The organism is Streptomyces sp. NPDC026589 (assembly GCF_040638385.1).
Classification (GTDB): Bacteria; Actinomycetota; Actinomycetes; order Streptomycetales; family Streptomycetaceae; genus Streptomyces.
The window spans coordinates 166,070-223,740 of the sequence record NZ_JBEZYG010000008.1 but is presented as its reverse complement, the minus strand read 5'-3'; the positions used below and the strand labels follow the sequence as shown (position 1 = coordinate 223,740).

The 57,671-nt window shown below is 72.4% G+C and carries 43 protein-coding genes and 4 pseudogenes (2 of these 47 running past the window's edge); 19 read left to right on the top strand and 28 right to left on the bottom strand.

Annotated elements, in window-relative coordinates:
• The 4 genes from AB0F29_RS16520 to AB0F29_RS16505 form a co-directional block, all read right to left on the bottom strand.
• A protein-coding gene (locus AB0F29_RS16520) for an SAV_2336 N-terminal domain-related protein (RefSeq protein WP_361872494.1) crosses the window boundary here: on the bottom strand, positions 1-1,353 show its 5' end (the start). It extends 1,881 nt beyond the left edge of the window; only the first 1,353 of its 3,234 coding nucleotides appear in the window; the start codon lies at positions 1,351-1,353; its stop codon lies off the left edge, out of view.
• Complete coding sequence (locus AB0F29_RS16515) at positions 1,350-2,369, bottom strand: AAA family ATPase (protein ID WP_361872491.1); 1,020 nt, start codon at positions 2,367-2,369, stop codon at positions 1,350-1,352. Before AB0F29_RS16515 ends, AB0F29_RS16520 begins: the two co-directional genes overlap by 4 nt.
• A gap of 73 nt (positions 2,370-2,442) precedes the next feature.
• Positions 2,443-4,659, bottom strand: coding sequence for a trypsin-like peptidase domain-containing protein (locus AB0F29_RS16510; protein WP_361872489.1), 2,217 nt, complete (start codon positions 4,657-4,659; stop codon positions 2,443-2,445).
• 1 nt (position 4,660) lies between these two features.
• Positions 4,661-5,053: a CU044_2847 family protein gene (locus AB0F29_RS16505; RefSeq protein ID WP_361872486.1), complete on the bottom strand. Its 393-nt coding sequence runs from the start codon at positions 5,051-5,053 to the stop codon at positions 4,661-4,663.
• 344 nt (positions 5,054-5,397) lie between these two features.
• Between AB0F29_RS16505 and AB0F29_RS16500 the strand changes: the two genes are divergently transcribed.
• The 4 genes and pseudogenes from AB0F29_RS16500 (at position 5,398) to AB0F29_RS16485 (ending at position 8,059) form a co-directional block, all read left to right on the top strand.
• A complete protein-coding gene (locus AB0F29_RS16500) occupies positions 5,398-6,762 on the top strand; it encodes an MBL fold metallo-hydrolase (RefSeq protein WP_361872484.1) in 1,365 nt (454 codons plus the stop codon).
• 5 nt (positions 6,763-6,767) lie between these two features.
• Positions 6,768-6,983 (top strand): annotated as a pseudogene (locus AB0F29_RS16495) (rhodanese-like domain-containing protein); the annotation flags it as partial.
• A 174-nt stretch (positions 6,984-7,157) separates the two neighbouring features.
• Positions 7,158-7,319 (top strand): annotated as a pseudogene (locus tag AB0F29_RS16490) (rhodanese-like domain-containing protein); the annotation flags it as partial.
• Positions 7,316-8,059: a sulfite exporter TauE/SafE family protein gene (locus AB0F29_RS16485; RefSeq protein WP_361872481.1), complete on the top strand. Its 744-nt coding sequence runs from the start codon at positions 7,316-7,318 to the stop codon at positions 8,057-8,059. The pseudogene AB0F29_RS16490 and the gene AB0F29_RS16485, both read left to right, overlap by 4 nt.
• 97 nt (positions 8,060-8,156) lie before the next feature.
• On the opposite strand, the gene AB0F29_RS16480 is transcribed toward AB0F29_RS16485, so the two are convergent.
• Positions 8,157-8,444, bottom strand: coding sequence for a metal-sensitive transcriptional regulator (locus tag AB0F29_RS16480; protein WP_018955745.1), 288 nt, complete (start codon positions 8,442-8,444; stop codon positions 8,157-8,159).
• Between the two features lie 82 nt (positions 8,445-8,526).
• Between AB0F29_RS16480 and AB0F29_RS16475 the strand changes: the two genes are divergently transcribed.
• On the top strand, positions 8,527-9,099 hold the full coding sequence (locus AB0F29_RS16475) for a rhodanese-like domain-containing protein (RefSeq protein ID WP_361872477.1): 573 nt from the start codon (positions 8,527-8,529) through the stop codon (positions 9,097-9,099).
• Between the two features lie 84 nt (positions 9,100-9,183).
• Here the strand turns inward: AB0F29_RS16475 and rpmF are convergent, their stop codons facing one another.
• Entirely contained in the window at positions 9,184-9,354 is a 171-nt protein-coding gene (rpmF, locus tag AB0F29_RS16470; RefSeq protein ID WP_361872474.1) for a 50S ribosomal protein L32, read from the bottom strand.
• A gap of 224 nt (positions 9,355-9,578) precedes the next feature.
• Between rpmF and AB0F29_RS16465 the strand changes: the two genes are divergently transcribed.
• The 3 genes from AB0F29_RS16465 (at position 9,579) to AB0F29_RS16455 (ending at position 11,973) form a co-directional block, all read left to right on the top strand.
• Positions 9,579-10,844, top strand: a complete 1,266-nt coding sequence (locus AB0F29_RS16465) for an APC family permease (protein WP_361872709.1) — start codon at positions 9,579-9,581, stop codon at positions 10,842-10,844.
• A gap of 82 nt (positions 10,845-10,926) precedes the next feature.
• Positions 10,927-11,448 carry a DUF4396 domain-containing protein gene (locus tag AB0F29_RS16460; RefSeq protein ID WP_361872471.1) on the top strand — a complete coding sequence of 174 codons (522 nt, stop codon included), beginning with the start codon at positions 10,927-10,929 and terminating at the stop codon, positions 11,446-11,448.
• Between the two features lie 111 nt (positions 11,449-11,559).
• A complete protein-coding gene (locus AB0F29_RS16455; protein WP_361872469.1) occupies positions 11,560-11,973 on the top strand; it encodes an N-acetyltransferase family protein in 414 nt (137 codons plus the stop codon).
• 53 nt (positions 11,974-12,026) lie between these two features.
• Here AB0F29_RS16455 and arsB read toward each other — a convergent pair whose 3' ends face one another.
• Positions 12,027-13,145, bottom strand: coding sequence for an ACR3 family arsenite efflux transporter (gene arsB, locus AB0F29_RS16450; protein WP_361872466.1), 1,119 nt, complete (start codon positions 13,143-13,145; stop codon positions 12,027-12,029).
• Entirely contained in the window at positions 13,142-13,450 is a 309-nt protein-coding gene (locus AB0F29_RS16445) for a metalloregulator ArsR/SmtB family transcription factor (RefSeq protein ID WP_361872463.1), read from the bottom strand. Before AB0F29_RS16445 ends, arsB begins: the two co-directional genes overlap by 4 nt.
• 113 nt (positions 13,451-13,563) lie before the next feature.
• Between AB0F29_RS16445 and AB0F29_RS16440 the strand changes: the two genes are divergently transcribed.
• Positions 13,564-13,995, top strand: coding sequence for an arsenate reductase ArsC (locus AB0F29_RS16440; RefSeq protein ID WP_361872461.1), 432 nt, complete (start codon positions 13,564-13,566; stop codon positions 13,993-13,995).
• 31 nt (positions 13,996-14,026) lie between these two features.
• On the opposite strand, the gene AB0F29_RS16435 is transcribed toward AB0F29_RS16440, so the two are convergent.
• Positions 14,027-14,728 carry a 2-phosphosulfolactate phosphatase gene (locus tag AB0F29_RS16435; RefSeq protein ID WP_361872458.1) on the bottom strand — a complete coding sequence of 234 codons (702 nt, stop codon included), beginning with the start codon at positions 14,726-14,728 and terminating at the stop codon, positions 14,027-14,029.
• 219 nt (positions 14,729-14,947) lie between these two features.
• The gene (locus AB0F29_RS16430) at positions 14,948-15,823 is read right to left on the bottom strand and encodes a LysR family transcriptional regulator (protein WP_361872455.1); all 876 of its coding nucleotides are present in this window, start codon (positions 15,821-15,823) and stop codon (positions 14,948-14,950) included.
• Positions 15,824-16,019: 196 nt separating this feature from the next.
• Between AB0F29_RS16430 and AB0F29_RS16425 the strand changes: the two genes are divergently transcribed.
• Positions 16,020-16,988: an EamA family transporter gene (locus AB0F29_RS16425; protein WP_361872452.1), complete on the top strand. Its 969-nt coding sequence runs from the start codon at positions 16,020-16,022 to the stop codon at positions 16,986-16,988.
• Between the two features lie 317 nt (positions 16,989-17,305).
• Here AB0F29_RS16425 and AB0F29_RS16420 read toward each other — a convergent pair whose 3' ends face one another.
• Entirely contained in the window at positions 17,306-17,833 is a 528-nt protein-coding gene (locus tag AB0F29_RS16420; RefSeq protein WP_361872449.1) for a hypothetical protein, read from the bottom strand.
• Between the two features lie 684 nt (positions 17,834-18,517).
• Positions 18,518-18,949: a DUF3592 domain-containing protein gene (locus AB0F29_RS16415; RefSeq protein ID WP_361872446.1), complete on the bottom strand. Its 432-nt coding sequence runs from the start codon at positions 18,947-18,949 to the stop codon at positions 18,518-18,520.
• A 376-nt stretch (positions 18,950-19,325) separates the two neighbouring features.
• On the opposite strand from AB0F29_RS16415, the pseudogene AB0F29_RS16410 reads away from it, so the two are divergent.
• The 3 genes and pseudogenes from AB0F29_RS16410 to AB0F29_RS16400 all read left to right on the top strand — a co-directional run bounded on the left by AB0F29_RS16410 (position 19,326) and on the right by AB0F29_RS16400 (position 22,822).
• Positions 19,326-20,905 (top strand): annotated as a pseudogene (locus tag AB0F29_RS16410) (amidohydrolase).
• Between the two features lie 157 nt (positions 20,906-21,062).
• Positions 21,063-21,281 carry a hypothetical protein gene (locus AB0F29_RS16405; RefSeq protein ID WP_361872444.1) on the top strand — a complete coding sequence of 73 codons (219 nt, stop codon included), beginning with the start codon at positions 21,063-21,065 and terminating at the stop codon, positions 21,279-21,281.
• Between the two features lie 335 nt (positions 21,282-21,616).
• On the top strand, positions 21,617-22,822 hold the full coding sequence (locus tag AB0F29_RS16400; RefSeq protein WP_361872441.1) for an undecaprenyl/decaprenyl-phosphate alpha-N-acetylglucosaminyl 1-phosphate transferase: 1,206 nt from the start codon (positions 21,617-21,619) through the stop codon (positions 22,820-22,822).
• An 18-nt stretch (positions 22,823-22,840) separates the two neighbouring features.
• Here AB0F29_RS16400 and AB0F29_RS16395 read toward each other — a convergent pair whose 3' ends face one another.
• A complete protein-coding gene (locus AB0F29_RS16395) occupies positions 22,841-23,734 on the bottom strand; it encodes a glycosyltransferase family 2 protein (protein ID WP_361872438.1) in 894 nt (297 codons plus the stop codon).
• 95 nt (positions 23,735-23,829) lie between these two features.
• Between AB0F29_RS16395 and AB0F29_RS16390 the strand changes: the two genes are divergently transcribed.
• The 3 genes from AB0F29_RS16390 to AB0F29_RS16380 all read left to right on the top strand — a co-directional run bounded on the left by AB0F29_RS16390 (position 23,830) and on the right by AB0F29_RS16380 (position 27,897).
• Complete coding sequence (locus AB0F29_RS16390; protein ID WP_361872435.1) at positions 23,830-26,064, top strand: hypothetical protein; 2,235 nt, start codon at positions 23,830-23,832, stop codon at positions 26,062-26,064.
• A 133-nt stretch (positions 26,065-26,197) separates the two neighbouring features.
• On the top strand, positions 26,198-27,178 hold the full coding sequence (locus tag AB0F29_RS16385; protein ID WP_361872432.1) for a metallophosphoesterase: 981 nt from the start codon (positions 26,198-26,200) through the stop codon (positions 27,176-27,178).
• Positions 27,175-27,897: a 4'-phosphopantetheinyl transferase superfamily protein gene (locus AB0F29_RS16380; RefSeq protein WP_361872429.1), complete on the top strand. Its 723-nt coding sequence runs from the start codon at positions 27,175-27,177 to the stop codon at positions 27,895-27,897. Before AB0F29_RS16385 ends, AB0F29_RS16380 begins: the two co-directional genes overlap by 4 nt.
• 181 nt (positions 27,898-28,078) lie before the next feature.
• On the opposite strand, the gene AB0F29_RS16375 is transcribed toward AB0F29_RS16380, so the two are convergent.
• Both AB0F29_RS16375 and AB0F29_RS16370 read right to left on the bottom strand, forming a co-directional pair.
• On the bottom strand, positions 28,079-28,741 hold the full coding sequence (locus AB0F29_RS16375; RefSeq protein WP_361872426.1) for a hypothetical protein: 663 nt from the start codon (positions 28,739-28,741) through the stop codon (positions 28,079-28,081).
• Between the two features lie 109 nt (positions 28,742-28,850).
• Entirely contained in the window at positions 28,851-29,216 is a 366-nt protein-coding gene (locus AB0F29_RS16370; RefSeq protein ID WP_018955765.1) for a tetratricopeptide repeat protein, read from the bottom strand.
• Positions 29,217-29,364: 148 nt separating this feature from the next.
• Between AB0F29_RS16370 and AB0F29_RS16365 the strand changes: the two genes are divergently transcribed.
• On the top strand, positions 29,365-30,330 hold the full coding sequence (locus AB0F29_RS16365) for a pirin family protein (RefSeq protein WP_361872422.1): 966 nt from the start codon (positions 29,365-29,367) through the stop codon (positions 30,328-30,330).
• Between the two features lie 14 nt (positions 30,331-30,344).
• Here AB0F29_RS16365 and AB0F29_RS16360 read toward each other — a convergent pair.
• Positions 30,345-30,623 (bottom strand): annotated as a pseudogene (locus AB0F29_RS16360) (transposase family protein); the annotation flags it as partial.
• Positions 30,624-31,073: 450 nt separating this feature from the next.
• Here AB0F29_RS16360 and AB0F29_RS16355 point away from each other — a divergent pair.
• Together AB0F29_RS16355 and AB0F29_RS16350 are read left to right on the top strand one after the other, a co-directional pair.
• The gene (locus AB0F29_RS16355; RefSeq protein ID WP_361872419.1) at positions 31,074-32,780 is read left to right on the top strand and encodes an ABC transporter ATP-binding protein; all 1,707 of its coding nucleotides are present in this window, start codon (positions 31,074-31,076) and stop codon (positions 32,778-32,780) included.
• Complete coding sequence (locus AB0F29_RS16350; RefSeq protein ID WP_361872416.1) at positions 32,777-34,558, top strand: ABC transporter ATP-binding protein; 1,782 nt, start codon at positions 32,777-32,779, stop codon at positions 34,556-34,558. The genes AB0F29_RS16355 and AB0F29_RS16350 overlap by 4 nt, the downstream gene beginning before the upstream one ends.
• On the opposite strand, the gene AB0F29_RS16345 is transcribed toward AB0F29_RS16350, so the two are convergent.
• The 12 genes from AB0F29_RS16345 to AB0F29_RS16290 all read right to left on the bottom strand — a co-directional run.
• A complete protein-coding gene (locus AB0F29_RS16345) occupies positions 34,549-35,901 on the bottom strand; it encodes a DUF6271 family protein (RefSeq protein ID WP_361872413.1) in 1,353 nt (450 codons plus the stop codon). The two genes, AB0F29_RS16350 and AB0F29_RS16345, sit on opposite strands and share 10 nt — an antisense overlap.
• Before the next feature lie 5 nt (positions 35,902-35,906).
• Positions 35,907-37,349 carry a glycoside hydrolase family 3 protein gene (locus AB0F29_RS16340; protein ID WP_361872411.1) on the bottom strand — a complete coding sequence of 481 codons (1,443 nt, stop codon included), beginning with the start codon at positions 37,347-37,349 and terminating at the stop codon, positions 35,907-35,909.
• A gap of 67 nt (positions 37,350-37,416) precedes the next feature.
• On the bottom strand, positions 37,417-37,626 hold the full coding sequence (locus AB0F29_RS16335; protein ID WP_361872409.1) for an MbtH family NRPS accessory protein: 210 nt from the start codon (positions 37,624-37,626) through the stop codon (positions 37,417-37,419).
• Positions 37,623-38,618, bottom strand: coding sequence for an agmatinase (speB, locus tag AB0F29_RS16330; protein ID WP_361872406.1), 996 nt, complete (start codon positions 38,616-38,618; stop codon positions 37,623-37,625). The genes AB0F29_RS16335 and speB overlap by 4 nt, the downstream gene beginning before the upstream one ends.
• A 16-nt stretch (positions 38,619-38,634) precedes the next feature.
• A complete protein-coding gene (locus AB0F29_RS16325) occupies positions 38,635-39,390 on the bottom strand; it encodes a phytanoyl-CoA dioxygenase family protein (protein ID WP_361872403.1) in 756 nt (251 codons plus the stop codon).
• Between the two features lie 66 nt (positions 39,391-39,456).
• A complete protein-coding gene (locus AB0F29_RS16320) occupies positions 39,457-40,497 on the bottom strand; it encodes an ornithine cyclodeaminase (protein WP_361872400.1) in 1,041 nt (346 codons plus the stop codon).
• Positions 40,487-41,545 (bottom strand): pyridoxal-phosphate dependent enzyme, encoded by a 1,059-nt coding sequence (locus AB0F29_RS16315; protein ID WP_361872397.1) that lies wholly within the window; start codon positions 41,543-41,545, stop codon positions 40,487-40,489. The genes AB0F29_RS16320 and AB0F29_RS16315 overlap by 11 nt, the downstream gene beginning before the upstream one ends.
• A complete protein-coding gene (locus AB0F29_RS16310) occupies positions 41,545-42,474 on the bottom strand; it encodes an ornithine carbamoyltransferase (RefSeq protein ID WP_361872394.1) in 930 nt (309 codons plus the stop codon). The genes AB0F29_RS16315 and AB0F29_RS16310 overlap by 1 nt, the downstream gene beginning before the upstream one ends.
• Positions 42,471-43,040 carry a 2OG-Fe(II) oxygenase gene (locus AB0F29_RS16305; RefSeq protein WP_361872391.1) on the bottom strand — a complete coding sequence of 190 codons (570 nt, stop codon included), beginning with the start codon at positions 43,038-43,040 and terminating at the stop codon, positions 42,471-42,473. The genes AB0F29_RS16310 and AB0F29_RS16305 overlap by 4 nt, the downstream gene beginning before the upstream one ends.
• Before the next feature lie 64 nt (positions 43,041-43,104).
• Positions 43,105-44,937 carry an aspartyl/asparaginyl beta-hydroxylase domain-containing protein gene (locus tag AB0F29_RS16300; RefSeq protein WP_361872388.1) on the bottom strand — a complete coding sequence of 611 codons (1,833 nt, stop codon included), beginning with the start codon at positions 44,935-44,937 and terminating at the stop codon, positions 43,105-43,107.
• Positions 44,934-48,833 (bottom strand): amino acid adenylation domain-containing protein, encoded by a 3,900-nt coding sequence (locus AB0F29_RS16295; RefSeq protein WP_361872385.1) that lies wholly within the window; start codon positions 48,831-48,833, stop codon positions 44,934-44,936. Before AB0F29_RS16295 ends, AB0F29_RS16300 begins: the two co-directional genes overlap by 4 nt.
• Positions 48,833-57,671 carry the 3' portion of an amino acid adenylation domain-containing protein gene (locus tag AB0F29_RS16290; RefSeq protein WP_361872382.1) on the bottom strand. The gene runs 611 nt beyond the window's last position, so only the last 8,839 of its 9,450 coding nucleotides appear in the window; its start codon lies off the right edge, out of view; the stop codon is at positions 48,833-48,835. Before AB0F29_RS16290 ends, AB0F29_RS16295 begins: the two co-directional genes overlap by 1 nt.

The window sequence follows — 57,671 nt, the reverse complement described above, 5'->3', positions numbered from 1 at the left end:
CATGAGTCCGCCGAGGAAGACCTCGACCAGGTGGGACGTGTCCACGGCCGGAGTCACCGCGTGCTGGACGATGCGCATGACCGGCACGGGAAGGGGTGCGACGGAGGCCAGATGCGCCGCGAGGCGATAGGCGTCCGCGGACGCGGATTCCCGGAAGCGCATCACGGCTTCCCGCGCGCCGCCCGTACGATCGCGACGCGGCGAGCGGGGCTGGTCCGGAGCGGTGACCGTGCCGGGCGGCAGCGTGAGCAGGGGTAGAACCGCGGTTTCTCCCGGGGAGCCGATCAGCTGGGCCCACGTACCGACGACATCGCCGTCGGTGGCGAGCACCGGGACGGGTACCCCGTCGAAGGGGGCGAGTTCGGGGGGCAGTAACGGGTCCTCGATGTGCCAGGACCGGTTCGCCGCGCCTCGGCGCCTGGCCGTCACCCGCCACGACCGCGCGTCGATGCCCGTCCCGGCCCACAGGCGCCGGGGCAGCGTGTGCACCACCGCCGTCGGCCCGGCCGATGCGGCGCGCAGCAGCGCCTCGTGCATCGAGCCGTCCCGCCAGGACCCGCCGACACCGTCACTCATGACGAGCAGCAGCGTGTTGCCGGCCGGGTCGAGCACCGCGGACAGGGGCAGCGTCGCCGCGGAGGCGCCATAGGGGCGGCTGCGCAGCCGCGGCCCGGTGGGGCCGCGGGTGTCCAGGCCGTGGACGCGTACCTGCCGGAAGGCGCCGCAGCGTTCCAGCAGTCGTCGGAGCTCACCTGCGAGCCCCTGCCAGAGGAGCATCGAGACGCCGTCGTCGACAAGGACGGTCAGGTCGAGCCATCGCGTCGTCGCCGGGCGGAGCACGGCTTCCGGGAGCCCTGTCTCCGCCATGGCCGTGACCGTCGCGTCGACGTCGAGTTCGCTGCGCAGGAAGTCGGGGCGCATCTGCTTCAAGGGACGGAGGGCCCGCCCGAGGCGGAGTTCCGCGCCGCCGAGCGCCTTGACACCGGGAGCTCGTACGGCCATCGCCGACCGGTCGGAACGGGCAGGGGGCTCGTGCACGACAGGAGCGGCGTGCAGGCCGGTCTCCCGCGCCGGCCGAAGGACGGGGCCGGGCTCACCATCCGTCGTCGCCGTGTTCCGCGCGTCGTGGCCCGGCAGCGGGGGAGCGAACGGGGTGGGGTCATCGGCGTCCTGATGGGCGGGAGCCACGGCCGGAGGTTCGGCGAGGGCCGCCGCGCGGGCGAGTGCCGTGGCGGCGGATGGGGGCAGCCGTGCGGCCAGCCAGAGGACATCGAGGAGTTCCTCGGCGTCGAGCGGCTCGCCCTCCGCTGCCAGGGCCCCGCGGATCCGCCCGAGCTCCGGCCGGCCGGTCACAAGGTTCTGCCGAGGCGGTGCAGTACGGCGTCCAGCAGCCCCTCGGCGTCCAGTTCGACGCCTCCGCGGCGCAGGAAGACGGCGTTGAGTAGCTGGTCCGTGGCCAGTTCACCGCGGGCCCTGCGGGCGAGGAACGCGCGCATCAAGTCGTCGAACCCGTCCGTGCCGCCCTCCTCGCCGTCCGGGTCCAGGTGGGCGGAGACGATGGCGCGCAGCCGCTCCTCGTCCGGTTCCGGAAGGTCCAGACGGACGCATCGGCGCAGGAAGGCGGGCGGGAAGTCGCGTTCGCCGTTGCTCGTGATGACGACGACGGGGAACGCGGTGCAGCGGATACGTCCGCGAACGACGTCCGTCCAGGCGTCGGAGTCGGCGGTCATGACGCTCACGGCGGACTGCTCCTCCGTGAGCCGTGCCAGCTCAGGGATCTCGAACTCGCCCTCCTCGAAGACGTTGAGCAGGTCGTTCGGCAGGTCGGCGTCGCCCTTGTCCAGTTCGTCCACGAGGAGGACACGTGGCGAAGCCGACGGCACGAGCGCGGTACCGAGAGGACCGAGACGTACGTAGGAGCCGATGCCGGGTTCTTCCTGCTGCGAGTCGTCATCGCCCTGTGCGTTCCTGCGCCTGTTCGTTTCGCGGAGGCGGCCGATCGCGTCGTAACGGTAGAGGGCGTCCTGGAGGGTGGTGCGGCTGTTGACCGGCCAGTGCAGGACGCGGCCCAGGGACAGCTCATGGGCGAGGGCGTGTGCGAGGGAGGACTTGCCCGTCCCCGGGTGCCCGGTGACCAGCAGTGGCCTGCGCAGGAGGAGCGCGGCGTTGACGACATCGGCCTCCTGCGGGCCGATCAGATACGGCCGGGAACGCCGGGAGCGTGCTTCCTTGTCCCCGAAGCGCCTCCACGGCGGTGCCTCGGGGAAGGAGACGTGGCGTGCCCGGCCGTCGCCCTTGAACAGCCGCCAGTCGGAGTCCTGTCGGCTGTCGGCCGCTCCATGGTGCCCTTGAGGTGCCTGGGCCGTCATCGTGTGTCTGCCTTCTTGTCGGGGAGGTACGAGGGAAGGTCGGGGAGGTTCGAAGGGCTACGGCGCCGGCGCGTCATGCGGGATCCGCGAAGTGCAGGGGTTCGGGCAGGGACAGCTCGGTGTCGTGCCATACGAGGGCCGGTCTCGCGGCGGAGAGGCCCGCCTCCGCTCCGTAGACGGCGGAGCGGAGGTTCTGAAGCCGCTGCGGGAGCTTGTCCAGCGGGCCGGTCGGATCGAGGGGATCGAGCCGGGGGGCGTCGTCGTGCGACGCCGCTGCCCGGTCCCAGAGGACGACGGGTACGCCCATCGCCAGGCACACCGGCAGAAGACGGCTTCGCTGCTGCGGTGGGCCGTGCAGGACGACCCGGACGGTGTCGCGGTGCGTGGTGCTCAGCAGTTCGTAGAGATGCTGAATATCGAGGGAGGGATCGCCGACCACGAGCGGATGAGGTTCGTCGGCAGCCCAGCGGCGTTGGACCTCGCCGTCGGTCCTGACGATGAACTCGGGGCACCGGAGGGCGACTTGGTAGCGGCTGCCCAAGGCCACGCTGAGGCCGCTGACATCGGGGAGGACGTCCCTGAGCCCGGCGAGTTCGGGGAGGCCATCAGCCAGCTCACTGCCCGTTTCCCAGCCGTCGACGTCGATCTCGAGATGGGCGGGGCCGACGACCACGTCCACCTGGGAGGGGGCGGGCTCGCCCGCCACGCGGCTGCCTTCCGCGGTCCGGCGCAGCAGCCTGCCGATCTCCTCGGGTGTCAGGAAGCCCTTCGGAGTGGTGACGCCCACGCGTGTGCCGTCCCTGTGCCAGAGCCAGATCTCGCAGCGGTAGCGGCCGGTCGGCTCGCCGTCCGCCGCGGTGAGGCGGGCGCCGACGCGGGTGACGGGGGACGGCCGGTGGGCGGCCCATGCCTCGGCGTCGGCCCGCCGCTCCGCCAGCGCCGAGGGGCTGATTCCCAGTCGGTCGGCGACGCGGTCGCACCATCCGCGCAGACTCTTGCGACGGGTGATGTCGGTGGTGGCCGCGGCGGTGAACTCGGTCAGTCTGAGCAGCGCGGGAACCGGGACGGACCGAGCGGCCGCGAGACCGCCGTCGGGGTAGTCCTCCAGGTCGAGGACGATCGCGTCGACGTCCACCGCCGTAGGACGGGAGGCCTGCGAGAGCACGATCGGCAGGTTCATGAACCGGAGTGCCTCACGGGCGGCGCGCGCGATCAGACCGGGGTCGGCGTGAACGCTCGCCTGGAGGAACGCGACGAGTTGACGGTGTTCGGCGAAGGAGAGCAGCCGGACGTGGTCCTCGACGCGGCCCAGTGCCAGCAGGGCGCTCAGCGCGCGGCGCCGGGGAGGGTCGTGCTCGACGGCCGGCGCCAGCGACTCCGACAGCGTCGCGAGTGCCCGGTCCTCCGTGAGCAGGACCCCCGCCAGCTCGTCGAGGGCGGGCGCCTGTGTCCCGCCCGCCGGCACATCGCACCCCAGGGCGAACGAGAGATCGCGGCAGTGGTCGGTCCGCCTCACCGGGTCGTCCAGCAGGATGCGCAACAGGGGCACCATCGCCTGTACGGAGGTCTCGCCGGGGCCCGTGGTGCGGCCCCGCCGCACCACCTGGCACTCCGCGACGACGTCACCGGCCCCCGCCCGCGTCATCTCCTCCCGTATGGTCTGCCAGGGCACGGCCCATCCCCGGCGCACGGTGTCCTGGGCCTTGAGGGCCGGACCGTCCGTCATCACCTGCGCGACGGCGAGTCCGGCGACCGTGGCATCGGATCTGACCCACAGGGGACCACCGCTGTATCCGGGGCCGATCGCAGCCCCGGTCAGGGATCCGTCCAAATAGCAGCAGCCATCGTGCTGGAGGCCCGCGACGGTGTTCGCGTAGGTGATCGCGGCGCCGCCACCGTGCCAGGCCCGCAGCTCCATGCCTTCCAGCATGTCCTGCCAGACGACGGGCCTGCTCCAGTCGGGGGCGGGTTCGTCGAGGTCCAGCACCGCCAGGTCACCGCCCCACACAGGGCTGCCGGCCCGTCTCTGGGGCGGCAGCCACAGCGAGACGCGGCCGGTTCCCACACCGGCGGCCGCGTCGGCGCCACGGAAGGAGACGGCGAACGCCCCGTCGTGCCCGGGGTGTTCGGGGCTCAGCAACTCGCGGCCCAGAGCGTCGTTGACGACGTGGGCGCAGGTGAGGATGCGGCGGGCGGAGAGGAGCACCGCACCGCCCGCCGCCCTGGAGTCACTCGTACGCAGCAGTGCGGTGTGGGAGCCGGGTGCTGAACGGCGGCTGAACCAGCCCATCCTAGACCTCGCCGGAACCCTTGTTCTGCCAGGTGGCACTCACCGTCATCGTCGCCTGGCCGTTCACCCCCACGATCCCGAGCTTGAGGTCCTGGCCGATCTGGACACCGAACTCGACCGTCAGTTCCTGGGGTGGATGCGCGGTGCCGGTGACCGACGCGTGGACTTCCTCGAGAAGCGGACCGAGAGGGCTGAGCGCGGACTTCAGCACGTCCTGTGCCACCTCGGCGGCGCGTCGCCCCCTGGCCACGGGTGTGGCGGTTCCGAAGTTGTCGGGGAGGTCTCCGTCGTCCGGGGCGGCCACGGCGGCAGGGAGCGGGGCTGGTTCCCCCACGGCGGCCAACTCCACGCGTAACGCGGCTCCGCCGAGGTCGAGTTCAAGGTATTCCGGCATGCCCCGCATTGTGCACGAATCGAGGAACCCGCCGGGGCGGATGTCACAAGTTCGTTGGGCTCCCGCGGGCGGGAGCGCCTCTCCTGCGGGAAGGGCACCGGAATGCGAGGAGGTGGGACACGGTGGAGGCCGCCCCTGGTGTCACACCGTCCCCCTTGTCCGCGGCTTCCGCCCTCCGGCCGCGCTGCCGGCGCCCCCGGCGTGCCCTGTCCGGACAAGGTCTCGGCGAGCGAACGCGGCTCGTCCGTGGGGGCCGCCACTCCATGAAATATACCCCCGGGGGTAAGAGTGTTACGGTGAATTGCATACCCCCGGGGGTAATATTTCGTCGGAAGGAGACTCTCGTGTTCTTCGTTGAAGCCATCGAGCTGGAGGGCTTGGGCAACCGCAGCTACCTGGCCGGTGGCCGGCGGGCGGCGGTCGCCGTGGATCCGCCACGTGACATCGACCGGGTGCTGGCCGCCGCGGCCCGGCGTGGTGTGGCGATCACCCATGTGGTCGAGACGCACATCCACAACGACTATGTGACCGGCGGTCTTGAGCTGGCCCGTATCACCGGAGCCGCCTACCACGTTCCGGCCGGCGCGCACGTCTCGTTCGCCCGGACCGCCGTGTCCGACGGCGACACCGTCGTCATCGACGCGGAACTGGTCCTGGGCGCGGTGGCGACTCCCGGGCACACGCCGCACCACATGTCGTACGTGCTGAGCGAGGCGGGCAGGCCTGTCGCGGCGTTCACGGGCGGTTCTCTCCTGATCGGTACGGTGGGGCGGCCCGATCTCGTGGAGCCGCGGCTCACCGAGCAGCTGGCCCGTGCCCAGCACGCCTCCGCCCGCCGCCTCGCGGACGTGCTGCCGGACGGGACCGAGGTGCTGCCGACGCATGGGTTCGGCAGCTTCTGCTCGTCCGCCCAGGCCGACGGGGAGGCGACCACGATCGGCAGGGAGAAGACGGTCAATCCGGCTCTCACCGTGGATGTGGACACCTTCGTCGCCGAGCTGCTGGCGGGGCTGGAGGATGTGCCCGCGTACTACGCGCACATGAGCCCCGTCAACGCCGCCGGGCCCGCACCCGTGGACCTGACCGTGCCGACCGTGGCCGACCCCCACGACATCGCCGCGCGGCTCGCGGCGGGGGAGTGGGTGGTGGATCTGCGTAACCGCGTCGCTTTCGCCGAAGGACATGTCGCGGGATCGTTCAACTTCGAGGCGGACGGCAAGCTCGCCACGTACCTCGCCTGGTTGATCCCCTGGGGCAAGCCGGTGACCCTGCTCGCCGAGTCGGCCGAGCAGCTTGCCGCGGCCCAGCGGGAGCTGGTGCGCGTCGGCATCGACCGCCCGGCGGCCGCCGCGACCGGCGGTCCCGCGGACTGGCTTCGCGCCGGCGAGAGCGCCGCGTCCTTTCCCCGTGCCACGTTCGCCGAACTGGCCGGTCAGGAGAGGGGCCGGATCGTCGTCCTGGACGTACGCCGCTCGTCCGAACGGGCGGAGGGGTGGATCGAGGGCTCGGTGCACATCCCGATCCACCGGATCCACCGCCGTATCGACGACGTGCCCGACGGCACGGTCTGGGTGCACTGTGCGGGCGGTATGCGCGCCGGCATCGCCGCGTCGCTGCTGGACGCGGCGGGGCGGGACGTGGTCGCCGTGGACGACGGTTTCGACGCCGCGGCAGCGGCCGGGCTGAGCGTCGTCACCGAAGAAGGGTGACGTCGATGTTCCTCTTTCGATTCCGAGGTCGTGGAGAACGCCTGTCCGTCGGCGAGGCGCGCACCCGCACCGGCGGGGAGCGGCCCGCAGCCGTTCTGCTGGACGTGCGGGAGAAGTCCGAGTGGCGAACCGGCCACGCCCCCGGCGCGGTGCACGCGCCGCTGAGCGCCCTCGCCGCGGGCGCGCCGCTCCCGGCTGCGGCCGCGAGGGGGAGGCCGCTAGGGCGTGTTTCGAAAGTCCCGCCTGCTCGGCGACGCCTGGCACGCACGCTCGCCGCGTTGTCGGGATCACCCCGATACATCCAGTATCGGGGCGACCCTCCGCCTTGCGATCGCACGCACCAGACGCCGCCGAGCCCGCCCTTCGGGCGGACGGCGCTACTTTCGAAACACGCCCTAGTGGTGATCTGCCGCAGCGGGCAGCGCTCGCGGCGGGCCGTGAGCCTGCTCGCCGAGCGGGGAGCGGACGTGGTGGACGTCAAGGGCGGCATGATCGCGTGGGCCGCCGCAGGGTTGCCGGTGATCGACGAGCGCGGTGACGGCGGCTCGATAGCGTGAGCACCTTGGTCCTCGCCCTCGTCGCCGGGACGGTGATCGGCCTGGCGCTCGGCGCGCTCGGCGGCGGTGGCGGTGTCCTGGCGGTTCCGGCACTGATCTACCTGCTCGGCTTCTCGGCGGCCTCGGCCACCACGGCCAGTCTGATCATCGTCACCGCCACCTCGGCCACCGCTCTCTACGCCCACGCCAGAGACGGCCATGTCGCCTGGAAGGCCGGGGTGTCGATGGCGGCCGCGGGAGTCCTTCCGGCGTTCCTCGCCGGAGCCGTCGCCGATCGCCTGCCCGAAGCGGCTCTCACGGCGGCGTTCGCGGTGATCGCCGCCCTGGCGGCGCTGCGGATGCTGCGGCCCTCCGCGGCCGAGCCGACGGAGGGGGTACGGCCCGCGAAGGCGGCCGGAACCGGCGCCGGTCTCGGCGCCGTGACGGGATTCCTCGGGGTGGGAGGCGGATTCCTCGCCGTGCCCGCCCTCGTCGGAGTCCTCGGCCTGCGGATGAAGCAGGCCGTGGGCACCAGCCTCCTGGTCATCACCGTCAACAGCCTCGCCGCCCTCGGGGCCCGGTCGGGAACCGGCGACGACCTTCGATGGGAGGTGATAGCCCCCTTCGCCGGAGCGGCGATCCTGGGAGCCTGGGACGGCAGACGGCTGGCGGCGAAGGTCTCCGGCGCCACTCTGCGGAGAGTCTTCGCCTACACCCTGTTCGCGGTGGCGGCCTTCATGATCGTCGACGTGGTCGTCTGAGCCCCGGGCCCGGTCGTCGAACTGCCGTCGTCGCCCGGAGGGCGGCCCTGCGGGGCCAGGCGGCAGTTCGACGACCGGGCCCCAGGGCCGCCCGGCGTCAGGCGAGCGAGAGGAAGAGCTTCTCCAGCCGGGCGCGCATCTCGTCCTGGGACTCGGCGGAACGCCGGCCCTCCTCCACCTCGGTCAGGCACTGCTGGAGCCCGGTCGCGATGATCGCGAACCCGGCCCGGTCCAGCGCCCGCGACGCCGCCGCCAGCTGGGTGACGACGTCCTCGCAGTCCCGCCCCTCCTCGATCATCCGGATCACCCCGGAGATCTGCCCCTGCGCCCGGCGCAGCCGGTTCAGGACCGACTTGAGCTCCGCTCCTGCCAGATCAAGCTCCATCATCACTCCTCATGAATACCCCCAGGGGTAATGTACTCCCCCTTGGTGGGGGCCCCACCGACAGAAAAGGATGACACCCGCCATGACCACGCCCACCGTCCTCGCCACCCACGAGACTCGCGGCCGCCTCCACGAGCTGACCGTCATCGACGTCCGCACGCCCGGTGAGTACGCCGGCGGCCACCTGCCCGGTGCCCTCAACATTCCCCTCGACCGGATCCAGTCGGCCCTCACCGATATCCGGCAGGCCGCGGACCGGGGTGAGGTCCTGGTCGTCTGCGCGTCCGGAGCCCGCTCGGAGAACGCCTGCCGCGTCCTCGCCGAGAACGGCATCACCACCGCCACGCTCAGCGGTGGCACCAACGCCTGGGCGGCCGACGGTCACGACCTGCACCGCCCCCAGGGAACCCGTGCGGTCTGGGGCATGGAGCGGCAGGTCCGCCTCGCCGCCGGAACCCTCGTCCTCCTGGGCCTGCTCCTCGGCCTCCTCGTCCACCCCGCGTTCCAGATCCTTTCGGCGGGCATCGCGGCCGGGTTGGTCTTCTCTGCCCTGACCAATACCTGCGGCATGGCCGCGATGCTCGCCAAGCTGCCCCACAACCGAACCGGCGCGGCCGATCTCGACGCCACTCTCGCGGCACTGCGCAGGCGCTGATCAGGCGCTGACCGGGCGCGACGGAAGAGAAGCGCTCAGGACGGCGAGGCGGTGACGGGCGGGAGGGCCCGCGCCCCAGGGGCTTCAGCCCTCGGGGTGCAGGAGGCCGCGCTCGTAGGCCTTCACCAGGCGTCGCGGCACCTGGTGGACGGAACCGTCGATCGTGACGGGCACCAGCTGAGGCGTCACGGCCTTCCACTGGGCGCGACGGTGACGGGTGTTGCTGCGGGACATCTTCCGCTTCGGGACTGCCATGGGTACCACCTTCGTCGTTGGTGTCGAGACGGTACATGGAAATGATAGTCATCACCAAACAGTCAGGAGAGTTGGACCTCGTCGGGTGGCCGCCGTCCGCCCCGGAGCCCCGTGATGCCCGCTGCTGTGACCGCTCCCGCCGCGACACCGGGGTGACACACGGCTCGGGTACGGTGCCCGTTGAGTTGTCCGTGGGGTGGTGAGGGGAATAGCGCGTGAGCTCGATGGATGTCGCAGGGGGCACGGGCGGGTTGCGGCGTCGGCTGGGTCTGTTCGATGCGGTGGTGATCGGCCTGGGGTCGATGATCGGCGCCGGGATCTTCGTGGCGCTGGGTCCGGCCGCGGAGGCCGCGGGTTCGGGGCTGCTGCTCGCCCTGACCGTCGCCGCGGCGGTGGCCTACTGCAACGCGACGTCATCGGCGAGGCTGGCCGCCCGCTACCCCCGGTCCGGCGGCACCTACGTCTACGGCCGTGAACGACTGGGCGACTTCTGGGGCTACTTGGCCGGTTGGGCGTTCGTCGTGGGCAAGACCGCCTCCTGCGCCGCCATGGCCCTCACGGTCGGCGCCTACCTGTGGCCCGGTCAGGAGCACGCGGTGGCGGTGGTCGCCGTGGCGGCGCTGACCGCGGTGAACTACGCCGGGGTACAGAAGTCCGCGCGGCTCACCCGGATCGTCGTCGCGGTGGTCCTGACGGTGCTCGCCGCCGTGGTCGTCGCCGCCCTGACCACGTCCGGCGCGGACGCCTCGCGGGTGCGTATCGGCTCGGACGCCGGTGTCGGCGGGGTGATCCAGGCCGCTGGGCTGCTCTTCTTCGCCTTCGCCGGGTACGCCCGCATCGCCACGCTCGGCGAGGAGGTGCGGGACCCCGCCCGTACGATTCCCCGCGCCATCCCGATCGCGCTCGGCATCACGCTCGCTGTCTACGCCCTCGTCGCCGGCGCCGCTCTGGCGGTACTGGGCCCGGGTGGAATGGCGGCCACGACCTCCCCGTTGGTGGACGCCGTACGGGCCGCGGGGGCCGGCTGGCTCGTGCCCGTCGTCCGTGTGGGGGGTACCGTCGCGGCCCTCGGCTCCCTGCTCGCACTGATCCTCGGCGTCTCGCGCACCACCCTGGCCATGGCCCGTGGCCGGCACCTGCCGCACGTCCTGGCCGCCGTCCACCCCCGCTTCGGCGTCCCGCACCGCGCCGAACTCGCCGTCGGCGCTGTCGTCGTCGTGCTCGTCGCGACCACCGACGTACGCGGAGCGATCGGGTTCTCCTCCTTCGGTGTGCTGGCTTACTACGCCATCGCCAACGTCGCTGCCTGGACGCTCGCCCCCGAAGAGGGGCGACCGAACCGCCTCGTCCCCGCCGTCGGCCTGACCGGCTGCGTGGTCCTCGCCTTCGCGCTGCCCCTGGGCGCCGTGATCTGGGGTGCCGCGGTCGTCGTCCTCGGCACCGCCGTCTTCGGTATCCGAAAGGCGGCGGGCGGCCGTTCGGTCCGATGACCCGCGCGTCATACCCCTGCCGGGTATAACGTGTTGCGTGTGTGGCAGGGGGTCACACCGCACGGCACGGGAGGCGACGACCATGGACCACGGCACGCACCACGCCGACCACGACCACGACCACGGCGGCCGGCGGGCACCCGATGGTCATGCCGGACATAGGAAGGGCGGGGCGACGTGGGGGACGGCCGCGAAGGCGACGCTGCACTGCCTCACCGGCTGTGCCATCGGTGAGATCCTCGGCATGGTCATCGGCACCGCCCTGATGTGGGGCAACGTCCAGACGATGGCCCTGGCGATCGCGCTGGCGTTCGTGTTCGGCTACTCGTTCACCCTGTTCGCGGTCCGCAGGGCAGGGCTGGACTTCAGGGCCGCGCTGAAGGTGGCGCTGGCCGCCGACACCGTCTCGATCGCGGTGATGGAACTCGTCGACAACGGCATCATCGCCCTGACGCCCGGGGCCATGGACGCCCACCTTTCGGACGCGCTGTTCTGGACGGCCCTGCTGGGCGGCTTCGCCGTGGCCTTCGTGATCACGACGCCGGTCAACAAGTGGATGATCGGCCGCGGCAAGGGGCACGCCGTCGTTCACGCCTACCACTGACCGTACCCGCACGCCTCCCCGGCGCCGCGTCGGGTCCGGGGCCGGGGCCGGGGAGGAGCGTGTTTCCTGCTCCTCAGGAGGGTGTGGACCGGTCCGTGCGGCAGGCGTGATGTGGCCACCTTCGAGACCGGCCCGCCCGACTGGCGGAGCTTCGACGCCGCGAAGCTGCCCGGTCACCGCTTCGTCGCCCTCGGTGGGCTCGGCGAGGTCCTGGGCCGGGTGGCGGCCGGCCGGGTCTCGGACCGGTGCGCGTACGGGGGCGTCGTCGAGCACTCCGTCTACGTCGATCCCGCCGCGCGAGGCCGCGGGATCGCTTCCGTCCTGCTGAAGGCCCTGGTCGACTCCACCGAGAAGGCCGGGATCTGGACCCTTCAGGCCGGGATCTTCCCGGAGAACACCGCCAGTCTCGCCGTTCACGAGCGGGCGGGTTTCCGGGTCATCGGCATCCGCGAGCGGATCGGGCGCCACCGCGGCGTCTGGCGCGACGTCGTTCTCGTCGAGCGCCGCAGCCCCGCCATCACGTGAGGGTCGGTTCGGGCGCGCCCTCCCGCGTACGGCGTCGCGGGGCGCGCGCCGCGTCACGGTGCCGTCGTCACCGCACCGGAGGGGAATGTGCGCCGCCAGGCGAGCGCGACGTACACCAGACCGATCAGCACCGGCACTTCGATGAGCGGGCCGACGACACCGGACAGGGCCTGTCCGGAGGTGACGCCGAAGGTGGCGATGGCCACCGCGATGGCGAGTTCGAAATTGTTGCCCGCCGCGGTGAACGCGAGCGTGGTGGTGCGGTCGTACGCCAGGCCGAGGCTCTTCCCGAGGAGGAAGGTCCCGAAGAACATGATCGCGAAGTAGACCAGCAGCGGCAGGGCGATGCGTGCCACGTCGAGCGGCTGCGAGGTGATCGTCCTTCCCTGGAGGGCGAAGAGGACGACGATCGTGAACAGCAGTCCGTACAGCGCCCAGGGCCCGATCCTCGGCAGGAACCGCTGCTCGTAGCGCTCGCGCCCCATCCTCTTCTCTCCGAGGCGGCGGGTGAGGAATCCGGCCAGCAGCGGGACGCCGAGGAAGATGACGACGTTCAGGGCGATGTGCCACACGGAGACGTCGAGGCCCTGGCCGTCTCCGAGGTTCATCCAGCGGGGCAGCAGGTCGAGGTAGAACCAGCCCAGCAGGCCGAACGCGAACACCTGGAACACCGAGTTCAAAGCGACGAGGACGGCTGCGGCCTCCCGGTCGCCGCAGGCGAGGTCGTTCCAGATGATGACCATGGCGATACAGCGGGCGAGGCCCACGATGATCAGGCCTGTGCGGTATTCGGGCAAGTCGGGCAGGAAGCTCCACGCCAGGGCGAACATGACCGCGGGGCCGACGATCCAGTTGACGACGAGGGAGGAGACCAGCAGTTTGCGGTCGCCGGTCACGCGGTCGAGCCGGTCGTAGCGCACCTTGGCCAGCACCGGGTACATCATCACCAGCAGGCCGAGCGCGATCGGCAGGGAGATCCCGCCGATCTCGATCTTCGCGAGGGCGTCGTTCATCCCGGGAACGGCGCGGCCCAGACCCAGCCCGACGGCCATGGCGAGCAGGATCCACACCGCGAGGTAGCGGTCGAGGGTGGAGAGCTTCCTGACGATCGAGTCGTCCCCGCCCGGGCCTGCGCCCCGGGCCGCGGTGGTGGTGGGCTCGGTGGAGGTCACGGGCAGGCCCTCTTGTTCTCACCGGCGGTACGGGCGGACCCGGCCAGCGCGGCGAACTGCTCCGACAGTTCGGCCAGGACCTCGGGCCTGAGCCGGTAGTAGGTGAAGCGGCCGCACGGCTCGGTCTCCACCAGCCCGGCCTCGCGCAGCACCTTCAGATGGTTGGACAGGTTGGTCTGCTTGGCTCCGGTCTCCTCCACCAGGTGTGTCGTGCAGAGCGTCTCGCGGGCGAGCAGGGTCACGATCTGCAGGCGGAGCGGGTCGCTCAGTGCCCGGATCACGTCAGGATCGACTGAAGTCAGCATGCGCTGATACTCTCACATCATTGCTCGCTGATGCCAGCGGGTGCTGAAGTCATCGGAGTCATCGGAGTCATCGGCGGCCCGGTTCCGCCGCGCGACGGGAGAGAACGATCACCATGGCAGAGTCCTCCGGCAAGCCGTCCGTCCTGTTCGTCTGCGTCCACAACGCCGGCCGCTCCCAGATGGCCGCCGCCTGGCTGACCCACCTGGCCGGGGACCGCATAGAGGTCCGCTCCGCGGGCTCGAACCCCCAGGACGCCGTCAACCCCGCCGCCGTCGAGGCGATGGCCGAGGTGGGGATCGACATCTCCGCCGAGACGCCGAAGGTGCTCACCGTCGACGCGGTCCGCGAGTCCGACGTCTGCGTCACGATGGGCTGCGGCGACACCTGCCCGGTCTTCCCGGGCAAGCGCTACCTCGACTGGAAGCTGGAGGACCCGGCCGGTCGTGGTATGGCCGCGGTCCGCCCGATCCGCGACGAGATCAGGACCCGCGTCGAGGGACTGATCGCCGAGATCGCGCCGGAGGCAGTGGCCCAGGTGTGTTGATCGCGAACGCTGTTGACACGGCCCGGCTCGATCATGGCGAAGCCCCGTCGCCCGGCGCGGGAGGGGCGCACGGGCGGAGGACCATCAACGAGTCCTCCGGCGCCGCGACCATGGCGAAGGGGAACCGGTCGAGTTCGAGGCAGAGCGCGACGTCATCCGGATGGGCTCCCTGCCGTACGCCCTCCGTCAGTTCGGCGGCGGCGCGCGACCGGGCGGCACGGCGCAGGAACGGGGTCGTGTCCGTCCCGCCCCCGTCGGTCCTTCGCGCGATGTACTGAGCGCACGCCAGATCTTCCTCGGCGCGCCCCTCCTCGCCGGTGACCACGAACGTGACGGCGTCACAGCCGCGTTGACGCAGGAGCCTAGCCGTCGCTCCCGCCACCACGAAGCCGGCGCACAGCACCAGCGACGCCTCCTTGACCGCGAGGGCACCGACCGTCCCCGCCGTGGTCTTCTGTACGACGGTCCGTCCACCGAGGTCGAGGGACCGCAGCAGACCGGGTGAGTTGACGGTGTCGAAGCCGGGTGCGGGCGGGCCGTCCTTGAGGGCCACCCAATCGGGATGGCGTGCCTTGAGCGCCAGTGCGGCCACCGGGGACTCGGCCAGGACGATCTTCTCGGCGCCTCGGCCGAACGCCCACGCGGCCACCGTGAACGCCCGCATGACGTCGACCACGACCGCCACGGACGGAGTTTCGGCCAGCTCGGCGATGCCGAGGAAACGAGCTTCCATCAGGCCATGATCGCGTACGTCCGGCCCGGAGCACCCCGTAGGTGAGGCGGTTCACAGCGGCCGTCCCGGAACGCCCGACCAGCGGCCGTCCCGGAACGCCCGACCAGCGGCCGTCCCGGAACGCCCGACCAGCGGCCGTCCCGGAACGCCCGACCAGCGGCCGTCCCGGAACGCGAGACCAGCGGGCGCGGCGGCCCGATCCGCCGGAGCGCCCCGCGGTCACTCCGCCTCGATGCCCAGGAGCTCAAGGAAGGCCGCCGCCGCCGGGGTTCGGCTCTCCCGGCCCCAGATCACGTACTCGACGCGGGCCGGCGCGTCCGTGACCTCGATCGTGGCCACTCCGGCGAGGCCGGCGACGTACGCGGGCGGGAGCAGGGCCACACCCAGGCCGGCGGCGACCAGCCGGGCCAGGTAGTCGGCGTTCGTCACCTCGAAGGCGACCTCGCGGGTGAGGCCGGCGGCGGCGAAGGCGAGATCGGACTGTGCTCGGCCGGCGGTCTTCGCCGGAAGGTCCACGAACACCTCCGAGGACAGCCGGCGAAGGTCGACCGAGGACTCGCCGGCGAGCGGGTGGGCCGGGGAGACCACGGCGATCAGCCGCTCCCTGGCCAGCTCCCGGGCCTGGACACCCCGGGGCCGGGCCGTGACCGGGATGCCGAGAAAGGCCACCTCGATCTCGCCCTTCCTGACCTGCTCGACGAGATCCTCGCTCGCCCCCACGCTGAGGCTGACCCGGGCCCTGGGGTGGCGCCGGTGGAAGTCCTTGAGGACGGAGGGGAGGTCCACGGCGGCCACGGTGGGGATCAGGCCCACCGTGAGGCGCCCGCGCACCTCCCCGACGGCCGCCGCCACTTCGGCCGCGGCCCGCTCCGCCGAGTCCAGACACTGGCGCGCCGCGGGCAGGAACGCCATGCCCGCCGCAGTCAACCGGACGCGGCGGCTGGTGCGTTCGAAGAGCCTGGCGCCCAACTCCTTCTCCAGGCGGGCGATCTGGTGGCTGAGCGCGGACTGGACCACCAGACAGCGCTGGGCGGCCCTAGTGAAGTTGTTCGTCTCGGCCACCGCGATCACGTACCGCATCTGCTGGAGCTCCATGGATCCATCGTGAATCGAGATTCATCAGGTGACAAGCATGTGTTGGACTCATGAATGCCCTCGGCCCGAGACTGATGACGACCGCACACGGCAGGAGCCCCCTCGGGCCCGACCTCTTCGGCCGGCCGGGCGACCGGGGCCTCTCCGGCGCGCAGGAAAGGCGGAGCCGCCGTGATCCCCCTGACTCCGAGGCGAGATGACGAGCAGACAGAACATACGCACGGCCGCCCTGACCGGTCTCGCTCCGGCGGTCTGGGGCAGCACCTACCTGGTCGCCACCGAGCTGTTGCCACCGGACCGGCCGCTCCTGGCGACCACCGTGCGGGCCCTGCCCGGTGGGCTGGTGCTGCTGGCCCTCGGCCGGAGACTCCCCGCCGGTGTCTGGTGGTGGCGTGCGCCGGTCCTGGGCGTACTGAACATCGGCGCCTTCAACTTCCTGCTCTTCCTCGCCGCCTATCGACTGCCGGGCGGCATCGCCGCCGTGATCATGTCGGCCCAGCCCATGTTCGTCGTGGTCCTCGCCGCCCTCTTCCTCGGCGACAGGGTCAGGGCCCGCCACGCCCTGGCCTGCGCCATGGGCGCCGGGGGAGTGGTGTTGCTCGTCTTCAGGGGCGCGGTGCCGCTCGACGCCCTCGGTGTCCTCGCGGCCGTCGGCGGTGCGCTGTGCATGGCCCTGGGCATCACGTTGACCAAGCGGTGGGGCCGGCCGGACAGCGTCGGCCTGCTCACGTTCACCGGATGGCAACTCACGGCGGGCGGGCTGGTCCTGCTGCCGTTCTGGCTGTCGCTGGAAGGACTGCCGGCCGGGCTCACCGGATCGAACATCATCGGGTTCGCCCACCTCATCACCCTGGGCGCGGTCCTGAGCTACTTCGTCTGGTTCCGGGGCATCGAGCGCCTGCCCGCCGTCGCCGTCTCCTTCCTCGCACTGGGCAGTCCGGTCGTGGCGACCCTGCTGGGCTACCTGTTCAAGGGCGAGACGCTGTCCGTCCTCCAGATCGTCGGTATGGCCGTGATCCTCGGTGCGGTCGTGCTCGGCCAGCGCCCGGCGCCCGGACCGGGGCCCCGCCCCGGCCGACTCCGCGGCCCCGGGTCCGCACCGGCGCGGCGGGACCTCCACGAACCACGCCCGACCACACCAGGAGAGACAACAACCGTGAACTGACCACCCTCACCTGTCACTTCAAACGTCGATATTTCGCTTCCCGTGGCCTTTCCGGCGAAGGCCGTGGCGGCGAGGGCCGTGGCGGCGAGGCCGTCGGAAGGCGCGCGGGCGCGGACCAGGCCCGCCGTCGGCGGAAGCAGCGCTGCCCGGCCCGGGGCGCCGGCAGACCGGCGCAGTGCGGGAGCTGAGCCGCCGGACTTTTCCATGAGCGCGTCGTCGTCATGAACGGCGTACCGGGTCCCTGTCCAGTGGGCGCGCCTCCAGCGCCGCCAGGCCGCGGTGTGCGCGGCCTGGCGGCGCTGAATCTCTGTTTCAGGTCACTGGCTGACCTGCTGCAATTCCCAGTAGTGCGGCTCGATAGGGACCCGCCTCACCACGACACGACCGGTCACCTCGGGAATGTCGACCACCTTTCCCCACGAGTTCGACCCATCGGCGGGGGTGTGCTCGATGTCGGCCCACACCACGCTGCCGGGCCCTGCGGAGCCGAAGGACACGGTCCACTCGGCGTACTTGTCGGCGCAGGGTTCGTTGACCCTGAGCCTGTAGTCCGTGTTCACGCCGAGGCAGGTGCGCGGGTTCGAGCCCGGTGTCGATACTTCCATCGTCCCGTTGGGGCGCTTGCGCACCTGCCAGTTCGCCGAGGCCGACGCGGTCTCCGTGCAGGCGCCCAGCCCGACGGAGCCGATGCTCGCGTGCGATGTGGGCCAGACCAGGCACGTGCCGTCCTGGAGAGCAGCGAACCGGTAGACCCCGTCGACGACCGGGGCGGCATGGGCGGGTTGTGTAAGGGCCGCCATGGCTGCAGCCACGGCGGTCATGGTTGCGATGACGCGTGAACGCATGGGGAGGAGCTCCTCAGAACAGCCGTGATCGCGCCGATCACCGGCGCGGACCAGGTCGATGCACGCTCCGCCGGGGCGGCGGCGGCACCGATCCTGGACTACCGGCCGGCCCGGCAGTAGTCCACGCCGGCTGGTGTCACCCGCCTGGCTGAGCCGCGACACCCGATGGCGTGGCGCCGTGCCGTGGTCGGCTTAGCTCGTTCCTCCGGACGTCTGCGCATCCGGTTGTGCGTCCCTTCCCCGAGCTGGTCGTTTCGTCGAGGAGATCCGGTGCGGCGGTGTGCGTCGTGTGGCAGGCCGACAGACAGGCCGACTCGGCCGCGCGGAGCACCTTCACCGCGCACCGTGCCCCCACGCTGTCGTACGCCTCGTACACGACACCCTGCCCACCGGCTCCAAGACGCGGAGCCAGCCGGTAGGAGCCGATGCGCTGAGGGCCGTCAGGCATCAGCAAATCTCCGTCCACGGAACCTCTTTGAGTAGAGACTGCTCCTATCCACGGCGACCCATCCTGTGGGAGGACGCGCCGCGCGACCGGCAAGTGCGCGCGTGCATGTGTCGGGCAAGTACAGGTGCGAGAAAGGACTCGGAGGAGTCAGCACCAGCGTCCTTCGCGCGGTCACAACATGAGGCTTTCCACCCGGCCCGCTCGTCACGACGCTCAGCCGGCACCGCTGGTCACCCCTACCGACCGAGGAGAACTGCCACCATCTCGAACAACCCGAAACCGATGGCCGCGGTACCGGGTAACAGGGCAAACCACGTGACCCAACCCCCGTCGTAACTGCGGAGCGCTGCGCTATGGTCAGGATCGGCCGGGTCGTAGTAGATCACCGCACTGGTGCCCACCTTGAAGCGTCCCTTACCGCTGTTGCTCCAGGCAGGACAGTACTCGCGCCGAAGGCCGTCAGGAGTTCTCCAGGCGACCACAGGAGCATAGGTCGTATTCCCGTTCTCGCCCTCGCCGAGGTGATGACCGACGATCTGACCGTACGCCTTGGCCCCAGCCCGTCGCAGTTGCCTGGTCCGGCGTATCTCTCGCACGCTGGGGGTCACAAAGATCGCCCCGATGATCAGCAAAATGAGCCAGGCGAACGAGCTCTCAGTGAGGTCCATGGCACAGAGGACGCGCTGTTCCCCGACACGGTTCAGACCTCCACGTCGCCGGAGGGGAGAACGGCCAACCGACGCGCAGGTAAGAACAAGGCTTGCCTCGGAGAGCAACGGCACCTCTCCGCCGTGACAGTTGAGTCCGCCGCGGTGACGGATGTGCGCAAGCCTCTTGGGCAGAAGGGGCGTTGAAGGTCTCATGCGTCAGGCCGTGCCCGGGGTCGATCCGTGCCCGTTTCCGGGGACCGATGGAGCCCGCCGCACCCCGGGGCTACATTCCGGGCGGACCGCCGGGAGCTCCCGGCGGCGAGGCACCCAGCCGTACGGCTCCGAGGAACCCCGCGCCCGCACAGCACACCGGACTCCGAAGGACGGACTGCCCATGCTCTGTACGCGACTGACCAACGCGCGCATCCACACGATGGACCCCCGGCATCCCGTCGCCCACGATCTGGGTATCTGGCGGGGGCGGGTCGTCGGTGTGGACGAGGCCGTGACATCCCTGCCCGCCCGCGAGGTCGTCGAACTGGACGGCGCCACCGTGCTGCCCGGTTTCATCGACAGCCATGTCCACCTCGCCTGGGCCGGGTTGAAGGCCGGCACCCCGAGCATCGCCCCGTGCGAGCGGGTCGAGGACATCCTCTCCGTGGTGGACGCGGCGGCCCGGCGGCCGGCCCCTGCCGGCGCCTGGGTGGACGTTTCGCCGGGTACGACCAGCGGGCCCTGGGCCGGCATCTGACGGCTGCCGAGCTGGACCGGGTCAGTCACGGCCGCAAGATCCTCCTGATGCACGACTCCGGGCATGCGTGCGTCGTCAACACCGCCGTGCTGGAGCTCCTGCCGGACGGAACGCCGCACGAGGACGGCTTCCTCGCCGAGAGTGCCATGACCACCGCCCGCCGGCTGCGGCTGCCCTACTCCCAGGAAGAGCTGGCCGATGCTATCGAGCTCGCCGCCCGCGGCTGCCTCGACGAGGGGATCACGGCCTGCGCCGAGGCGGGCATAGGCGGCGGGCTCCTCGGTCACAGCCCCGTCGAACTGGGCGCCTACCAACTGCTCCGGGACCGCGGCCGACTGCCTCTGCGGGTCCAGCTCATGGCGTCCGGCGACACCCTGCGCCCCCGCGCCACCCATGCCGACGACGAGTTCCCCCGGGCCCTGGACCTCGGCCTGCGCACGGGGTTCGGCGACGACTGGCTGTCCCTGGGCGCCCTGAAGATCTACACCGACGGCGGGATGATGGCGCGCACGGCGGCGCTCACCTCCCCGTACGAGGGCACGACCGACAACGTCGGCCGTTTCCAGGACGACCCGGGTCTCCTCACCGACCTCATCGTCGACGGCCACCTCGCGGGCTGGCAGCTCGCCGTCCACGCCATCGGCGACCGCGCCGCCGACCTCGCCCTGGACGCCCTGGAGCGGGCCCAGAAGCTCCGCCGCCGCCCGGACGCGCGCCACCGCATCGAGCACGCCGGACTGATCCGCCCGGACCAACTGCCCCGGTTCGCCGGGCTCGGCGTGAGCGCTGTGGTCCAGCCCAGCTTCCTGCGCTGCTTCGGGGACGATTACGCGACGGCGATGGGGGAGGAGCGGGCCGGCTGGCTGTACCGGGGCCGGGGCTTCCTCGATCACGGGGTCGCCCTCGTCGGCAGCTCGGACCGCCCCGTCACGGACGGTTCGCCGCTGCGGGCGATCCAGTTCATGGTCGAACGCGCCTCCGCGTCGGGCCGCCTCGTCGGCCCGGACGAGGCCGTCACCGTCGACGAGGCGCTGCGGGCCTACACGGTCGCCGGCGCCCACGCCTGCCGCTGGGAGGCGTCGGCGGGCGCCCTCGCGCCCGGAACGCGCGCCGACCTGGTGGTGCTGGGCGACGACCCGCACCGCGTGGACCCCTCGCGGATCGGGGACATCGCGGTCGTCGGAACCTTCGTGGACGGCCGGGACACCCGCATCGCTGGGTGACGCTAGGCTCGGCGCCATGCGTGCGGAGAAGGCGGCAAAGGCGGAGGACGGGTCGAGCGCCGCGTGGGTGGCCGTCGTGTCGTGCGAGAACCAGCTGGGCTCTCCGCGGCCCCCGGAGGCCCTCCGCGCCTGACTGCGGGACCGTGGCGTCGACTGGATGCCCTTCGCAGGGGATCTCGTCCGCTTCGATCTCCTCTGCGGCGTCGGCGCGCACGGGCACTGGCACGGTCGGCACGTCGTCCGGGTCCGCGCGGACGCGCTGCGCGTCCTGGGCCTGCACCCCGATCAGCCCTCCGCCACGGTCACCGGTCCCTCTCCGCCCCGCTGGTGGCACGCGGCCGCCGAGCGCAACGCCGGTCGGGGTCTCGGGTACTGATGGCCCATCCGTCCGCGTTCTCCCCCCAACTCCGTTAACACCGAGCCTCTTTGAACGATGACGGGCGATCGGCCCAGCTCCTCCCTGCAGTCGGGTGACAACCCCGTGGCAGTCCCGGAGGTAGTCCGGGTCGAGTGCGGTGGCAGAACAATAGGTCGCTCTTTTCGTGTTATTTAGGGTGAATGCGGACATTGGCCCGTAGGTTGGGGAGAAACGCCACCCGAGTGGCGTCCCGTCTCCCCCGACCCGCAACCGGCCCGGGGCCGGGCGGCCACCGTTCCACCGGCCGCCCGGAGTCCCGCGCCGCAGGTCATGAACGAGGAAAGGCAGGGCAGGTGAACGTGCTGGGGATCATCGCCTCCGGTGTGGCCGCGCTGTTCATCACGGTCGCACTCGCCAAGGGCGTCCGCCGTGCGGCGCTCCGCCCCCACGCCCCGGATGGACCGGGCAGGCGGCCGCCACGGGCCGCAGCGCTGCGCAGGACGGGCGGTGCCACGGTCGTGCTCGGCGTCGGAACGGCAGCCGGCGGGGCCCAGTGGCTCGGCGCGGTGGACGACTCCGCCGGCTCCGTCGCGGGGCTGCTCGCCGGGGCCGGGATCGTCGCCGCCCTCGGGCTCGTCCATGACCTGAAGCCCTTTCGGGCCGCTCTCCGCCTCCCCGTACAGACGGCCGCCGCGGTCCTCGTCGTCTGCCTCGCCGGACTGTCACCGGCGGCGGGCGTCCTGGCCGTGCTCTGGATCGTCCTCGTCACCAACGCGTTCGCGCTGCTCGACCACGCCGACGGACTGTTGACCACCGTCGGGCTGGTCACCGCCGCCGGGCTGCTCGCGTGCGCCGCCGTCGGCGGGAGCCCCGCCCTCGCCCTGCTTCCGGCGACCCTGGTGGCCGGCCTGGCCGGCTTCCTGCTCCACAACTGGCACCCCGCCCGCCTCCGGCTCGGCGCATCCGGTGCTCAGTTCACCGGATTCGCGCTGGCCGCCTCCGGCGCGCTGATCCAGACGGCGGCCCCCTCGGGCCGAGCCGCCTGGGCCGCGCTGCCGGTCCTGGCGACGGTGGCCCTCGCCGACACCGCCCTGGTCCTGATCTCCCGCCGCCGCGCCGCGCGTTCCCTGCTGCGCGACGCGGACGACCACATCGCGCACCGCCTGCGCCGGGTCCGCGTCACGGTGCCGGGCACGGCGGTGCTCCTCGGCCTGTGGGCGGCAGTGCCGGTCACCACCGCGACACTGGTGTACGCGGAACTGCTGCACCCCGCGCTCCTCCTCCCGCCACTGGCCGGGACCGCGGCCGCCGTCTTCGCGCTGCTGAGGATTCCGTCGTACGCACCGCTCCGCACGGCCCGACCCCGTACCGCCGCCCGGCGCACCACCGCGACCTCCACCGGCTCCGCGATCCCCTCCGCCGCCTCCGCGCAGCGTGTCGCGGGCCCGGCCCCCGCGAAGAGGGCGCCCGCCGGCACCGCCAGGACGGCCGCGGGGCAGCCCACCGTGCCGCCCCCGCCCACGGGCCGGCCCGCCGCGGTGGCCGCCGAGCGCGGCTGACGCCCGCCCGGCGCCTGATCACCCCCGCAGCCGGCCGAGCGTGGCGCGGGCCGCGGCGCGCGCGTACGGGGCGAGCATCAGATACGGCGCCCACGGCCAGGTGTGCCGCAGGCAGTACACCCACCACGGGCGGAGCGGCAGCTCCTGTACGGAGGTCACGCGGCGCAGAGCCTCCCGGACGCCGATCCCCGGCTCCCGGGATCCGGGAACGCCCGGCCCGCCCACACACTCACCGGCATGTCCCGGGGCGACGAACGCGGTCACCCCGGCCCGCCGCGCCCGGCAGCCGTGGTCGTAGTCGCCCATCCGGTGGCGGAAGACCTTGTCCGGGTCCCCGACGAGGTCGTACACGGCGCGGGGCACCAGGATCACGCGCCCGTCGTACGTGTCGCAGGGCTCGGGCCGGTGCTCGCCGGGCTCGACGAGTGTCAGGGAACGGCCCCGCCGGCCGGAGTACACCGTGTCCCCGTACGCGTTCCGCACCGCGCCCACGACGACGGTCCCGGGCCCGGCCGCCCCGGCCGTCCGCAGCAGGTTCGCGAGGGCGTCCGGGAAGAGTTCGACCCCGTCGTCGAGCCAGAGCTGGTGCGTCCACGAGTGGGTCGGCTGGCCGGGCGCGCCGCCGAGCGGACCGCAGCCGCCCCCGCCGCCCCCGCTGCGGCTGTTGCGGCTCGCGATGCGCAGCGCCAGGTTGGGAGGGGTGTCCGCGCCCACCGACATGACCTCCACCGCCGGATGCCGCAGCCGGACCGCCTCCGGCGTACCGTCGGTGCTGCCGGTGTCCACGAGATGCACGCCGAGCGTCGTCCCGGCGGGGAGCCCGCGCTGCTCCGCCAGGGCGCTCAGCGCGGACAGCGTTCGCGCACGGCGGTCGTGACTCGTCATCAGCACGGCCAGGTGAACGGAGTGCACAGCGGCTCCTCGGCTACGGAGTGCACAGGGGGCTCCCCAGCTCCTGAATCTCATCATTCACGCAGAAAAGCTGATATTCCGCATAGGCTGGGCGGGTGAATGCCGAACCGACCGCGAACCCGCTCGGGCCGTCCTGGGGACCCGCGCCCCCGCGCCGGCCCGGCCGTCTCGTGCCGGTGCTCGCCTTCCTGCTGGCCGTCCTGTGCGTGACGACGGTCGCCCTGACCGCGACCGTCCGGTCCACGGTCGCCTCGCCCGGCTTCTACCAGGCGGTGCTGGACGAGGAGTCGGCCTACGACCGGCTCTACACCGAGGTGCTCGTCGACCCGGAGATCTCGCCCGTCACCCGCGATCTGCTCGCGCACCTGCCCGTGCCCGAGGCGCTGGTGACGTCGAACATCAAGGTCGTGCTGCCGCCCGGCACGGTCCGGGCCCTCACCGACCAGCAGATCGAGGCGGTGACCGGCTATCTGCGCGGCGACCGTGACGAGCTCCGGTTGACCGTCGACCTGGCCCCGGTGCTGGAGAACCTCGCCGATCTCGCACGCGTCTACTTCGGCGACCTGGTGGCCAGCATCCAGGGGAGCGACCGGCCGGACTTTGAACGGTTCGCCGCCGACCTCGTCACGGCGCTCGACGCGCTCAAGGAGGGCCGCGCCCCCGACCTCCCCACGCTGCCGCTCACCGAGGGCCAGGCCGACCGCGCCGCCGACGCCCTCCTCACGACGGTCCCGGAGCGGGAGCGGGCGGCGCTGCGCCCCGAGATCGAGGTGGCCCTGGAGGAGGGAGACGTATCGACCGCGCTGGCAGCCACCGCGGCCGCCGCGCTCTCCGAGGGCTCGCGGACCGCCGCCGCCGGCCTCCGCACCACTCTCCAGGACGGTACGTGGGACCTCACCGGCGCCCTGACCACGGCCGGGATGGACCTCACGGCCCTGGAGCGGGCCCGTGACGCCATCAGGCTCCTGACCCTGCTCCAGGTCCTCGCCCTCACCGTCGCACTGGCCGCGCTCGCGACGCTCTGGTTCACCGGTCCCGCCGCCCCGGCCCGCCGGCTGATGCGACTGGGGCAGGCGCTCGCCTGCGCGGGAGCCCTGACCGCCGCGGCCGTGCTCCTGGCCCGGCTGATCACCGGAGGACGCCTCCTCACCACACCGTCCTCCTGGGCCCCGAGCGTCGCCGCGCTCGTCGACGACCTCCAGCGCAACGCCGTGAACCAGGCGGTCGCCACCGGGCTGAGCGCCGCCCTCACGGCCCTCGTCGGCGGCGTGCTCCTCACGGGCGTGGGCTGGGCGTTCCTGGTGCGCCCGGGGCGGATGCCGACCCCGACAGTGGTACGGACGACAGCGGCGGGCGTGGCCTGTGCCGCACTGGCCGGCGTACTGCTCGTGCCGCCCGTGTTCGGCCCGTCCGCACCCCGCGAGTGCCTGGGCAGCAGCCGCCTGTGCGAACTGCGTTACGACGAAGCCGCCTACCTCACCTCGCACAACGCGATGTCCACCACCGCGGACCGGTTCATCGGCCCTCTCCAGGACCCCGACATCACCACCCAGCTCAACACGGGCGTCCGGGCCCTCCAGCTCGACACGTACCGCTGGGAGCGCCCGCAGGACATCGCCGGGCGTCTCGACTCCCCCGAATTCACCCCCGAGCAACGGCGCCTGATCACCGGCGCCATCGACCGGGCGAACCCGCCACGCGAGGGACTCTGGCTCTGCCACGGCGTCTGCCGCGCCGGGGCCGTCGAACTGGTCCCGGCCCTGGAGGACATCGGCGGCTGGCTGCGCGCCCACCCGACCGAGATCGTGACGCTCATCGTCCAGGACGACATCAGCCCCGAGGACACCGAGGAGGCGTTCCGAGCCGCCGGCCTGGAGGACCTCCTGCACACTCCCTCGGTGGATCCCGACGCCCCGTGGCCCACCCTGGGGGAGATGATCGACAGCGGTCGCCGACTGGTGGTGTTCGCGGAGAAGGCCGATGGCCCGGCGCCCTGGTACCGCAACTTCTACCGGTACGGGATGGAGACCCCGTTCGCCTTCCGGAGTCCCTCCGAGATGACGTGCGAACCCCACCGGGGCGGTACCGGGAAACGGCTCTTCCTGCTCAACCACTTCATCACGAACGCGGGCGGCAGCCGCCTGGACGCCGGCCGCGTCAACGCCCGCGACTGGGTCCTGGAGCGGACCCGTGCCTGCGAGGTGGAACGGGGCAGGCCGGTCACCTTCATCGCCGTCGACTACACGACGGTCGGCGACGCGCTCGGTGCGGTGAACGAGCTGAACTCACGTCGAGCAGAAGGGGGGCTGACGGAAAATCAGCGTGGGTAGTGGGCCCCGCCTGATGTGCCCGCCATCCGAAACCCGGGAGGAACCGGGAGGGGGCGTGAGAGGCTACGTTCAGCGGCTCCCCACCGTGCGGACGGAGCCGGACCACTGCCGACAGATCGGGAAAACAGCGCCCATGACGCCTCCGAGCGACCCCGCACCGCACGGTGCCCCCGCCGCCGTTCCCGCCCCCGGCGACGGGAGCCGGCAGCAGCGCGCGGGCCGTCTGCTGGCCGTGAGCGACCTGCACGCCGCGGTGACCGACAACCGGGCCATCGTGGAGTCCCTGCACCCGACGTCCGACGCGGACTGGCTGATCGTCGCCGGCGATGTGGCGGAGACGCCCGAAGACATCCGGTGGACGCTCGGACTCCTCGCGGAGCGCTTCGCCCACGTGATCTGGACCCCCGGCAACCACGAGCTGTGGACCCTGGCCAAGGACCCGGTCCAACTGCGCGGCCAGGCCCGCTACGACCACCTCGTCGAGCTGTGCCGGGACCTCGGAGTGACGACTCCTGAAGACCCGTTCCCGCTCTGGCCGGGCCCGGACGGACCGGTGGCGATCGCGCCGCTCTTCCTCCTGTACGACTACACCTTCCGCGCCCCGGGAACGCACACGAAGGAGGAGTCGCTGGCCGTCGCGCACGAGTCGGGCATCGTCTGCAACGACGAATACCTCCTGCACCCGGACCCCTACCCGACGCGGGACGACTGGTGCCGCGCCCGGGTCGCCGCGACCGGCCGCCGGCTCGCGGCGCACGACCCCGAGATACCCCTGGTCCTCGCCGGGCACTGGCCTCTGGTCCGGGAACCCACGTCGGTGATGTGGTACCCGGAGTTCGCCCAGTGGTGCGGCACGGAACTGACCGCCGACTGGCACCGCCGTTTCAACGTCACCGCCGTCGTCTACGGCCACCTCCACATCCCCCGTACGACCTGGTACGACGGGGTGCGCTTCGAGGAGGTCTCCATCGGCTACCCCAGGGAGTGGCGCGAGAGGGGACACCCGCGAGGCCTGCTGCGGCAGATCCTCCCCTACGAGGGGCAACCCGCCCCACCGGCCCGCACCGACGCCGAACCGTCCGTACAGCGGCGCACCCCGGGAGGCTCCTCGTGATCGAGCGACTGCTGCCCGCCGACGTCTCCTGTGCTGCCACCCGCGCGGAGACCGTCCCCGAGGGGACTCTCTTCCCGGAGGAGGAGGCGCTGGTCGCCAAGAGCGTGGCCAAACGCAGGAACGACTTCGCGACGGCCCGCGCCTGTGCCCGGCGCGCCATGGCCGGACTCGGTCTGCCACCCGTGGCCGTGCTCCACGGTCACCGGGGACGACCGCTGTGGCCCGAGGGAATCGTCGGCAGCCTCACCCACTGCGAGGGATACCGGGCGGCCGCGCTGGCCCGGGCGAAGGGTGTGCTGTCGCTCGGCATCGACGCGGAACCGCACGCTCCGCTCCCCGCCGGCGTACGGGAGTTGGTGACCCTGCCCGCCGAACGTAGGCGGATCGGTCTGCCCGCACCGGCAGGCGAGAGCGAAATCCACTGGGACCGTGTCCTGTTCAGTGCCAAGGAGAGCGTCTTCAAAACCTGGTATCCGGTCACGGGCATCGAACTCGACTTCATTCAGGCCGACCTGACGTTCCAGCAGACGGGCGGTCGAGCCGGCAAGGGCGATACGCCCCACGGGGACACCGCTGCCGAGGGCACGTTCGCCGCGCGTCTGCTCCTCACGGACCCGGCCCTGCCGACCACGCTGCGTGGGCAGTGGCGGATCGAGGACGGCATCGTCGCCACGGCCGTGCTGGTCCGGCCCGACTGGCGGGAGAGCGAGGGAGCGTGACGCCCGGTCGGCCGGCAGCGCGAGGGCGCTGATAGAGGCGTGGCTCGACCGGGCGGCGAACGCCAGGCCGGACGGTTGAACCGAACCAGGGCGCTGCCGGGCCATGTGGTCGCCAAAGGAGTCGGGCGCCGGGGCGCCAGGCGTCATGGTGCCGGGGGCAGGCGACCGGGCGCGGAGGCCGTCAGGGTGCGGGTGAGGAGGCGTCGTGATCGCGGAGGCCGTCCTCCGTGCGGCGTGCCGCGTTTCCGACGATCCGTTCGAGGCGTTCCTGTACGTCGTGTTCCGTGCTCCCGTGCGGTGCGTACGCGGACACCGTGAGCACGAGGTCGCCGTTCCACAGGAGGAGGGTGCGGCCGGGGCTTCCCTGGTCGTCGGCCGGTATCGCGTAGGCGGCGTCGTGGACTTTCTCGGGCCCGCGTCCGTGGGCACGGTCGAGGTCCTCCTTGACGCGGTACGCGTGCCGGGCGGCCTCGGCGGCCTCGTACACCGACGCCCTGGTGCTGAGCTTCCAGAACGTGCCGTCGGGAGCCTTCAGGTCCGCGAGGCAGCCGGTCTGCCGGTAGAGCGGCCGCGCGCCGTTCTCGCCGATGTCCTCCTGGGCGTCGGGAGAGGCGGAGTCGGTGGTGCTGCCGAGGGTGAAGCCCTCGGCGGGCGCCTCGCCCGTGAGGAGATCGCAGGGTCTGCTGGTCCAGTTGTGGGTTCCCGGCGGGCGAGCGGTCTGCTCCGCCGCCTCCCGGCTCTTCCCGTCATCGCCACCGGAGCAGCCGGCCGAGACCGCCACCGCCAGCCCGATGAGCGCGGCCGACCGCGCCCGGCCTAATGCGGCACTTCTGGATCCGTGCATCTTCCACCCCTTCGTCCTGGAGATCCCATTGTCCGATGCTCGTATCGGCGGGTAAAGAAGACCGGGCCCGCACCGAGTGGTGCGGGCCCGGCCAGTGACACGGAGCTGCTCAGGAGCGCGTGGCTCCGGGGCCGAAGTCTCCGGTGAGGGCGGCGGCCATCCGCAGGTGCGGCGCCGCGTCGGCGGTCCGCCCCTGACGCTCCAGCGTCCGGCCCAGCATCAGGTGCGCGTAGCTCTCCACCGGGTCGAGCTCCAGAACGGCCCGGAGCTCCTGCTCCGCCTTGCCCAGCCGGGCGGAGTGGTAGTAGGAGCGGGCCAGCAGCAGCCGCGGCGCGACCTGCTTCGGCGCTTCCCCGACGAGTCCGCCCAGGATCCGGGCGGCCGTCAGGTACTCCTTGGCCTCGAAGAACATCTGCGCCCGGTCCCACCGGTCGGCGGCGGTGCCGAACTCGTAGTAGGTCTCGGTCTCGCTCACGCGTCCTCCTTCATGGGGTGCGGGGCCGGCTCCGGGCCGCCCCGCCGTACGTTCAGCCATGACAACATCGCATAATGATTGAATATTCCACTAAAGTTCTGGCGTGGGACCCGGTGCTCCACGCCCCTACGGGAATAGGTTGAGCGCCATGAGCAATCTCGATCGCCAGGCCACGCCCTCCGTCTGCGGAGGACGCGGCTTCGTCGTCGCCGAGCCAGTCCGCGAGCTTCTCGCCCCCCGCCGCGTCCAGCTCGGCGAGGGCACCGAGGTCCGCCGTCTGCTGCCCAATCTGGGCCGGCGCATGGTGGGCGCCTGGGCCTTCGTGGACCACTACGGCCCCGACGACATCGCCGACGAGCCCGGAATGCAGGTCCCGCCGCATCCTCACATGGGCCTCCAGACCGTCAGCTGGCTCCACGACGGGGAAGTCCTTCACCGGGACAGTCTCGGCAGCCTGCAGACGGTACGCCCCCGCGAACTGGGCCTGATGACCTCGGGCCGCGCCATCAGCCACTCCGAGGAGAGTCCGAAGGAGCATGCCCGGCTGCTGCACGGAGCGCAGCTCTGGGTGGCTCTCCCGGAAGCGCACCGCACCATCGAGCCGCACTTCCAGCACCACACGGACCTGCCCGTCGTCACCGCCCCCGGCGTGACCGCCACCGTCATCCTGGGTGAACTGGACGGCGCGGCCTCGCCCGGCACCGCGTACACCCCGATCGTCGGCGCCGACGTGACCCTGGCGGGTGGCGCCGAGGCCCGCCTGCCCCTGGACCCCGACTTCGAGTACGCGGTCCTGTCCATGTCGGGCGAGGCCGAGGTCGACGGGGTCCCCGTGCTGCCCGGCTCGATGCTCTACCTCGGCTGCGGGCGCACCGAACTGCCTCTGCGCGCCGTCTCCGACGCCGGGCTGATGCTCCTGGGCGGCGAGCCGTTCGAGGAGGAACTGGTCATGTTCTGGAACTTCATCGCCCGGTCCGGTGAGGAGATCGTACAGGCGCGAAACGACTGGGAGAACGGCTCGCGGTTCGGCGAGGTGCGGGGCTACGACGGCGCCCGCCTGCCCGCCCCGGAACTGCCCGCGACCCCGTTGAAGCCACGCGGACGAGTGCGTTGACCTGCGGAAACCTATAGAGGGTGGACTTGGTGAACGGCCCTGGTGAGGTGCTGGTGTCGACTTCGAAGAGCTGAGCGAGGAGGTCGCGGGTGCCGAGTTGGCGCAGGTGAAGCACGGTGGCCAGGACTCCGTCGGTGGTGGGTCCGCTTGTCCTCGGCGCCGGCGCCGCAAGCACGGATGCGCTCGCTTCCTCGCTGCTGGGGCCGTCCGCGTCCACGTAGCTCATCGAGTCTCCGGGGCAGCCGGCCGATGAGCGTGTCCAGCGCCCGCCCGGTCATGCCGGTCCGTTCCGGAATAATTCAGGTATTACGCCGGACCTCGGCGACCACGGGATCGCGGGGATCGCATTCTTGGCAACAGGCGAGGGCAGCGGGAGGGGTATGCAATGACTCGCTGCTTCACGGAATCGGGTCTCCGCCGAACCCAGGTGTTTCCTGCGAAAGGCCACTTTGGCCACGGCGGCGTGCTCGACCGCACACCCGGCCTGGGGCCGTGCGAAGACCGCGGACGGTGAATCGCTCGCCGACGCCTCCAGAACGAGCCATGTCCAGAGGGGATCTTGACGGTCCCGCGCACTGACGCCTACTGTCTGACCCCTCCACTGACTACCGAGAAGACGTCTGGTGCTCTCCGTAAAAGACAGATTCAGCAAGTGGATCAGTTTGTGGCGGCTGTTGCCCTCCGCGGGAGCACCGCTGGCCGTTGGTGCCGTCGCCGGCAATGTGATCGTGGGATTCCTCCCCATGGCATTTGTCGTTGGGGTGAGTTCCCTGCTCGACGGAATCGCGACTGGGGGCGGTGAGCACCGCTGGCAGGATCACGGCGCGGCGTTCGCCGTCGCCTCGGCCGCTTTCTTTCTGCATCAGTCGCTGGTGCCGCTCCCGGTCGCGCTGGGAGAGATCGTGGCGCGGCGGGTGGACGGCCAGTGCGTACAGGACCTGATGCGCACCACGCTGACCGAGGCGGCGGTCGAACAACTGGAGAACCCGCGCACCATGGACGTCCTCAGCGATGCGCGGGCGGCGTACACCCGGGCCGCGCTGACGCCGGGCGACGCGGTCGCGGGGGCGCTGGCCCTGCTGGCCCGCTATACCCAGCTCGGCTGTGCCGTGGCCCTCGTCTCCCTGGCGCTCCACCCTCTGGCCGGGGCCGTCGCAGGTCTCACCGCACTGGTCATCAGGTTCGGCCAGCGGGGTTCGCTGGCCCGTTTCTCCGGCCTGATGAAATCCCTGGCGAGCGAACGCCGCGCCCTCATCTATGTGCGCGCCCTCGTCAGTGGCCCAGGCCTGGCGAAGGAGGCGCGGGTCTTCGGGCTGCGACCCTGGCTACGCGAGCTATTGGCGCGCGACACCGAACATTATGTAAGACCCTTGTGGAAAGGGCGGCGCGCGCTGCTCTTCTGGCCCTTCGTCCGCTATTCCCTCGTCGGACTTCTGGGCGGAGCCGTCGTCCTTGCCATGCTTTCCTCCGCCCATGACGGCCTTTCGGTTCTGCAGCTGACGGTGGCGCTCCAGGCGACGGTGGTGTTGATCCGGTTCGGCGTCTATTTTCCGGAATCCGATGTTCCCACGGCCTATGGCATGAACTCGTACACAGCGCTGGGCGAGTTCAAGGAGATAGCTGGTTCCACACCGCTGCGGACGGGCATTCCGGCAGCCCCGCCGGAAGGAGAGCTTTCCTTCCGGGACGTCAGCTTTCGCTACTCCCCGGACTCCCCGGACATCCTGCGCGGGCTCGACCTCGATCTGGTCGTCGGGGGATCGACCGCGATCGTCGGACTCAACGGTGCGGGCAAGACGACGCTCGTGAAGCTCCTCGCCCGCCTTTACGAGCCCACCGGCGGCCGGATCGTCGTTGACGGACGCGACCTCGCCCAGGTGGACGCACGCGACTGGCAGCGGCAGGTCGCCGTCGTCTTCCAGGACTACAACCGCTACCAGTTCAGCGCCGCCGACAACATCGGGATGGGCGCGCCCGCGCACCTCGACGATATCGCGGCACTGGAGCGGGCGGCCGCACAGGCGGGGGCCGACACCGTCATCGACCACCTACCCGACGGCGCGCGAACCGTGCTGTCCCGGGACTACGCCGGAGGCAGGGAGTTGTCCGGCGGCCAGTGGCAGCGCATCGCCCTGGCCAGGGCCTACTTCGCCATCGCCAAGGGAGCGTCCGTGCTGGTCCTGGACGAGCCGACGGCTCAGCTCGACGTCCGAGCGGAGGCCGAGTTCTTCGACCGGTTCCTCGCCACCACCGCCGCCGTCACCAGTGTCGTCATCTCGCACCGCTTCTCGACCGTCCGCCGCGCCGACCGCATCGTGGTCCTGGAGCACGGCCGGGTGGTGGAGAGCGGAAGCCACGACGAACTGGTGGCGCTGGGCGGCCGGTACGCCGACATGTTCGCGCTGCAGGCCCAGCGGTTCCAGGACGGTGCCAGGGAGGAGGCGCGGTGAACGGACCGCTGGCCAGTACCGCCACGCTGCTCCGGTTGGCCTGGCGCATCGACCGGCCCAGGCTGGTCAAGGCGCTCGGGCTGCTCCTCGCCGGCGGTCTGGCCACGCCCCTGATCGCCCTGGGACTGAAGGAGTTCACCGAAGCTGCGCTCGACGGCCGGGTCGTCCACGCGGTCGTCACCGCTCTCGTCCTCAGCGTCCTGCTGGTGTTGGAGCTGACACTCGGTCACTTCGCGCACCTCTCCTACTTCGAACTGGGTGAGCAGCAGGAGATGGCCCTGCACCGGGAGCTGCTGGACCTGGCCAACGGCACCCACGGCATCGCCCACTTCGACAGGCCGGAGTATGCGAGCACCGTCACGCTGGTACGTGAGGAACTGCACCTGATCCGCGGCTGGACCGAGGCGTCCTTGCAACTGACCGTCCTCGTCGTGCAACTGGCCTTCAGCGCGTCCCTGCTGGCCTGGGTCAACCCCTGGCTGGTTCTGCTGCCGGCCGCCGCCGTGCCCCCGGTGGTCCTGGGAGGGCGCGCCCAGCGGCTGGCGGAGGCGGCCAAGGAGCGGGTGGCCACACAGACCCAGCTCAGCCGTCATCTGGTCGAACTGTCCACCACCAGTGCGTCGGTGAAGGAGCTGAGGCTGGTCCACGCCGAGGACCTGATCCTCGGACGGCAGCGCGATGCCTGGGACACGGTCACCCGGACCCAGGGCGCCGCCCAGCTCCGCGCGGCGGGTCTGCGCGCGGCTGGGCACGGACTCTTCGCGCTCGCGCACACCGCGGCCCTGCTCCTCGTGGTACGCCAGGCGGCGGTCGGTTCCGCGGGAGTGGGAGACGTGGTCCTCGTCGTCGCGCTCGCGGTGAACGTCAGCGCTCAGGTGGCGACCGGACTCGGGCTGCTGACCACCCTGCAGAAGGGTGCGCGGACCCTGGACCGGATCGACAGCCTGCGGCAGTGGAGTGTGCGCTCCGTTCCCGACGGCACGGGCCCCGTTCCGGTCCGGCTCGAACGCGGACTGCGCCTGGAGAACGTCGGGTTCACCTACCCGGGCACCGGTCGCGATGTGCTGCGCGGCGTCAGCGTCGACATACCCGCCGGCCGGACGGTGGCCGTCGTGGGGGAGAACGGCGCCGGAAAGTCAACGCTCGTGAAGCTGCTCTGCGGCCTGTACGAACCGACGGACGGCCGCATCCTGGTTGACGGAACCGACCTGGGCTCCCTGTCCGCCGATGCCTGGCGGGAGCGGACCGCAGCTCTCTTCCAGGACTTCGCGCGGATGGAACTGCTGCTGCGTGAGAACGTGGGCGTCGGCAGCACCGCCGAGCTGCACTCCGACGACGCGGTGACCGCCGCGTTGCGCGCCGCCCGCGCCGAGGCGCTCGTCGCCAAGGTCCCCGGCGGGCTGGACGGCCTCCTCGGGCGGGCCTACGGGGACGGGGCCGAACTGTCCGGCGGCCAGTGGCAGTCCCTGGGCCTGGCGCGTACGCTCATGCGCACCGATCCGCTGCTCGTCGTTCTCGACGAACCGGCCTCCGCGCTGGACGCCACCGCGGAGCACGCGCTCTTCGAGCGCTACACCGCGACGGCGTCGGCCGCCGCCAGGGCCAACGGTGCGATCACCCTCTTCGTGTCGCACCGTTTCGCCACCGTACGAACCGCCGATCTGATCATCGTGCTGGACGGTGGAGTCGTGGCCGAGACGGGCAGCCACGACCAGCTCATGGCCAGGGGCGGCCTGTACGCCGAGCTGTTCGCCCTCCAGGCGCGCACCTACCGGTGAACCAGCAGACCGCCGATCCGCTCCGACAGGCCGGGCGCCGCGGCGATCACCGACGGCCACACGCGTACGAGCCAGGCGTACGTGCCGACTCCGGACACGATGTCCCCCGCCAGTTCCTCCTCACGTTTCGCCGCGCTCTCCGCCACCGCCGACAGTCGCCGGGCGAGCTCACCCGAGGTGGCCGCCGCCGCGTCGCGGTGGATGGCGGCGAACCGGGCCGGCGCCTCCCGGACCGCGGGCAGCGTCTCGACGAGCGCCTGCTCCAGACTGGCCGCGATCCGCTCGTTGTCGATGTGCCCGTCCGCCCGCAGATACGTGGCGGGAGCGGCACGGATCAGCTCCGCCTGCCGCCACGAGACGATCCAGAGCAGGACCAGCCGCAGGTCGCGGAGCGCGTACTCCACCACGCGCTCCAGGGACGCCTGCCGCTTGCGGCCGTTCCGGTAGATGTGCCGCATCTTCCGTGACTGGTAGACCACCGGCAAGGAGAGCTGCGAGAGCAGATTTCGCAGCCGGTAGTCGCTGCCCAGAGTGTCGGGGAGGGGCATCTCCGGCAGCTCGCGGAAGAATCCCCCGACACAGGACACCCCCATCTCGACTTTCGCGACGTCGGGGTCCAGTTCGAGGAAGTCCTCGTCGTGGTGGGTCCGCAGCTCCTCGGTGAAGTACCTCTCGACGTCGGCGGAGACCTCCTCCCGCGAGGTGGACTCCGGCCGGGTCAGGTTCTGCAGGCGTACGGCGAACTCGTGTCCCGCCGCCAGGACGTCACGGCGGTCCTGCGGCGAGTCCCCGTAGACCGTTCCGCCCCCGAACCGCACTTCCGCGTCGCGGTGGTGCGGCAGGGCGTCCTGCGGATTGACGACGGACAGATCGGCCACCCGTCGGCCGACCGCCCTGGCCTCCAGCACGCCGGGGTAGCGCGGACGGCCCTCCACCAGCTGCGGCTCCTGGTCGGAGTCGCGCCGGTGCAGCACGTCGATCCCCAGCGCGGCGGCCACGATCGCCGCCTTGTTCGGCCCCGAGCCGTAGGCGACGCCACGGGGCAGCAGCGCGGACCGGAGCCGTGCGCGGGAAGCGGGGTCGGGGAACACCATGCGTCCCAGCGTGTCCGCCAGCCCTTCCCACGCGTCGGCGGTGAGCGGCAGAGCCGTGACCCCGTGCTCGCGGGCGTACCGCCGGACCACCTTCTCGTGTTCCCGTTCCCGGGGATGCCGCTCGTGCTCGGCAAGGAGGAAGAGACACTCCTCCCCGGTCTCCCGTCGCAGCTCGGCGCACTCCGCGATGCCGTGCCGGATGGCGTCGCCGCACGGACGGTCGGTGGGGATGTACAGCGCTCGGCGCACCAGGATCACCGGCCCGCCAGGGCCTGCGCCGTGGCGCGGGAGTTCGCCAGCCCGATGCCGTGGGTGTGCACGAGCCGTCCCGCCGGCACGTCCAGCCGTCCCGGCATGCCCATCTCGACGACCACCGCTTCGGGGTGCTCCGCCAGCAGGCGGCGCATCCCGCGCAGTTGCCACGGCGAATCGGCGCAGTCCCTCACCACGACGAGCAACGGCGCGTGCCCGGGAATCTCGGGCAGCCTCTCGGCGTCGTCCTCGTGCACCGTCGCGTGGCCGTGCAGCCAGTCGATCCGGGCGAGGCTGTCCACCATGCCCCAGGGAACCATGCCGATGGCCTCGTTCACCGTGGGCCGGAACTCCACGACGAAGGGCGGGGCCGGCAGCGCCGGGACGGCGGGCCCGATCAGCAGGGGGGCCGCCGCCTCCGCCAGCCGAGTGTCCGGTGCGTCCGACGGCTTGGCGTCGGCCACCCAGGCGCGCAGTTCGGCCACCCGTTCCGCGGCCCGCGCCAGGCGTGCGACGTCCAGCGAACCGTCGGCCACCGCGGCCTCGGCGGCGCGGACGATCGCCTCGCAGTGCTCCTCGCCGTCGTCCGCGCCGATGACGACGAGGTCCGCGCCCGCCCGCCAGCTCATGACGGCCGAACCGGCGAGCCCCCAGCGGCTGCGCACCGCCCCCATGTCGATGGCGTCGGTGACCACCACGCCGTCGAAGCCGAGCTCCCCCCGGAGTACGTCGGTGAGCAGCCGGCGGCTGAACGTCGCGGGCAGATCGTCCAGCGCCGGGAGACGGACATGGCCCGTCATGACGCAGCGCACGCCCGCGTCCACAGCCGCGGCGAACGGAGGCAGCTCGTAGCGGCGCAGACTCTCCATGTCGCCGTCGACCTCGGGCAGCGCGTGGTGCGAGTCTGTATGGGTGTTGCCGTGGCCGGGGAAATGCTTGGCCGTCGCGGCGATCCCCTGGTCCTGGAGTGCCTCGACGTAGGCCACCGTGTGCCGGGAGACCAGCGCGGGGTCCGATCCGAACGAACGCAGGCCGATGATCGGGTTGCGGGGGTCGACGACCACGTCGGCACAGGGCGCCAGGTTCAGGTTGACCCCCGCCTGGCGCAGCTCGGCGCCGAGGGAACCGGCCACCGCCCTGGTGACTGTCACGTCGTCGAGAGCCCCCAGCGCGTGGTTGCCCGGGAAGCGGCTGCCGCGCAGATAGTCGAGGCGGGTGACGTCCCCGCCCTCCTCGTCCAGGGCCAGCAGCAGGTCGGGCGCGCAGTCACGCAGCGGTTTCGCCACCACGTCGTACACTCGGCCCTCGATCAGCTGGAGGGTGGGCCCGAAGAGACACACACCCGCGAGACCCTCGTCCAGGGCCCGCCGGAGCCAGTCAGGAGGAGCCGGGGCGCGAAAGGCCGGAAGCAGAGAGCCGTATACGAGCTTACGTACGTCGGACAACACATCTCCTGCGGGGAGGGAGAACAGAGACAGAGGGCAGGCGAAGCGGCCGGAGGGGCGCCTTCCCCTACGGATCACGGCGGGTGCTCAAGGGAGTGATGTCGGTCCACTCCCGTTCGATCCAGGCCAGACACTCCTCTCGGCCGCCTTCGAACCCGGCCGCACGCCAGCCCTCCGGGAGGACTTCGCCGGCGGCCCAGAGCGAGTGCTGGCCCTCGTCGTTGACGACGGCCAGCCACGCGTCCGGCGCCCGGACCGGCCCGTCGGGGGCGCTCACAGCGCCGGGCCGGGGACGGCGGCGGAGCTAACCGCGCCGGCGGCCCCGTCGGACGCCGCCCGACGCCGCCGTGCCAGCAGGCAGAGCAGCTCGAAGCCGAGGTTGCCCGCGAGGACCGCGGTGATCTCACCGGCGTCGTAGGCCGGTACGAGTTCCATGATGTCGAACCCCACGAAGTCGAGCGGCCCCAACTGGCGCAGGAGCGAGATCGTCTCGTAGGACATCAGCCCGCCCGGCTCGGGCGTTCCCGTGCCCGGAGCGAACGCCGGGTCCACGACGTCGAGGTCGAGGGAGAGGAAGACGGGACGATCCCCGACGCGTTCCCGGACGAGTGCGGCGGTCTCCGCGATCCGGCCGCGCACGTCGTCCGTCGTCACGTACTCCAGGCCCAGTTCGTCGCGTGCGCTCGCATAGGTCTCCGGCCCGTCCACCGAGCCGCGCAGACCGATCTGGACCGAGACCGACGGATCGACGAGCCCCTCTTCGATGGCCCGCCGCAGCCATGACCCGTGGCTGTACCGCTCGCCGAAGTACTCGTCGGCGCAGTCCGTGTGGGCGTCCAGGTCGATCACCGCCACCGGACCGGCCTCGCGGAACGCCCGCAGGTGTGCCAGCGTGCAGGAGTGGTCCCCGCCGAACAGCAGAGGAGTCGCCCCGGCGTCCAGCACCCGGCGGACCGTCCGTTCGATCGCGGCGTGCGACCGCTCGGTGTTGCCCGGGACCACCGGTACGTCGCCGTAGTCGACGCACCGCAGCTCCTTGAACGGAGCCACCGCCTGCGCCGGGTTGTAGCCGCCGACGATGCCGGAGGCCGTCCGCACGGCGCGGGGGCCCAGTCTGCCGCCGCTGCGGTAGGTGACCGTTCCGTCGAACGGGACCCCCACCACGGCGACATCGACGCCGGCCAGATCACGGCTGTGCGGCAGCCGGGCGTAGGTGGGAATACCCGCGAAGGCGGCAATCGGGACGTCGGGTTCTGCCAAGGGGTTCATCGAGGTGCTCCGGATCTCAGGAATCGTGGTGGACACTGCCCACGCCCCGGTAGGCGAGGGCGAGGGAGGGGCGCGGACGGGAGCTGGTGTTCGGGGTGCTGGCATGCACCAGAGCGGTGTCCAGAAGGAAGAGGTCGCCCGCCTCGGCGATCCCCTCGACGACGGGGAAGCCGAACCCGGCGACCGTTTCGGGCGACAGATGCTGGAACTTCCCGAAGTCGCGCCTGTCGTGCGGGAAGACGCCGAACCGGTGGGAGCCCAGCCACAGGCGTAGCGGCCCCATGTCGGGGGTGATGTCGTCCAGCGCGATCCACACGTGCACGTACTGGCGGGGTTCCACGTGTTCGAACGCGGAATCCTGGTGGGGCTGGGCGACGGAGCCGCGCGGCTGCTTCGCGAAGTACTCGGCGTAGAACGGCTGGGGGCGCCACCCGGTGACTCTCTCCACCAGGTCCATCTGCCGTGGTGAAGCGAGCAGGTCGGCGAAGAAGGGCGCGTACCGCTGGAGTTCGTTGGCCACGCGGACGGTCTTGCCGTCCGCCTCGAAGTGCACGTCCCTCGTCAGGCGTGGCACGGTCCGCGTCATGTGGGCCGCGAGCTCCTCCCTGATCCGCGCGAGGTCGTCGGCGGAGAAGAGGCCGCGTACGAGGACGACGCCGTCCCGCTCGTACGCTGCGGCCAGTTCGTCGGACGGCCCGTAGGCGTCGAGGGCGGGCAGGGGCGCCGCTGCGACGTCGGCGAAGGTCCCGGACGGTGCGGGTGTTGAGTCCATGGCTGCTGTCCTTCCGGAGGGAGAGGGGAATGGGGAAGCGCTGGGAGGGAGGAGGACGCGGTGCCGCTAGACGGGCAGTCGCATGCCGATGCCGTGGAGGGCCGCGTACTCGTGCACGGCGGCCGCGATGGCGACGTCCAGGACACCCATGCCGAACGGATTGCTCAGGACGGTCTGCTCCGGTGTACGGCGCCCGGGGTGCCGGCCGGTCAGGATCTCCCCCAGCGAGGCGTCCACCGCCCGGGGCGCGGGGCCCGGCCCCGGCGGGGCGGCCTCGTCCGGACCCAGCAGTTCGCCGGAGCGGTACATACGGCCCAGCAGCCGCCGGTCGTCGGCCTTGATGAGCCCCCAGTCGTCCACGACCAGTAGTCCGGCCCGGAGCACCACGTCCGGAAGAACGTCGTCGAGCGAGACATGGGCGACCAGGGCACCGGGGGAGAGCCACGCCTCGGGGAGGTACCCCGTCGTGGTGGTCGTCGTCGTGACCACGATCGCGCAGCCGTCGACGGCGTCGCGCGCCCGGGACACGGCCCGGACCGCGAGGCCGTCGGCGGCGAACCGGCCGGCCAGCGCCGGCGCCCGCCCCTCGACGGCGTCGAACAGGACGAACTCCGTCCCCGGGTACTCCGCGGCGAGCAGCCTGACGTGCTGCTCGCCCAGCGCGCCACAGCCGAGGACCCCGATGCGTCCCGGCTCGGCCGCGGCCAGGGTCCGGGCGCTGAGCACGGTGTACGCCGACGTCCTGAGCGCGCTGATGTAGGCAGCTTCCATCAGCGCCACAGGGTGGGCCCGCTCCCGGTCGAACACCAGGGTGAGGCCCTGGGCCCGGGGCAGGCCGCGACCCGGGTTGGCCAGACTGCTGTTGATCACTTTGGCGCCCAGCGCCGGGCGTTCACCCCAGACCGCCCCCGGAAGGGTCAGGCTGCGGGCGAAGGCCCCGTCGGAGGTCTGCCACGGCAGATAGGCCTCCTCCGGGAGGGTGGTGCGCCCCTCGGCGTGGTCGATCAGGGTCTGCTTCACGGAACCGACCAGGTCGAGTTCCGCGCAGACGCGTACGACGTCGCGCCGGGGGAGATAGCGGAGGGTGTCCGACCGTTCATCGCTCACAGACGTCTCCTGTCACGGTGAAATTGATCCGGTCGGCCGCGGCGGCGTCCTCCACGGCCCGCACCGCGTCCAGTCGGCCGCACGCGTCCAGCCAGTCGTCGCTGTAGACGGTGTGCCGGTAGTGATCGCCGCCGTCCGGGCTGATCAGTACGGGGCACCGCCACGAACCGCCGTCGGCGACGGCGCTCAGGTAGGCCGCGACGACCGCCCCGCTGGAGGCTCCCAGCGCGATTCCCGTCTGCCGGTCCAGCATTCGGCACAGGGCGATGGCCCGCACGTCGGGGACGTGGATCGGCGCGTGCAGCGCCCGAGGGGGCAGAAGGGACGAACGCCGGGTGGCCCCGATGCCGTTGAGCAGATGCGGATGGGCGGCGCCGCCGAGGGCGATGGACCCCTGGACGTCGACCGGGTACAGCCCGATGCCCGCGACCAGCTCGCTCAGCCCCTCGCACAGACCGGCCAGCGTGCCTCCGGTGCTGACCGCGGCGAACAGCGCGTCGATACGTCCGCCGGTCTGGTGCGCCAGTTCGGGCGCCGTCACGTCGCGGTGCACCCCGGGACCGTCCGGTGCGTGGTACTGGTCCGTCCAGCGCAGCTCCGGGTCGGCGCGGAGCATGGTCTCGACGCGCTCCAGCCGGCTCAGCAGATAGCCGCCGTGCTGGTCGGGTGTGTGCACGTGCACCAGCTCCGTGCCGAGCCCTCGCATCCGTTCCACCAGCATCGGTGGCGCCTTGGGATCGACGACGGCGATGAAGCGGCCGCCGAACCGCGCGGTGAGGTGCGCGAGCGCCACACCCAGGTTCCCCGACGTCGACTCGATGAGCGTCGTCCCCGCGGACAGCTGGCGCCGCCGCTGCAGCCCCGTCAGCAACCCGAGGGCCGTGCGGTACTTCACCGACCCCGTCGGGTTGGCCATCTCCAGCTTCAGCCAGGCCCGATGGGTCCGCCCGGCCACGCTTATCTCGATCCGCCGCAGCGGAGTGTTCGTGGCGGCGGCCGCGAGCAGCCTCTCCGCCGTCACCTTCGCACCGGCAGTGCCCGTGTTCACTACCCTGACACCGCCCATTCAAGGACCGCCATGGCGCTGTGCAGCTTGTGCTGTGCCTGCTCGAACGCCCTGCTCCGGGGACCGTCCAGGACCTCCCCGGTGACTTCCTCCCCGCGATGGGCCGGCAGGTCGTGCAGGAAGAAGGCTCCGGGGCAGTCGCGCAGGGTCCGCGCTGTCACCCGGAACGGCTCGAACCGGGTCCGCCAGTCGGGTTCGGCCTTGGTGGTGCCCGTGGTCTGCCACCGCGTCGTGTAGACGACGTCCGCCTTCTCCGGCAGCTCGGCCACGTCGTGCGACTCGAGGATCGTGGCGCCGTTGAGGCCGGCGCTGTGCCGGGCACGCCCCATGACGTCCTCGGCCACTCCGTAGCCGGGCGGCGTACGCAGGTCCAGCAGCGCACCGGGCAGCCGCGCGAACGCGAGGGCGAGCGCGGCGGCCGTGTTGTTGCCCTCCCCGAGGTAGACCATCCGCAGTCCGTCGAGACTGCCGCGCACGGTGAGGACGGTGGACAGGTCCGCGATGGCCTGCGTGGGATGCTCGTCGCTGGTCATCGCGTTGATCACGGACATCCGGTCCTGGTCCGCCAGGGCACGCAGTTCGGCCGGGTCGTCCGCGGTCCTGGCCACGAACGCGTCCAGCATCCCCGAGAGCACCGCCCCGGTGTCCGCCATGGACTCCCCGGTGTTCTCCTGGAGATCGTTCGGACCGTAGGCGATGACGTGGGCGCCGAGGCGGTGGGCCGCTACGGTGAACGAGGTACGGGTCCGGGTGGACGTCCGGCGGAAGTAGACGCCCACATGGGCGCCCGCGAGCGGGCGTCCCGCCCGGCTGCCCGCGGCGTACTCGGCCGAGCGGTGCACCAGTGCCGTCAGCGCGGCCGGATCGAGGTCGTCCAGGGTGAGCAGATGCCTGCGGCGCGCAACGGTCATCGCCAGGTTCCGGGCGTCTTGAACTTGCAGGCGAGCGTCAGCCGTGGCTCGTAGCAGGCCCGCAGGGGAATGCCCACCCGGTGCGGCACTGCGCCCTCGAACACCAGAAGCCGTCCCGGCCTCGGCGTCACCACGTAGACGGCGTCGTCCCGCTCGTTGAAGAAGGTGAGCTCACCTCCCCACTCGGTCCGCCACTCGGCGTTCGCGAACAGCAGCGCGGTCACGTCGTCACGGTCGCTCGCGCAGTCCTGGTGGGGGAAACCCATGTCGCCATAGACGGTGAGATTGCAGTGCGCCCGGTACAGAAGCAGCTTCCGGTCCGGGAAGAACGAGTCGACGGCCGACTTGGCCCGCTCGGCGACGGGCGTTCCCTCGAAGTCGGCCAGTTCCAGGTCGGTGTTGAAGGTGCGCACATGCTCCTTCCCCGGACCGTCGCTCTCGTCGCGGATGAACGCGGCCCGGGTGAAACGGTCACCGATGTCCGTGATCTGCCGCTCGTCGAGCACGTCGTCCAGCACATGGATGTGCCTGCCGTCGATCGTGGTGCTGTAGGTCACTTTCTTCATGCGTGCCTCCGGATCGGGGGACTGGGGGGACGCCCGGCGACGCGTCCGGCGCCGGGAGGGGGGTTCAGGTGTGCTGGAGGACCTCCGGCTCACTGGCCGGAGCGAGTACGTCGCGCACCTGGTTCAGCACCTGCCGTTCGACGGGGGACAGTTCGGGGTGCCAGATGTCGACGAGGAGGATCTCCCGCCCGGTGTCGCCGTCGTTCCACACTTCGTGCTCGTACGCGTCGGAGAAGACGAGACACCGGCCCTCCTGCCACGCCCGGGCCTTCCCGTCCACACGCAGGAAGCAGTCGTCGGGTATCCGCAGCCCGAGGTGCAGGGTGAGCTTGTAGTCGTTGTCATCGACGTGCGGGGCCAGCCGGGCGCCCGGCTCCACCCGGGAGACGATCACGTCCCCCGACAGCAGGCTCGCGTGCTTCTGAAGGAGCCGGCGGACCGCCGGGCAGTGCTCCGCCACGTCGGAGGGGATGCCGCCCTTTTCGTACAGGGGCGTGGTCAGCCAGTCCGATCCGCCCAGCCCCTGGAACTTGGCGCTCATGTAGTCGCCCTCGACATTGCCCTCCAGGCCTCCGCGGACGCCGCGCAACCGGTCTGCCTCGTCGCGTATCCGTACCCAGTGGCGCTCCAGGTCCGTGGCGAAGCGCGATAGCTCCGGATAGCGGTCCGGGGACACCCACGGCTCGGCCGGGAGCCCCGGGAAGTGCAGCAGTGCCGGGCGCTGCCGGGGGTCGGTGAGGACCCGCGGCCGACGCCCCACGGCCATCTCCACCGCCTCCCCGACCCTCCCGACAGCGGCGGCGCCCCAGCGCTCCCGGGCGTCGGCCAAGACCCTGTCCAGAGGTTCGGCGAGCCGCTCGCGCACGTACCGGCGGCGCCGCTCGTCGTGGTCCGACTGCCCACCGGGCCCGGGCGCCACGGGCGGTGCCTGCCGGTACAGGGCGTTGCCGAGCACCCACTCCTCGCACGCGGCCAAACTGTCGCCCTTCCCGGCGAGCAGGCTGAACCCGGTCGGGCGCAGCCGCAGTTCCACCGCGGCGAGCCGGTCGGCGTTGTCCCAGCCGGTTGCCCGGGCCAGCAGACCCTCGTCCGGGAAGAGGTCCGCGAGCGTCCGGTGGAAGGGGAGCCGCGTCGTCCCGCGCAGATCGAGCAGGCCGCCCGCTCCCTCGCCGGTGACCCCCAGCACGGACACCCAGTCCAGCGAGGCGTCCCGGCACAGTTCGGCGCCCTCGGCGAAACGCAGCGGGCGGACCACCGGGTTGAGATAGGCGTCAGCGTCCAGCACGTCCCGGAGGGCGGCGTCGCCCTCCGCGCCGGGCGCTGCCGATCCGTACCGCGTGGGCGACAACGACAGGCCCAGGGCACGGACCAGGGGCAGATCCGCGCCCTCCGCATACCCCTGGGCGAACAGCGCGACCAACTCGCGGTCGGCCATCCGGTCGTGCTCCCCGAGCGCGTGGTACAGCCAGAGGTACAGCAGACCGTTCTCGGTGAGCCGCCCGGTCAGGGAGCGCAACGTGGCGGCGGGATCCGGCAGATGGTGCAGCACGCCCGAACAGACGATGAGGTCGAACTCCTCCTCCCCGGGCGGGGAGCCGACGTCGCCCGCGACGAAGGTGACGTTGTCCGCACCCGAACGCGCGGCCAGCTCCCTGGCCACGGCCAACGAGGCCTCCGACAGGTCGATCCCGGTGAAGAGCGCCTCGGGGTACTGGAGCGCCAGCGCGACGAGCCGGTGTCCGGTACCGCACCCGGCGTCCAGCACCCGCCAGCCGTCCAGGTCCCCGTCCACCAGAGCGAGGGACAGGGCGTGCGCGACGTCGTTGATCGGGTCCGCACCCGCTCGCGGCGCCGGGTACGGGTACGACTCGTAGAGATGGGAACCGGTTGGGGTCACCGTTCGCCCTTTCGTCCGTGCGAGGGAGTGATGGCGTTCAGCCGCCCGAGGAGGCCGGTCGCGGCCTCGGTCACCGCCGGAAGGGCCACCAGTCCGTGGTGGTCCGTCTCCACCACGGACTCGGAGGACCCGGCGGTGGTGAAGTCGCCCCAGGCGGTACGGGTCACGAGCCCCTGGCGCAGGCTCTGCCCCGCGTAGACGACGTGTAACGGGGCCCGGACCGTGACCGGCGACCAGGTCCGGAAGAGTCCGGTCTGCGTGGCCATGATCTGTTTCATGCGGTCCTCGGACGGTGCGTCCGCCGCTCCGGCGGCCTCTCGGGCCAGCTCCGTCAGCCGCCGGTCGGTGTATGCGTCGGCGGTCCCCAGCCCGCAGTCCCACAGCTCGACGAAGCGGACCCGCCGCGCGCCGCGCCGCTCGATCTCCGCCGCCATCGCCACGGCGATGAGGCCACCCAACGACCATCCGAAGAGGGCCAGTTCCGGGGCGTCGACCGCGGCCAGCAGAGCATCGGCGTACCGGCGCACGAGTTCGTCCACATCGGCCGGCTCCGCGTCCGCGCCGGCGATGCCGGGGGAGCGGACGCCCCACACCGCCTGGCCCGGTGGCAGCAGGCCCGCCAACGGCGCGTAACCGAGGAGGCTTCCGCCGAGCGGGTGGAAGCAGACCAGGGGGACACCGTCCCCGGCCGCCAGGGGGACGACCAAGGACCCCTCGGGTTCGGACGGCGTCCGCCGCCGCAACGCGTCGACGGCCGCCGCCATCGCCGTCAGCGTCCGGGCCCGGAACGCTGTGTGCGCGGAGAGCCGGACCCCGTGCCGCCGAGTGATGTCACGCAACAGGGTGGCGAAGACCAGGGAGTTGCCTCCCAAGGCGAAGAAGTCCGCGTCGGCCGTCTCCACGGGCGTCCGCAGCAACTCCTCCCAGAGTGCCGCCAGACTCTCCTCGGTCGGCGTCCATCGGGACTCCTCCCGGCGTACGGGGTCCGGGAGAGACGGAACGGCCAGGGCGCGGCGGTCGAGCTTGCCGCTCGCCGTCACGGGCAGGGACTCCCGTACGTGCAGGGCGGCGGGCACCGCGTACCCCGGCAGCCTGTCGAGCATCCGCTCCCGGGCGCGGTCCGTGACGCCGTCCCCCTCGGTCACCAGGAATGCCGCGAGATGCGGAGCCGCACCCTCGGGCCCCATCACCGCGACGGCCGCGTCGCGGACGCCGGGAGTGGAGCGCAGGACCGCCTCGATCTCGTCCAGTTCCAGCCGGTATCCGTGCAGTTTGACCTGACGGTCGGCCCGGCCGAGGAACTCGATCTCCCCGTCGGCCCGCCAGCGCCCGAGGTCGCCGGTGGCGTAACGGCGCACCCCGCCGGGGGCCGGCCGGAACCGTTCGGCCGTCCGCCCGGCGTGTCCGGTGTAGCCGAGTGCCGTCTGCGGACCCGACAGGTGGATCTCGCCCGGGAAACCGGGCGGAGCGGGCCGGCCCGACGGATCGAGGATGTCCACCCGGCAGCCCGCGAGAGGCCGTCCGATCGTCGGGACCGACCGGTCGTCGTCGATCGGCCGGGCGGTGGCGTTCACGGTGAACTCGGTCGGCCCGTAGACGTTCACGGCGCTGAGCCGGCTCTTCGCGAGTGCCCACCACAGCCGGTCCGGGACGGCCTCGCCCCCCAGGACCAGGAAGTCGGGAGCGGACCGGGTCTCGTCCAGCAGCCCTGCGGCCACCAGCGCCTCCGCATGGGTGGGGGTGCAGTCGACCGTGGCCGCCCGATGCTCCTCCAGCAGGGCCACGAACCGCTCCGGATCGGTGCGGCTCTCCTCGTCCACGACCAGCAGACTGTGGCCCGCCCCCAGCAAACCTATGTTCTGCAAGGACGCGTCGAAGTGGAGGGGGGCGTTGACCGCGACCACACTCGACGCGGGAAGTGCGGAGAAGACCAGCCGGTCCATCGCCGCGCCGAAGGCGGCGAGACTGTGGTGGCTCACCGCCACGGGCCGGGGCTCACCCGTGGAACCCGAGGTGAAGACGGCGTACGCGACATCCCGCGCACGCACCGGACGAAGCGGTACGGGCGCGGCGTCCGCTCCGTGCACCGGCTCGGGCGCCCCCACCGCCCGGGCGCCGCCCAGGCCCGCGGGCGGGCGCCCGGCGTCCTCGACGACCACCACGCGCACGTCGGCCGTCCGGGTCATGCGGCGCAGCCGCTCCTCGGGCAACCGGAGGTCGAGCGGCACGGCCACCGCCCCCGCCGCCCAGCAGCCGAACAGCGCCGCGATCTGCGCCACCGATCGGGGCAGCGCGACCCCGACGTACTGCCCCGGTCCGACCCCCGCCGCGGCGAGCCGCCCCGCCAGCATGTCCGCCATGGCCATCAGACCCCCGAAGTCGACCTCGTTGAGACCGCCGGGTTCCCGGCACAGGACGGCCCGGCGGCGCGGATGCCGCAGGGCTGCGGCCCTGACGGCGGCAGCCGGTGGCGGGGGCAGGACGGCGGGCAGCGCCGGGCCCTCGGCGAAGCGTTCGACCCGCGCCGCGCCCCCGGGGCCCAGGACGGGCAGGGTCTCGACCGGCTCCTTGGGGCGGTTCCCGACAGCGGCCAGCACCGAGCCGAGAGCCTCGCCCAGACTCGCCGCCGTGCCGGGGGAGTAGAGCTCCGTGGAGTATTCGAGGAAGTCGGCGGTCCGGGGGTCGGTCGACAGGTGCAGGGTCAGATCGAACGCGGCGGACGTCGACTCCACCAGCAGCGGTTCGACACGGAGACCGTCGAACCGCGGTGGAGCGCTGTCGTGATGGAGCTCCAGCGCCGCCTGGAACAGCGGAGCCGTACCGGTCCCCGTGTGCCCCGTCACCCGCACGATCTCGTCGAACTCCACCCCGCTGTGCGCCAGGGCGTTCACCACCGCCTCATGGGCCCCGGCGAGCAGTTCGCGCACCGACCGCTCCCCGCCCACCCGCAACCGCAGCGGCACCGTGCGCATGAAGAAGCCGATCGCGTCGGCGGCCCGCGCCTCGGCCCGCATGCTCACCGTCGTCCCCACCACCACGTCCTCGGAGCGGCTGAACCTGCCCAGGACGACCGCCCAGCTCGCGAGGACCACGTCGAAGAGCGAGACGGAGTGCGCGGCCGCCGCGGCCCGGGCGTGGTCGGCCCAGTCCTGCGGCAACGACAGGGTGTGCCGGGCGCCCTCGAAACCCTGCCGCCTGGACCGGGGCCGATCAGTGGGCAGCGGCGGAATCCGGTCCAGGTCCGCGAGCCGGGTGTGCCAGTTCTCCAGGTCCGCGGCGCGCTTCACGGCGTGCGCGGGCCCCTCCAACGACCGTTGTGCCGACGACGGATCGGGGACGGGCGGCAGACTGTCCACCTCCTGTCCGCCATAGAGATCGGCCAGTTCGCGGTAGAACACGTGCAACGACTCGCCGTCGCATACCAGGTGATGCATCACCACGGTGAACAGCCACTCCCGCTCGCCCGTCCGGACGAGCTGAGCCCGCACCGGCGGTTCCTTCGAGGGATCGACGGTACGCCGCGCGAACTCCGTCACCGCTTCGTTGCCCCGCGCCTCGGCTGCGTACGGCGACAGGGCCGACAGATCCACCGATGTGAGGGGGAACCCCTCCGCCGCGGGCAGCCGGGCTGTCCGGGGCGTGCCCTCCAGCTCCACGACGAGACCGCGCAGTCCGTGGTGGCGGGAGTACAGCGCGTCGAGCGCCGACGTGAGCGCGGCGACGTCCAGCTCGCCCAGCAGCCGGTGGGCCTCCACGACGTTGTACAGCCCCGTGTCCGGAGCCAGCCGGCTCACGGTCCACAACCTCCGCGTGATCGCCGGCAGTTCCGGCAGCCGGGCCGCCAGCGCCCGTCGTTCGGCCGGACCCAACCGAGAGAGTCGTTCGGTCAGTCTCATCAGTGCGCGCTCCGTTTCGGATCGTCGTGACGCGGTCCGGTCGCTTCCAGATCGTCGAGCACCGAGAAGAGGTCGGGGTCGCCCTCGGGTTCCGCGAGCCTGTCCGTCCCGACCGTTCCACCAGCCGTCCCAGCCGTCCCAGCCGCCCCACCGGCCGCGACAAGTGCCGCCGTACTCGCGAGCGTGGGGCGGTCCATCAGGGCGGCCAGGGGGACGTCGACCCCTGTCAGGTCCCGCACCCGGGCACGCAGCCGCATCAGGGTGAGGGAGGTGCCGCCCAGGCCGAACAGGTCTTCGTCCGGGGCGGGCTCCGGGCCGCCCGCGAGCTGGGTCCACACCTGACGCAGGGCGCCCAGAACGTCCCCGGGAGCGGCGGAAGGGACGGGGGCGGTGTCCGTGGCTTCCGGGTCGGACGACGAACCGTCCCCGCCGTGGTCGGTCACCCACCGGCGATAGCGGTCCGCCAGGCTGCCGCGGCTCACGTACACACTGGGCAGACCGGCCCGTACCGACCGGCACAGGGCGTCGAAGGCCTCCTCGCCGGAGAGCGCGTACCGGTCCAGCGAGCCGCCCGGGCCCGGCCCTTCGGCGTCGGTGGGCAGCCGCCAGCCGTCCCAGCCGATGGAGATCCACGGGGTCGGGCCCGGCCGTTCCACCCGCTGCGCCGCCCCGTGCTGGTAGGCGTTGACCGGTGCGTACAGGGACAGTCCCGGACCGGCGAGAAGAGCCGCGTTGGACGACATGAGTACGCAGAAGTCGAGCGACCGGCCGGCGAGGACCCGCTCCAGAGCGCGGGTGCCGTGCACCTTGGCCGATCCCTGCAGCGCGAGCCCCGCTTCGAGACCGCCCGCCATGATGTCGCCCAGCGGGCTGAAACCGGCCGCGGAGGAGATGTCGCCCGCTGCGTGCACCACACCGGCCACCGGGCCGAACGACTCCTCCACACGGTCGAGGACCGCGCCCAGGGCCACGGCGTCGGCCACGTCACAGGTCATGGTCTCCACCCGCCCGCCCAGACGGCGCAGCCTCGCGAGCCCGGCGCTTCGCCGCCCCGCCTCCCCGCCGCTCCCGGGGCCGGCCGGTCCCGGGGCGCCGCGCTGGAGGAGGACCACGGTGGCCGCCGCCCGCCGCAGCAACTGTTCTGCGACCCACCTTCCGTAGCGCCCGAGCCCGCCGGTGACGACATAGACGCCGCCTCGGCGCAGGACCTCGTCGGGCGCGGGAGTACCGGAGCCGGGCGTCGGAACGTCAGGCACCGGGCTGTCCGGCCCCGGGACGCCCGTGTGCTCCTCGACGGCGGCGACCGTGGCCTCCCACACGCTCGCGCCCCGTACCGCGGTCTCCGGCGGAGGGGCGTCCCCCGCCAGCAGCGCTCCGAGCAGCCGTACGGCCGAGGGAGCGCCGGTCACGTCCACTCCGGCCACCCGCAGACCGCTCCGCTCCTGCGCGGCCGCCAGGACCGCCGGCCAGAACATCGCCGCCGCCGGGTCCAGTGGCTCGTCGCCCAGTACCGAGGCGCCGCCCTCGAACACCACGCACAGACGCGCGGACCGGGCCGGGGCGATCGCCACCAGCGACAGCAACGCCTCGACGCCCGCGCCGTGCAGCGGACGCAGGTCCACCACCCAGGCGCCGTCCGCGACCGAGAGCGTCCACGCCTCCTCCGGCACGGCGGTCACCCGGACCGGGGTACCCGACGCCTGCGCGCCGGCCTGGTACCGGTCACGGAGTTCGCCGTCGTCGGCGAGCAGCACCAGACGCGCCGGGCCGTCGGCCCGGGGCAGCGGCACCTGCCGCCACAGCCGCCGCCACAGCCGCACGCCCCCGGCGTCGGGCGGCGCCTTTCGCTCGGAGGGCCGTACGGCGGGCGGCGGGAGCGCCCTGCGGGCCAGCGGCGCCACCGGCGCGGGGTAGCGGTGCCCGGCGGGGCCCGGCCAGCGCTCCCAGTCCACCGACGCGCCCCGCTCCCACAGGTCACCCAGGCAGCGGGCGAGGGAGAGGGCCTCGTCGGTCTGCGCACGGCCGCCGCCCATCACGGCGTGCGCGGAGACCCCGGGGCGGCGTCCTGCCAGGCCTTGGGCCATCGAACGCAGCCCCTGCCCCGGACCGGTGTCCACCAGAGCGGCCCCGTTCCGCGCGGCCGTCTCCAGGCAGTCGTCGAACAGAACGGTCGAGCGCAACTGGCGGGCCCAGTAGCCGGGATCGGTCGCCTCGGTCTCCGTCAGCCGCTTCCCGGTCACGTTGGACACCAGCGGCAACCGGGCCGGCCGGGGCCCGAAGGACGCCACCATTTCGCGGTACTCGTCCAGGAACGGGTTGAGCAGAGGCGAGTGGACGGCACCGGGTACGGCGATCCTGCGGTGATCGATGCCCAGGGCGGTCAGACGCCGCTCCAGGCCGGCCAGCGCGGGGACCGATCCGGACACGACACACTCGCCGGGCCCGTTGAGCACGGCGACGACCAGGTCGTCCCGCAGTAGCGTCGCGACCTTCGCCGCGCCGCACGCCACGTACGAGGAACCGCTGTCCGGGACCCGTTCGAAGACGCGCCCCCGCAGTTCGGCGATGCGCAGCGTTTCGGCGGGTCCGAAGACCTCTGCGGCCGCGGCGGCGGACAACTCGCCGAGGCTGTAGCCGAGGAGTGTGAACGGTTCGTCGACGAGGGCCCGCAGCATCTGCGACACGGCGATGCCCAGAGCGGTGTGGGCGACGAAGCCGAATCGGGGCGTGGCGAGTCGGTCGCTGTGCCGCCCCCACAGCAGTTCGCGCAGATCCAGACCGTGGATCGCCTCCACCGGATCGCACAAAGCGCTCAGTGCGTCACGGAACGCCGGAACCGTCCCGTACAGGCGACGCCCGACACCCGGACGGATGCTGCCGCCGCCGGGGAACATCAGCACGACGGGCGGGCGGTCGGCGGTCACGGGGGCACGGTCGCGGCCCAGTTCCCCCCGCAGCTCCCGGGGCCCCGCCGCCACCACGGCCCTGCGGACGGGGAAGGAGGTACGGGCGGACCGCGCGGTCCACACGGTCGCGGAAGCGTCGGCGCCGTCCGGCAGGGCGCGTGCGTAGGACGCGGCCAGTTCCCCCACGCCCTCCGCCGTGGGGGCGGAGAGTGGCAGGACCAGGAGCGGGGCGTCGGGGGCCGCCGCCCGGGGTGGCGCCTGCTCGATGACCACGTGCGCGTTGGTGCCGCCGAGGCCGAGCGCGTGCACCGACGCCCGGCGCGGCCCTCCGGTCACCGGCCAGGCCCGTGTTCCGGAATGCAGCACGAAAGGGCAGTCCTCGATGTTCAGCTCGGGGTTGGGCTTCTCCCAGGTGGGCAGACCGGGGATCTCCCCGTGCTCCACCGCCAGACACGCCTTGATCAGCCCCATCACACCGGCCGCCGCGTCCAGATGGCCGATGTTGCCCTTCACCGACCCGAGCGAGCACATCCCCACCGCCTCGGTGCTCCGGCGCCAGACGGCCGACAGCGCCGCCACCTCGATGGGGTCGCCCAGCGCAGTCCCGGTCCCGTGCCCCTCGACGTATCCGATGGTCGAGGCGTCCACGCCCGCCCTCGCCAGTGCCGAACGCACCACGTCCACCTGGCCGGAGAAGCTCGGCGCGGTGAAACCCGACTTGTCCGCACCGTCGTTGTTCACGGCCGTCCCGCGTATCACCGCGTGTACGTGGTCGCCGTCGGCGAGTGCCCGGTCGAGTGGCTTCAGCACGACCGCGCCGACCCCGTCCCCGCTGACGATCCCGTCGGAGGCGGCGTCGTAGGGGCGGCACCGGCCATCGGCCGAGTAGATCCCGCCGGGCTCGTGGAAGTGCCCCCGCACGGCGGGATGGCGCAGCGCGACCCCGCCGGCCAGGGCGACGTCGCACTCCCCGGCGGCGATGGCCCGCACCGCGAGGTGCACGGCCACCAGTGAGGTGGAGCACGCGGTGCGTACGGACATCGCGGGACCGCGCAGGTCCAGCAGGTGGGAGACCCGGGTCGCCAGGAAGTCCTGGCTGCTGCCCAGTTCGAGGGCGATGCGCTCGGCGGTGTCCCGCAGATCGGCCGGATCGGTCGAGCGGCGGCTCTCCTCGCTGCTCCCGGCGAACACGCCGACGCGGCGCGGTCCGTCCTTCACCAGGCAGCCGGCCGCCTCCAGCGCCTGCCAGGCGCAGTCGAGGAACAGCCGGTGCTGCGGGCTGACGAGCGCGGCCTCCTCCTCGGACATCCGGAAGAAGCCCGCATCGAAGTGGTACGGGTCGTCCAGAGGTGCGCAGACCGGTACATGGCGAGGGTCGTCCAGATGCGCCGCGGGCACCCCGGCCGCGAGCAGTTCGGCCCGGTCGAAGTGCCGGGTGGAGACCACCCCGTCGCGCAGGTTGGACCAGAAGGCCGACGCGTCGGGGGCGCCCGGCGCCCGGCACGCGAGCGAGACGACGGCGACGGCGAAGCCGGCCTGACCTGCCTCCGGGGACGGCGCCGGCTCGTGTTCCCGCGCTCCCGTGCCGGCCGGAGGAACCGGCCGCCCGGGACGTGGCCCACCGCCCAAGGCCACCGGGGCCAGGAGGCCCGCCTGCTGACGTACCGTCGGGTACGCGAAAAGGTCGGCGACGCGCAGGCCGACGCCGAACTCCTCGGACAGCCGGGCCCGCAGGGTCATGACGAGGAGGGAATTGCCTCCGGCGTCGAAGAATCCGGTGTCCGCTCCGGGCAGGGTCCCGGCAAGGACCGTCTCCCACACCCGTGCGACCCGTTCCTCGACCGGCCCGAGGACCGTGGCCGCGACGGCGAGCGGCACTCCGGGCAGCCGGCCCGCGGCAGCCCGGTCGAGCTTTCCGTTGGGGAGGCGGGGCAGCGCGTCCACCCGCAGCAGCCGCTCCGGTACGGCGGTCGCGGGCAGCCGCTCCGCCAGATGCCGTCGGAGCGACTCCGCGGTGACCTCCGGACCCTGGCGGAGTACGACGCGCGCGCTGAGCCGTGCGCTGGACCCTAACGCCGTGTCGAGGAGTGCGACCGCGGCGACGACGTCGGCATGGCCGAGCAGCGCGGCCTCGATCTCCTCCAGCTCGACCCTCTGCCCCCGCACCTGCACCTGGTTGTCCATCCGGCCCAGGAAGTCGAGCCGGCCCTCCGAGGTCCACCGCACCCGGTCCCCGGTCAGGAACATCCGCGCGCCCCCAACGCCCCGGAACGGGTCCGGGAGGAAGCGGGCCGCCGTCCGTCCGGCCGCGCCCAGATACCCGTGGGCGACCCCCGCCCCGCCGATCACCAGTTCGCCGACGGCCCCCGGGGGGGCCAGGGCGCCCTCCGCGTCGAGTACGTACACCGTCCCCCCGCCCACCGGCCCGCCGATGGGGACACGGAGCGAGCGGCCGTCCTTCGCCGTCACGGGGTGTCGGGTGGCGTCGACGGTGGTCTCCGTGGGGCCGTAGGCGTTCACCAGCGTGACGCCCGGCAGTTCGGCGCGTACCCGTTCGGCGAGACGGGATGGCATCTCCTCGCCGCCGCACACGATCAGTCTCAGTGCCGTGTCCCCGACGGCCCCCGGTGCGTCGAGCAGCGCCCGCAACAGGGAGGGCACGGTCTGGAACACGGTCACCCGCTCGTCGGTGATCAGCCGCCGCAGCCCCTCGACGTCGGTGCGGGACGTGTAGGGCGGTACGACGAGCGCGGCTCCGCTGCCCAGCGGCCCCAGAGTCTCCCACACGGAGACGTCGAAGCCGGGGGAGGTCAGCACCAGGACCCGGTCCCGCCCGGTGAGCGGGAAGTCCTGGTCCATGGCCCCCAGGAAGGTTCTCGCCGCCTCCCGGGGAACCGCCACCGCACCGGGGACGCCGGTCGAACCGGAGGTGAGGACGATGTACGCGGTGCCCGATGACGGCTCCTCGCCGGGGGGATCCGCCGGGGGCGTCCGGAGCGCTTCCCGTACGTCGATAACGGGGGCCCCCGCGTCCGGGAGCGGTCCGGCGCAGACCACCACCGAGGGGCCGGTAGCCGTGAACGCCTGCCGCAGCCGCTGCGCCGGCCACCCGGGGTCGCAGGGGACCACCACCGCGCCCAGGTCCAGTACCGCGAGCCACATGGCGACGAGCTCGGGGGAGGGCGGAAGCACCAGGCCGACCCGGTCGCCCGGCCCCGCACCGCAGTTCCGCAGCGCGGCCCTGAGCGAGTCGGCCGCGCCGAGGAGCCGCTCGCGGCTCCAGTCGCCGTCCGGGGTCCGTACGGCGACGGCGCCGGGGTCGAGCCGCGCGACGCGGCGCACCGGCGACACCAGCCCCGGCCGGGCGGCGGCGTCCGGACCCCTCCCGAGCGCGAGCACCTCCTCGCGGGCGGCGGCCGACACCGAGGAGGCGCGCGAGAGCGGGAGTTCCGGGTGGGCGCAGCTCTCCCCGAGCACGGTCAGGAACTGATCGGCCAGGCGTCGGGCACGCGTCCGGTCGCACACCCCGGGGCGGAAGTGCAGGGCGGCGACGGGGGCGTCGTTCTCGTACGAGGTCACCACGAGGTCCAGATCCGCGGTGGCCCGTGCGACGGTGGTGGGCCGGGGGAACGCCGAGACGTCGGCGTGCCGGTGCACGCGCGTCTGCTGGAGCGTGCAGGAGGCGCGGGCCGGGGCACCGGTGCCGTACGTCCCGCGCATCCACGACGCGTGATCGGAGTACGGACGCAGCCGGTCGTCCAGCGCCGCCGCGACGGCCCCGGCCACGGACTGCCAGGTGGCCGCAGTGGTCCGGCTCGGGTCCATGTCCACCACGACGGGCACGGTGTTGACGAAGCACCCGATCACGGGTTCCCGGCCGCCGAGGCCGTGATCGGCCCGTACGTCGACGGCCGTGGCGACGGCGAAGCGCCGTTCGGCGTTCTGCCGGCCCAGGACCGTGGCCCACGCGCCGAGCACCACGGTGTAGAGCGAGACGCCGGCGGCGTCGGCGGCCGACCGCACCCGCTCCCACAGCGGCGCCGGAATGTCCGCGAGGACGACGTCCGAGTCCCCCGGCCCGGCCTCCGGCTCCCCGCCGTCCAGGGCGAACTCGGCCGGCGCGGGCAGCGGTCTCCGGCCGTGCCGGGTGTGCGGGGCAGGCGCGAGCGGGGTCGGTTGGGCGGGGGGAGAGGCCGGGCCCCCGCCGCCGAGCAGTTCGTCGATGAGAACGTCCGCCGACGCCGCGTCGAACACCCCGTGGTGGACGAGTGCGAAGAGGTCGTGGTGGTCGGCCGCGCGACGCACGAGCAACGCGGCGATGACGGGCCCTCGTTCGGGGTCGACCGGCTCGGCGAACAGCGCGTCGCCCAGCCGCGCGGCCTCCGCGTCCCGGAGGGACGGGGCGAGAGCCGAAACATCGGCGGTGCTGAGCCGGGCGGTGGACACGGAGTCCCGCACGACGACGGGCTTCTCTCCGGTGAGCACCGCCCGGGACCGCAGGGCGCCGTGCCGGGCGAGCACCGTGTCGAAGGCCGCGCCGACGTCTTCCGCACACAGAGGGCCGCGCAACTCCCAGCGCAGGGGGATGCGGTAGACCAAGTGGCCGCGGTGGCGTGCCTCGTCGATCCAGATGCCCTGCTGCTGGGGGAGGAAGCCGGTCGGCGGAGGGGCGGTCAGTCGCGGGGAGGCCGGACTTCCGTGCTCGGCGTCGACGGGGCGGCCGCCGCGTTCCGCCAGCAGACGGGCGACCCGGCGCGGTGTCCGGGCCGTATACACATCGCTCACCCCGAGGTCGGCCCCGCCCAGTCGCCCGGTCACCTGCACGATCGCCAGGGAGTGCGCGCCGAGCGCCAGCACGTCGTCGTCGAGGCCGAGAGCGGGAAGACCGAGCACCGCGGCGAAGGCCGCTGCCACCTCTCTCTCCAGGGGATCGGTGTCTCCGCCGCTTTCCGCGCCTCCGGCGCTCTGTGTACGCACGCCTACGGCCGCGCCGAGCGTGTCGGGTCCGGGCAGCGCCGCCGGGTCGATCTTCCCGTTGGCGGTGCGCGGCAGCCGCGGCAGGATGATGATCCTGCTGGGCAGCGCGTGATCGGGCAGCCGCAGGGCCGCCTGTGCGCGGATCGCCCCGGGCTCGGCACGGGGGCCGCCGGAGACCCAGGCCACCACCACGGCGCCCAGACTCCCGACGTGGCGGACGTCCACGTGGGCGTCGGTGACGAGCCCGGTCTCCCGCAGCACCGCTTCGACGCCTGCGGGCTCCACCCGGTGCCCCCGCACCTTGCGTTGCCGGTCCACCCGCCCCAGTACGTGGAGGTCTCCGTTCTCCCGGATCGCCCCCACGTCCCCCGTGAGGTAGTGCCGCCCGCCGGCCGCGCGCCGATCGGGACGGAAACGGTCCGCGGTCTGTGCCGGAGCCCCGAGGTATCCCCACCCGACCGGGGGGCCGCCGACCGCGATCTCTCCCTCGGTGCCGGGGGCGACCCGGTTCCCAGCAGGGTCCAGGACTGTCAACTCTGCTTCCCCGATGGCCCGTCCGACCGGTGCCGTACCGCCCAGGATCGTGACGGGCGCGGGGAACACCTCGCCCAGAGCGACCCCGATACAGGTCTCGGCAGGGCCGTAGTGGTTCAGCACCCGGCACTGCGCCCCGGCGGAGGAGAGCGAGGTCAGGAGATCCTCGGTGAACGCCTCGCCGCCCGCTATCAGCAGGCTCCTCGGGAGGCACCGCGCCCCGTTCTCCTGAGCGAGCAGGGCGCGCAGATGACCGGGCGTGGTCTTGTACAGGTCCAGTCGGTGTTCGCCCTGGTAGGCGGCGAACTCGCCGGGATCGCGCGACACGTGCTCCGGTACGAGGTGCAGTTCCGCCGAGGCGAGCAGTGCGTTGAACAGGACGGTGTAACCCAGGTCGGCGGCGAGGGTGGTCAGGACGCCC

Coding starts and splice junctions, on each gene's coding strand:
- AB0F29_RS16325 (WP_361872403.1), bottom strand. CDS start 39,390: ATGGACTCAACACCCGCACCGTCCGGGACCTTCGCCGACGTCGCAGCG.
- AB0F29_RS16405 (WP_361872444.1), top strand. CDS start 21,063: ATGCCCTTCGCAGGGGATCTCGTCCGCTTCGATCTCCTCTGCGGCGTC.
- AB0F29_RS16420 (WP_361872449.1), bottom strand. CDS start 17,833: ATGCGTTCACGCGTCATCGCAACCATGACCGCCGTGGCTGCAGCCATG.
- rpmF (WP_361872474.1), bottom strand. CDS start 9,354: ATGGCAGTCCCGAAGCGGAAGATGTCCCGCAGCAACACCCGTCACCGT.
- AB0F29_RS16440 (WP_361872461.1), top strand. CDS start 13,564: ATGGCAGAGTCCTCCGGCAAGCCGTCCGTCCTGTTCGTCTGCGTCCAC.
- AB0F29_RS16365 (WP_361872422.1), top strand. CDS start 29,365: ATGAGCAATCTCGATCGCCAGGCCACGCCCTCCGTCTGCGGAGGACGC.
- AB0F29_RS16480 (WP_018955745.1), bottom strand. CDS start 8,444: ATGGAGCTTGATCTGGCAGGAGCGGAGCTCAAGTCGGTCCTGAACCGG.
- AB0F29_RS16310 (WP_361872394.1), bottom strand. CDS start 42,474: ATGACCGTTGCGCGCCGCAGGCATCTGCTCACCCTGGACGACCTCGAT.
- AB0F29_RS16435 (WP_361872458.1), bottom strand. CDS start 14,728: ATGGAAGCTCGTTTCCTCGGCATCGCCGAGCTGGCCGAAACTCCGTCC.
- AB0F29_RS16305 (WP_361872391.1), bottom strand. CDS start 43,040: ATGAAGAAAGTGACCTACAGCACCACGATCGACGGCAGGCACATCCAT.
- AB0F29_RS16510 (WP_361872489.1), bottom strand. CDS start 4,659: ATGGGCTGGTTCAGCCGCCGTTCAGCACCCGGCTCCCACACCGCACTG.
- AB0F29_RS16295 (WP_361872385.1), bottom strand. CDS start 48,833: ATGAGACTGACCGAACGACTCTCTCGGTTGGGTCCGGCCGAACGACGG.
- AB0F29_RS16515 (WP_361872491.1), bottom strand. CDS start 2,369: ATGACGGCCCAGGCACCTCAAGGGCACCATGGAGCGGCCGACAGCCGA.
- AB0F29_RS16460 (WP_361872471.1), top strand. CDS start 10,927: ATGGACCACGGCACGCACCACGCCGACCACGACCACGACCACGGCGGC.
- AB0F29_RS16415 (WP_361872446.1), bottom strand. CDS start 18,949: ATGGACCTCACTGAGAGCTCGTTCGCCTGGCTCATTTTGCTGATCATC.
- AB0F29_RS16430 (WP_361872455.1), bottom strand. CDS start 15,823: ATGGAGCTCCAGCAGATGCGGTACGTGATCGCGGTGGCCGAGACGAAC.
- AB0F29_RS16355 (WP_361872419.1), top strand. CDS start 31,074: ATGGCATTTGTCGTTGGGGTGAGTTCCCTGCTCGACGGAATCGCGACT.
- AB0F29_RS16425 (WP_361872452.1), top strand. CDS start 16,020: ATGACGAGCAGACAGAACATACGCACGGCCGCCCTGACCGGTCTCGCT.
- AB0F29_RS16475 (WP_361872477.1), top strand. CDS start 8,527: ATGACCACGCCCACCGTCCTCGCCACCCACGAGACTCGCGGCCGCCTC.
- AB0F29_RS16385 (WP_361872432.1), top strand. CDS start 26,198: ATGACGCCTCCGAGCGACCCCGCACCGCACGGTGCCCCCGCCGCCGTT.
- speB (WP_361872406.1), bottom strand. CDS start 38,618: ATGAACCCCTTGGCAGAACCCGACGTCCCGATTGCCGCCTTCGCGGGT.
- AB0F29_RS16445 (WP_361872463.1), bottom strand. CDS start 13,450: ATGCTGACTTCAGTCGATCCTGACGTGATCCGGGCACTGAGCGACCCG.
- AB0F29_RS16505 (WP_361872486.1), bottom strand. CDS start 5,053: ATGCCGGAATACCTTGAACTCGACCTCGGCGGAGCCGCGTTACGCGTG.
- AB0F29_RS16375 (WP_361872426.1), bottom strand. CDS start 28,741: ATGCACGGATCCAGAAGTGCCGCATTAGGCCGGGCGCGGTCGGCCGCG.
- AB0F29_RS16465 (WP_361872709.1), top strand. CDS start 9,579: ATGGATGTCGCAGGGGGCACGGGCGGGTTGCGGCGTCGGCTGGGTCTG.